We start from the raw sequence: 57,155 nt of genomic DNA, 5'->3' as shown, positions 1-57,155 counted from the left end.
CCGGTACCGCAGGCTCCATTCATCGTCTGGGCGCAAAGGTACAGGGTTTGGACGCGTGCAATGGCTGGACCTTCTGGCACTATGAAGATGGTGAGGCCTTGAAGCCGATCGATGATTTGAGAACACTGATCCGCAATGAAATGGCAAAGGCGGGATAAAGCGATCCACCGCTTTGCCATTGCCAACACAAGGCGATGTCCATCGCCGCGCATACTTTACCCGGTTTAGTACCTTCAGTCCCGGGTGAAGAGGAACAGACGCCCGACGATCCCTGACCGTTGGGCGTCTGTGTATCCGTTATTAATCATAATAGAATTTTCTTAAGTATATCAATTGCATGGCAAGCCTGGAGCAAGTATGGCTCTGTAGCTACTGCGTCCAAGGGAGCCACTAGCAAGCCGCCAACACGCCTGATCGGACATCAGACATGATGTTTTGCAGGGCATGATCAACAATAAGAAAGACGGCAAATTTCCCGTTCGTGAGATTTAAAAATCTGGCCGTTCGCGGCCGGACTGGTGCAGGTAGAAGACCGCCATTTTCGCCTGCACCAGACATTCTCAGCTCAGATGCTGGCTACCCTATCACTTTTCAGGATTTGCTGACAGATCGATAGTGTCCCGATACGTTTCTTTAAATCCCAGTTCATTTTCATAAGTTTTTTTACCTGCAGCCAGCGCTCCAGATAATTCTTTCAAGAGCTGGTCTGCAAACATCGATCCAGCACCTAGCACAATCCACAGAGGCACCCCGATCGCAGACCCAAGTGCTGCTATTCCTGCCGCCTGATTCCCAAAAACGGCAAGGCTAACGGCAGCTGCACCAAGACCCACACGATGGCTTCTTTTTCGGTTATCCCAACCATGTCTTTTTATCTCGGCTGCTATCAGCTTAACCGATGGCCACAAAAGTTTGACATCCAGTGTCAAAGCTATCGCCTTTGCCCCTTTTTTTACGTTGGATATAGGAAGATTTCTTATCTGCAATAATTGCCGGAGCCATGACTGAAAGACGTCGCTTTGTTCGGGCGGTATACTTTTAGCGATTTGAATGATGATCGGACTTGGAACAACGATTTCCTCATACAAAACGAGCGCGTTCCTATTTTGATTGTCCGTCAAAAAATCACCCCATATTTCGCCAAGTCGGCTCTCAATTTCTCGGCACCTGTAAAATGTACCGATTCCCATCCTGCTATTTTAGCACCTTCTACATTCGCTGGCGAATCATCAATGAAAAGACTGCTGGCAGGGTCCAGCCCAAAGGTCCGCGCATGCAATTCATAAATCGCAACATCGGGTTTGATCAGACCGACATCGCCCGACACGGTCACGCCGCGTGAGAGGGTAAGAAACGGATACATCTTCCGTGCCTCGCGGAAGGTATCGGAGGCGAAATTGGTGAGCATCGTCACGTCGTGACCTGAAGCGATCAGGCCTTTGAGAATGGCGACCGAATCGTCATAGGAGTGCGACACCATTTCGTGCCAGTGCAGACGAAAGGCGCGGATCGTCTTTTCGTGGTCCGGGTAAGCCTCCAAAAGCAGCGACTCGGCTTCTTCCCATGTGCGGCCCCGGTCCTGCTCCAGGTTCCATTCGTGCGTGCAGACATTCTCGAAGAACCATGCCCGCTCTTTCTCATCGGGAATGATGCGGCTGTAGGGGATGTTTGGGTCGTAATGGATCAGAACCTTGCCGATGTCGAAAACGATGTGATTGATCTTGGTCATCAATTTTTCCTGCTTTTATCGAATGCGAGAGGAATAGCCTGCGCGATCGCTTTTTTCATCACTGTCGGCAGGGCCTGCGCATCAAGATTTGTGACCGGCTCCCACCATTCGTCATTCGCACCCGGTTTCACGCTGCCGGAAACCTTGGCGCGGAAAATGGATAGCCGAAGCTCGAAATGCGTGAACACATGGACGATCGTACCAGCTGCCTCCCAATCCGCATCGAAGGGTGCGTGCTCAGTGCCGGTGCCGCCATCGATCCGCGCCGTCCATGCGGTCGTCGGCACCTCCGTCATTCCGCCTAGCAGGCCGGTTTCGATCCGGCGACGCAGCAGTATCTCGCCTTTGTCGTTCACCGCAACGAAGGCTGCACCGACGCGCACCGGCTTCTCCTTCTTGGCAGCCTTCACCGGAAAGCGCTCCGGCTCATCCTGCGCTAGCGCCAGACAGTGGTTGTTGAACGGACAGAGCGCGCAGGCCGGGCGCTTTGGCGTGCAAATGGTGGCGCCGAGGTCCATCATCGCCTGAGCAAAATCCCCCGGGCGGTCGGCAGGCGTAATCTCCGCGACCTTCGCCCGCATCACACCTTTGGAACCAGGCAGAGGGGCGTCGATGCAAAACAGGCGGGAAACCACCCGCTCGACATTGCCATCCAGCACCGCCGATTGCCGGTTGAAGGCGATGGCTGCGATGGCTGCTGCCGTGTAATCGCCGATGCCGGGCAGGCTCTTCAAGCCTTCTTCGGTGTCGGGAAACACGCAGCCATGCTGATTGGCAACGGCTTCAGCGCATTTCTTCAGGTTACGTGCGCGGGCATAATACCCAAGCCCCGCCCAAGCGGCCATCACGTCATCGCTGGGGGCTGCGGCCAGATCCTCGACCTTCGGCCATAGCGCCAGAAACTTGGCAAAGTAAGGCTTCACCGCCTGCACGGTGGTCTGTTGTAGCATGACCTCGGACAGCCAAACATGATAAGGATTGGCCCGCAAACCCTTTGCGGTCATCGGTGGTGATGTGCGCCATGGCAGGTCGCGGTGGTGTCGGTCGTACCATGCCAGCAGCATGCCGGCATAAACAGGGTTGTCGATTTTATGAAGCATGGTTTGCTGTGGTCCTCGTATTGCGCCTATACTTGGTTCATCCGCTTGCGCCGATCAAGCCGCGAGTTGACGAGGTGAAAATGAAAAAGCCCCGCAAAGGCGTTATCCAGATTGCCGAAATCGCAAACGGCATCATCGATCCGGTGCTGGCGAAACGCGCTGGAATCAGCACGGCCTTGCTAGGGTCTTGGGATGAAATTGCCGGAAGCGATTTTGCCGATTGCACCCGCCCGGAAAAGATCACATGGCCGCGACGCGACGAGGGGCCGGATCGTGGTGGGTATCAGGCCGGTGTGCTGACCATTGCTTGCGAAGGCGCGCGCGCGCTGTTTTTGACGCATGCGCAGGGCGAGTTGATTTCCCGCATCAACGGCTTTTTCGGTTTTCCCGCCGTGCGCCAGATCAGGATCGTGCAAAAGCCGGTGTCGCGAACGCTCAACCGGCGGCCCAAGCCACAGCCCCTGCGCGGCGATGCCGCCAAGCGGCTGGAAGGCATGATGGACGGCATTGAAAACGAAGCCTTGCGCAAGGCGGTGGAACGGCTTGGCACCGCGGTTTTGCAAAAGCGCACCCGCTCTGGCACCATTTGACGCAGTTCCCAGACCACGCAGTCCTTGACTGGTCACAATTCTTTGACAAGAAGAGAAGAAATGGCCGCTTGTTCTGAGCATGTGGCCGCGATATCGCAATTGCAGACAATTTCAGTCTTTCACACACAGGTGCTTGATGCATTTTCCAGACTTCAATATCACCCGCCGCAACCTTATGGGCGGTATCGCCCTTGCCGCCGTGGCCGCAGCCCTTCCATTCGCTCTGACGCCGGGCTCTGCCCTTGCTCAGACTTTGCCGGAATCGTCCGGCGATGTGGATATGACGGCAGTCATGAAGCCCGGCCCGCTGCCGGACCGTGCGCTGGGTGATCCGAACGCACCCGTGAAGATCGTTGAATATATGTCGATGACGTGCCCGCACTGCGCGCATTTCCACAACACGACCTTTGATGAAATCAAGAAAAAGTACATCGATACCGGCAAGGTCTATTTCGTGATCCGCGAATTCCCGTTCGATCCGCGTGCCGCTGCCGCCTTCATGCTGGCCCGTTGTGCACCTGAGCAGCAATATTACCCGTTCATTTCCATGCTCTTCAAACAGCAGCAGAGCTGGGCAACGGCGCAGGATGCACGCGCTGCACTTCTGCAAATGTCGAAACTGGCAGGTTTTTCACAGGAGACATTCGAGGCCTGCTTGACGAACCAGAAGCTTCTGGATGATGTGAACGCCACGATGCAACGCGGTGCCACGGAATTCGGCGTCAACTCGACCCCGACCTTCATCGTCAACGGAAAGCGCTACGCTGGAGACATGTCTGTTGAAAACATGTCGGCTCTTGTCGACAGCCTGCTGTAATCAACGTTCCTTCATAAAGACGGGCGACGGATGCTTCCGTGCGCCCGTTTTTTTTGATCTCGGGGCCGCAGCATGAAGTTCAACAAGCTGCGCCTGCTCGGCTTCAAATCCTTCGTCGAGCCCTCCGAGTTCATCATCGAGCCGGGTCTGACGGGCGTCGTCGGCCCCAATGGCTGCGGCAAGTCCAATCTTGTCGAAGCGCTTCGCTGGGTGATGGGCGAGAATTCCTACAAGAACATGCGCGCATCCGGCATGGATGACGTAATCTTCTCCGGTTCAGGCAATCGCCCGGCACGCAACACCGCCGAAGTTGGCCTCTACCTCGACAATTCCGACCGCACTGCTCCCGCTGCCTTCAACGATGCCGATGAAATCCAAGTCACCCGCCGCATCGAGCGCGAAAACGGCTCGGTCTATCGCATCAATGGCAAGGAAGCCCGCGCCAAGGATGTGCAGCTTCTGTTCGCCGATGCCTCCACCGGCGCACGCTCGCCCTCCATGGTTGGGCAGGGGCGGATCGGTGAACTCATCAACGCCAAACCGCAGGCCCGCCGCCAGCTTCTGGAAGAGGCGGCAGGCATCTCCGGCCTGCATTCGCGCCGCCACGAGGCAGAACTGCGCCTGCGCGCCGCCGAGGCCAATCTTGAGCGACTGGAAGACGTCACGGCGCAATTGGAGAGCCAGATCGAAAGCCTGAAACGGCAGGCGCGTCAGGCCAACCGCTTCAAGATGCTGTCGGCGGATATCCGCGCCCGTGAGGCGACCTTGCTGCACATCCGCTGGGTGGACGCCAAGCAGGCCGAGGGCGAGGCGGAAAGCGCGCTCAATCAGGCGACCAATCTGGTGGCCGAAAAAGCGCAGGCACAGATGGAAGCTGCCAAGGCGCAAGGCCTTGCCAGCTTCAAACTGCCGGAACTGCGTGAAAATGAAGCCAAGGTCGCCGCCGCCTTGCAACGCCTGCAAATCGCCCGCACCCAACTGGATGAGGAAACCAACCGCATACTGCGCCGCCGCGACGAGCTTGCCCGTCGTCTGGCGCAACTGGGCGAGGATATAGAGCGCGAGGAGCGCATGGTTTCTGACAATGCCGAAATCCTCGCGCGTCTGGATTCGGAAGAAGCCGAGATTCTCGAAATCCTGGCCGACTCGGGCCGCTACTCGGAAGAAACCCGCGAAGCTTTCGAGGAGGCCGCCGCGAAGCTCGCCGAGAGCGAACGTGTTTTCGCAAGCCTCACCGCAGAGCGCGCCGAAGCCTCCGCCAACCGTACCCAACTGGAACGCACCATCCGCGATCTTGCCGATCGGAAGGCGCGGCTAGACCGTCAGGCCTCGGACGCTGCTGCCGAAATCGAAAATATCGATGAAAAACTCTCCGGCCTTCCGGACCCTTCGGAAAAGCGCGAAAGCGTAGAAGCCGCCGAAATCGCCGTCGAAGACGCGTTGATCGTGGTGGAAGAGGCTGAAACTGCGGTAGCAGAGGCTCGTTCTGCGGAAGCGATCGCGCGTGGCCCGGTGGAAGCGGCACGCAGCCGCCTCAACGCGCTGGAAACCGAAGCGCGCACCATCTCCAAAATGCTGGCCGCCGGTGCCGTCTCCGGCTCGTTCACGCCGGTGGCTGAAGAGCTGAAGGTGGATCGCGGCTTCGAAGCAGCCCTTGGTGCCGCCTTGGGCGATGATCTCGAAAGCCCGCTCGACCCTGCCGCCCCGGCCTATTGGACCGCAAACGGCGAAGGTGCCGCTGATCCGGCGCTGCCCGATGGCGTGACATCCCTGCTTGCGCATGTCGCAGGGCCGGATGCGCTGAAACGCACGCTGCGCCAGACGGGTATCGTCTCGAGCCCTGATGAAGCCAAGCGCCTGATGCCCGCGCTGAAACCCGGTCAGCGCCTCGTCACCAAAGACGGCGCACTGTTCCGCTGGGATGGCCACATCACCAGTGCCGATGCGCCCGGTAATGCAGCCCTGCGGCTTGCCCAGAAAAACCGTCTTGCCGAGCTTGAAAGTGAAGTGGAAGAGGCGCGCTACGCCTTGGAAGAGGCGGAAGAGCAGCTTGCCGCCAGCGCCGATGAAATTCGCCTTGTCGAAAGCCAGCTTGCCGATGCGCGGGAACGAAGCCGTCTGGCATCCCGTCAACTGGTCGAAGCCCGGGATGCATTGTCCATGGCCGAACGCGCCTCCGGTGATCTTCTGCGTCGCCGCGATATCGTTTCCGAAGCGATCAACCAGATCAGCGGCCAGATCGAAGACATCGCTGTTCAGGAAGAAAATGCCCGCATCGAGCTGGAAGACGCGGCGGATCTTTCCGACCTCGATTTGCGCTTGCGCGAAAGCCAGCTTGAGGTCGCAACCGACCGCAGCCTTGTGGCCGAAGCTCGCGCGAAACATGAAGGCCTGAACCGGGAGGCCGAGGCACGCCAGCGCCGCATCAATGCCATCGCGCAGGAACGTGCCACATGGCAGGCCCGTGCCGCCAGCGCCAGCGGTCATATCGCAACCCTGCGCGAACGCGAGGATGAAGCGCGCGATGAGCTTGCCGAACTGGACATCGCGCCGGAAGAGTTCGATGAGAAGCGTCGCGATCTTCTAACGCAACTGCAAAAAACCGAGGAAGCACGGCGGGCCGCTGCCGACCAGCTGGTCGAGGCGGAAAACCTGCAACGCGAGGCAGACCGCGCAGCCACCATCGCTCTGTCAGCATTGGCGGAAGCTCGCGAAAAACGTGGCCGCGCTGAAGAACGCCTCGTGTCGGCCCGCGAGAAGCGTCAGGAAGGTGAACATCGCATCCGCGAGGCGCTGAACGTCGAGCCTCACATGGCCTTTCGCCTGACGGGCCTAGCGGTCGATGCGCCGATGCCCGAGATCCGCGATGTCGAGCGTGATCTGGATCGGCTGAAAATCGAGCGGGAACGCCTTGGTGCCGTCAATCTGCGTGCCGATGAGGAGCAGGCAGAGCTCTCTGAAAAGCTGGCGGCGCTGATCAAGGAACGCGACGACATCATCGATGCCGTGCGCAAGCTGCGCGCGGGTATCCACAATCTCAACCGCGAGGGTCGCGAGCGACTGGTTGCCGCCTTTGATATCGTCAACACGCAATTCCAGCGGTTGTTCACCCACCTGTTCGGCGGTGGCACGGCGGAATTGCAACTGATCGAATCCGACGACCCACTGGAAGCAGGCCTCGAAATCCTCGCCCGCCCGCCTGGCAAGAAGCCGCAGACCATGACGCTACTTTCGGGCGGTGAGCAGGCCTTGACCGCCATGGCGCTGATCTTCGCCGTCTTCCTCACCAATCCCGCGCCGATCTGCGTGCTGGACGAAGTGGACGCACCGCTGGATGACCACAATGTCGAGCGTTACTGCAACCTGATGGACGAGATGGTGGCCTCCACCGAAACGCGCTTCGTCATCATCACCCACAACCCCATCACCATGGCCCGCATGGATCGCCTCTTCGGAGTCACCATGGCCGAGCAGGGCGTTTCGCAACTGGTGTCCGTCGATTTGCAGATGGCGGAAAAACTGATCGAAACGGTCTGAGGGGAAGCTCTGAAGGCTGCTCCTAAGCCTGATTTTCTGCCTTTCCGCGGTTTCTTTGCCAGCATTTACGTCATGGCATCTTTCTCCCACCGATCTGCGATGCTGCAAAACATTGGCCAAAAGTTGAAATTTGCCATCCGAGCGCCATTTTCCTCCGCATTGATGGCGGCTAATTGCAATCTGACACTAGAAGTTTGCAATCAGACGTTTTGTAAGGCATTTTCACAGCGGTTACGGGGTGCGGTAGATCCCGTGTCCATTCCATGAAAATCTGGCCCTCCAGCCAGATATTCTCATCGATTATCGTTCCTCGTCGCACGTCGATGCGCGGGGAATATATGAATGTGTTGGCTGGCTGGTTGTTCTCGGGAGCTGAACACCAAAGCCCCAAAGCCGCACCTGGTGTCGGGACTGCGAAAGGTGAGGTTATCCGCCTGGAGACGAACCGGACGCCAAGTGCGCAAACATGGAAGGTAGATCATGGCAATACCCACTGTACCACGGCCGACAGGCCAGGCCTCTGCAAACACAAATGCCCAGAGCACACCCCCCGTGTTTCGGCCGATCCCGCTGTCCAGCTCGCCGAATCTGTCGGGTTCCGAAGGCAAGGCGACGGTCGTTCTCAGCGGTCGCGAACTGGACGCCATCATCGACGAAACGTTTTCCGTCTACGAGAAGTATAATCTGCGCAGGACCCAGCATCAGAGCGTGGCCGGGATGACCAGCGACGGCTATCTGCTCTACGCAATCAATTCCCGGGTGGGCGCGCGGGACTATACGGCGATGGGCGCATTCGATCCTGCCGGAAAGCCTGTCGAGCCCACGTCATCCCAGAAAAAGCTGCTCGGAAATTATATTTCCAACCCCGGCAAGCTCATCACGATGGATGCCAAAAGCAACAGCGTCATCGGGTTGAAGACCAATGGCATCAATCCGAATGTGAGCGTCTACACCGATCTCGCTTCCAAGAACACCACCTTCTATTTCGACACGAGCTTTGACACGGCGTCCCTGAAGGCCGATGGCAGCGTCACACTCGACAATCACATGAATGTGGCCAAGCGTGCACTGAACGTAAGCGGAGGCGGCAACGGCTTTACTGGCAAGGCAAGCTACGAAAAGGCTGGCGATGTGGTCAACGCCTCGCTGGATGCCGCGTATCGCGCGGGAGACACCGGTTGGGGCGTGCAGGGCATTGTTCAGAAAAATGGCGACGTGCTGAAGCGCCAATTGGGTGCCGACTACAAGTCCACCGACAGGCAATGGGCTGTGGATGGCAATGTCAGCAGGAGTGGCAATGTCAGCGGCCATTCGATCGGGGCAAGCTACAAGCCCACGGGATCCGACTGGAGCGGTTCTGGCCGTCATACCCGCTACGGCGATGAACGGAGCACGGAAATCGGTGTGGCCTATGATCGACCAAAGAACCTGAAGGTGGAGGTGGCGGCGAAGCGCAATTCCGGTGCCTCCGGCAAGGCAGACCATCAGATCGAAATCAAGATCACTGCGGAATTCTGAAGAAACCCGCCCGCGTCATAAAAATCCCCTGCCGTGAACCAAGGCGGGGGGTTTGGTTTTTATATTTGAGGGTACGCGCACATGGAGAAGATGGTAGCCTCCATCGAAAAGCGTGTCGTCATCACCATGGTCCGCCTCTTCAGTCACCATGGCAGAGCAGGGCGTTGCAACTCGTTTCCGTCGATTTATTTTTACGATTTCGCAAAAATAAACGCCAGAATGCGAAAGCTTCCGTAACGTAAATTTGACTATTTATCCATCCTGGCGATGTGCTGCCTTATAGTCTCTCTTGGAAGTTGGCGCCTCCGCGACGTCTGCATAATTATTATACATCTCTTGATTGGTATTATTTCTTCCTGACGATTAAGTCTGATCATTCCACGCGCAAACTGCTCAAATTATCAGCATAAAGGATGTGTTTCATATCTAATTAATACTTCGAGATCACTCTTTGATCGCGCATCCATACATCGCCAGACATTATTCGGCTCGGTCCGATTGTCGCGAAGATGCGTCGTTCAAGAGGATCTCCATGTCTATTCGGTCAAAACTTCTGTCCTGCATATTTTTCCTCGTCGCAATACTTGCGGTGACGTCGGTCTTTTCGTTTTACGCGCTGAATGAAGAAGCAAGGCTGCTGCGCAGCGTTGTCGCCGACCGCGTGATACCCATGGCACAGCTCAAATCCATTTCGGATGATTACGCGGTCAAGATTGTGGATACCGTTCACAAGGTGAGTGGCGGCTCCCTGACCGTCGACCAGGGTATCCAGAACATCCGTGGCGCGATGCAGAACATCGACAAGTCCTGGAGGGATTATACCGCTACCTATCTGACAGTGGATGAGAAGCGTCTGGCCGATGAATTTCAGAGCATGCGCCAATCGGCGGATCAGAAAATCCAGGGCATCATCACGCTGTTGCAGGCCGGTAATCTGGAGGAGATCGGCAATTTCGCCGATGGTCAGCTCTATTCGATCATCGATCCCTTGGGAGAGTCCGTCTCGAAACTCATAGACATTCAATTGACCGCAGCCAAGGACGGCATGGTTGCCGGTGAAGACCTCAAATCCTTCATCGTCCACACCTTGGCCATTCTCGGTGCCATTGCTTTGGCGCTGGCGGTGGTCTGCGTGCTCATCGTCATTCGCGGTGTCATCAAGCCCATTCAGCGCATGACGGGTTCCATGTCGTCGCTCGCATCCGGCAATGTCGATCTGGAGATTCCCGGCGCAGATCGCAAGGACGAGATCGGCAAGATGGCCCAGAACGTCGTCATCTTCCGCAACAATGCCATCGAGCGCGCTCGCCTCGAACATGAAGCCGATGCCAATCGCAGCCTGTCCGAAAAGGAACGCATTGCCCGTGAGGAACAGAAAGCCAAGGAAGCGGCAGACACCAGCTTTGCCGTCGATAACCTGGCCGATGCGCTGTCGCGCCTGTCGGACGGCGATGTCTCCTATCGCATCAGCCAGCCTTTCGCTGCTCATCTCGATGCTGTCCGCAGCAACTTCAACGCCTCCGCCGAAAAGCTGCAATCGGCCCTGTCTCGCGTTGCCGAAAACGCGCGTGGTATCGACGCCGGTGCCAATGAAATCCGCGCCGCTGCCGACGATCTGGCCAAGCGCACCGAACAGCAGGCGGCGTCGGTCGAAGAAACCGCAGCGGCCCTCGAGCAGATCACCACGACGGTGAAGGACAGCACCAAGCGTGCACAGGAAGCCGGTCAGCTGGTCTCCAAGGCCCGCACCGGTGCCGAACAGTCCGGCGATGTGGTTCGCAAGGCTGTCATTGCCATGGAACAGATCGAGAAGTCCTCGTCTGAAATCTCCAACATCATCAGCGTGATCGATGAGATCGCTTTCCAGACCAACCTTCTGGCCTTGAATGCCGGTGTGGAAGCGGCGCGTGCCGGTGAAGCAGGCAAGGGCTTTGCGGTCGTGGCTCAGGAAGTCCGTGAACTGGCCCAGCGCTCTGCCAATGCCGCCAAGGACATCAAGGCTTTGATCACGACGTCGAACGGTCAGGTCCAGCAGGGCGTGCAACTAGTCGGCGAGACAGGTCGCGCCTTGGAAACCATCGTTGCCGAAGTGCAGGAAATCAACCGTCACGTTGTGGCGATTGTCGATGGTGCGCAGGAGCAGTCTTCCGGCTTGCAGCAGATCAACACGGCTGTGAACCAGATGGATCAGGACACGCAGAAGAACGCGGCCATGGTCGAGGAGCAGACCGCGGCCAGCCACGGCCTTGCTCGCGAAGCCGCTTCGCTCAACCAGTTGCTGGGCCAGTTCAAGCTGGGCGGTGGATACGAGGCACCGCGCCAGGCGACGCAGGCGGAACGTCCGGTTCAGTCTCCGGCCCGTGCGCTGGGCCGCAAGGTTGCCTCTGCCTTCAACGGCGGTGCCGCTGTCAAATCCGAATGGGAAGAGTTTTGAGCCGAAAGGCTTTAATGACCTGAGATAAGATCATGCCTTCCATGCCCCCCGTGCTCGTCGCGGGCGGTTTTTTATGATGAGCGCTGGCGCCTGCGCCGTATTTATGCTGCACTGCGGTGGCAACCTGCCAAAACTGGCGTTTCCAACACTATGACAATGCTGTAAAGGGTTGAAAAACAAGAACGCTTCTGGGTGGAGAGCGTAGAATGAAAAAGTGGGTCTATACCTTTGGCGATGGGATCGCTGAGGGACGCGCGAGCGACATCGCCATATTGGGCGGCAAGGGCGCAAACCTTGCTGAAATGGCGAGCCTCGGCCTGCCTGTTCCCCCCGGCCTGACCATTATCAGCGAAGCCTGCGCGCGCTACCATCAGGGCGGTCGCTGTTTGCCTGAAGAACTGAAATTGCAGGTCACCAGCGGCATCTCCGGCATGGAAGCCATCACCGGTCGCACTTTCGGCTCCGGCTCGCAACCGCTTCTTCTCTCCATTCGCTCGGGCGCCCGCGCCTCCATGCCCGGCATGATGGACACGGTCCTCAACCTCGGCCTCAATGACGAGACGGTGCAGGCGCTGGCCAGCGATTCGGGTGACGCCCGCTTTGCCTGGGATAGCTACCGCCGCTTCATCCAGATGTATGCCGATGTGGTGATGGGCCTCGACCACGAAATCTTCGAAGAAATCCTGGAGGATGAGAAGGGACGTCTTGGATACGAATACGATACCGAACTGTCGGCGGATGAGTGGCAGCACATCGTCTCGCTCTATAACGGCCTGATCGAAGACGAGCTCGGCGAACCGTTTCCGCAGGACACGCAGGTGCAATTGTGGGGTGCCATCGGCGCCGTCTTTGCGAGCTGGATGAACACCCGCGCCGTCACCTACCGCCAACTGCACAATATTCCGGGCGACTCGGGCACGGCGGTCAACGTGCAGGCCATGGTCTTCGGTAATCTCGGCTCTACGTCCGCGACTGGCGTTGCCTTCACCCGCAATCCCTCCACAGGCGAAAAAGAGCTGTACGGCGAATTCCTCGTCAACGCGCAGGGTGAGGATGTGGTCGCAGGCATTCGCACCCCGCAATCCATTACCGAAGAGGCGCGCATAAACTCCGGCTCCGACAAGCCGTCTATGGAAAAGCTGATGCCCGAGGCATTTGCTGAATTCATCGAGATTTGCGGACGGCTGGAAGGCCATTACCGCGATATGCAGGATATGGAATTCACCATAGAGCGCGGCAAATTGTGGATGTTGCAGACCCGTGCAGGCAAGCGCACCACCAAGGCGGCGATGAAGATCGCCGTCGATATGGTGGCCGAAGGTCTCGTTACCACCGATGAAGCCATCTGCCGCATCGAGCCCTCGTCGCTCGATCAGTTGCTGCACCCCACCATCGATCCCTCCATCGAGCGCCCTATCATCGGCTCCGGCCTTCCGGCCTCGCCCGGTGCGGCATCCGGCGAGATCGTCTTCAGCTCCGATGAGGCCGTTGCGGCGAAAGCCGAAGGGCGACGCGTCATTCTCGTGCGCATGGAAACCAGCCCGGAAGACATTCACGGCATGCATGCCGCCGAAGGCATCCTGACCACGCGCGGCGGCATGACCAGCCATGCGGCGGTTGTCGCTCGCGGCATGGGCATTCCCTGCGTCTCCGGCGCAGGCTCCATGCGGGTGGATGTGCGCAACAACGTGCTGATCGGCGTGGGCTGCATGCTGAGACAGGGCGATGTCATCACCATCGACGGGTCATCCGGTCGCGTGATGAAGGGCGAAGTGCCGATGACGCAGCCGGAACTGTCAGGCGATTTCGCCAAGCTGATGCAATGGGCAGACGCCACCCGCCGCATGACGGTGCGCACCAATGCCGACACACCTGCCGATGCCCGCGCTGCCCGCGCCTTCGGCGCCGAAGGCATAGGCCTGTGCCGCACAGAACATATGTTCTTCGAGGGCGACCGCATTCAAGTGATGCGCGAAATGATCCTTGCCGAACACGAAGAGGGCAGGCGTGCCGCGCTCGACCAGTTGCTGCCCATGCAGCGGCAGGATTTTACCGACCTGTTTTCCATCATGCACGGCCTGCCGGTGACAATTCGCCTACTCGACCCACCCTTGCACGAATTCCTGCCCAAGACCGATGGCGAAATCGTGGAGGTCGCGGCGGCCATGGGCATGTCGCAGACGCTGTTCCGGCAACGGCTGGATGCATTGCACGAGTTCAACCCCATGCTCGGCCATCGTGGTTGCCGCCTGGCCATTTCCTATCCCGAAATTGCAGAAATGCAGGCCCGCGCCATTTTCGAGGCCGCCGTCGAAGCCGCACGCCAGACCGGCGCACCCGTCGTGCCGGAAATCATGGTGCCGCTCGTTGGTCTTCGTTCGGAACTGGACTATGTCCGCGCCGTCATCGACCGCGTCGCCGCAGCCGTGGCGCAGGAAACCGGCGTGACGCTGGAATATCTCACCGGGACCATGATCGAGCTACCGCGTGCCGCTCTCCGTGCCCATGTGATTGCCGAGGCCGCCGAATTCTTCTCCTTCGGCACCAACGACCTGACGCAAACGACATTCGGCATTTCCCGCGATGATGCCGCACGCTTCATCGAGACCTATCAGCGCAAAGGCATCATCGAGCGAGACCCCTTCGTCTCACTGGATTTCGATGGCGTCGGAGAACTCATCCGCATCGCCGCCGACCGTGGACGCCAGACGCGGCCAGAATTGAAACTCGGCATTTGCGGTGAGCATGGCGGCGACCCAGCGTCGATCCATTTCTGTGAGGATGCGGGTCTGGACTACGTGTCCTGCTCGCCCTTCCGCGTGCCGATCGCGCGGCTATCTGCGGCGCAGGCAACGCTCGCCATGGCGCAAAAGCGTGACACCGAAACCGTGTCGAAGGTCGTGCCTCTCAGGGCGATTCCGGCGAAGGTCTAGCGGTTCTGCACGATGATGCGGCGTTCCACCACAACAGGGCGATAGAACATGTCGCGGCTGGATTGTGCCTGCCAAGCACGCGCATCCGCGCGTCGGTCGAGGTCGAGATCCAGCAGGCAACCGGCCATCTGGTCCGTATTGGGGCGGAAGCCATAACCTCGGCAGGTCGTTTCGTCACGTGCGCGCCGTTCCTCCGGGCTCAGCGTCTGGCAGGACGATAGCGCCAGCAATGTTGCGACTGCACCGAGAACAATGGAAACACGCATGTTGATAACTCCCTTGGCAGCAGCGACTGCGGCTGCTTTGCGCTTCACTGATACGATTGTTTGAGCTTCTAGAAAAGTCTGCGGTGCGGCAAAGGTTGCGTCCATGAAACAGGTCGCACGAAAGTGTTTGTGGTGCGTCGATCAGAGGACGGATCGATTCCCTTCGGCACTGAAACGCATTATGACGGGACAGACCCGGCGATTCCTTGCGGACCAGAACCTTCGCGCGAAACGCCTTCAACAAAGATACCACGGCATGTCGTGCAAGTCCGCTCAGCGGTTGCAGCAGCGATATGCCAAGCCAGGTGCCGCTTTATGACTGTGCGTTTCGTTCGGCCCGTGTCCTATGCGGCATATCTGTCTCGGTATCTCGGGCTGTCGGCGCTCGTCGTGTTCCTCATCGCCGCACCGCTTCACCGCTTCGGTCCGCTGACATTACCGGACTTCATCTCGCTCACCCTCATTTCCGCCGCCATCGCTGCCGCTGCCCTCTTGCTCGCTATGGTCGGCTTGCAGCGCCTGTGGGCTGCGGGCGCCAAAGGTGGGTTGTGGTCGCTTTACGCCATTCTGCTCGCAGCGATCCCGCTCGGTGTCGTGGCGTTTGCAGCGTTTCTCTATTGGCAGAAACCCCACATCTACGATGTATCGACAGATGTCGTGGATGCGCCGAACTGGCTCTCCATCCCTGTCGCCAATCAACAATGGCTGCCGCGTCCGGCGCTTGTATCGAAGGCAGATCGAGATGCGCAGATGGCTGCCTATCCGAGCCTTGCCGGTCACCGCTACGAAGGCGCAATCGACCGCGTCTACACCGCCGCCCGCAAGGTGGCGAAAGCACAACGCATCCGCATTGCGCATACCGAGGGCTTGATCGGCTCACTGCCGGATGTGCAACCGGGCGTGCCGCAGCAGGATCAGAACGAAAGTGTCAGCGACACGCCGATCGATGAGTTGCCGACCAACGTGCCCGTGCCGATGGCCCGGCCTGCAGAGGCACCAGCGCCGACCTTCTTCAACGGCAGCGGCGTGGTTCTTCTGCAAGGCGAAACGCGCACGCTGATCTGGGGCCTGCGCTTCGATGTGCTCATCCGCCTGCGCGAAGATACCGAAACCACGCTGGTAGACGTCCGCGTCGCCTCCCGCTTCGGCCCACACGATCTCGGCATGGGCGCAGAGATAGCAGACGCCTATCTCGACGCGCTGGATGCAGAAATGCAGGGTTTGAACGACAATTGAGCGATCAGATGAATCGATCGCGTTCCGCTGCTGTCGGCATCCGGCAAGCCTGACGCCGTCCGGCAATCTTCATGCGGTTGCGCGCAACCAGATCGTAAACACGGTCCCGAAGACCGCGTGGCACGAAGCGGAAAATGGCCAGCAGACTGGTCCTGCCACCCAGCAACTTCAGCACGCGTAAAACACCGTCCGAACGGGGATAAGCGATGCCGTTTTCAACCAACAAACTGGTTTCATAATTGTCTGTTCTATAGCCGTAATGACGCATCAACGCCGTGCCAAGTTCAGACTGCGCAGGAGTGAAACGAAACAGCGCGTTTTTATCGTGGCGTAAGACGAAATCGATATCGCGAGAGCAAAACCCGCATTCGCCATCGAAAACGATCAATGGCCTATCGTCGGGGAAGTCCGGCACTGCTGGATCGGCGCGATAGCTATAGGCTGTACCCAGGGTCTCGCTCCTATGTCGGAACATAAAGCCCACCCAGCGCAGGCGGGCCATCTGTCTGTACCTCGCCTTTTTCGATCAGGTCTTCGATATGCGCCAGAACCGAAAGGGCTGCTGCTCCGTGCAGGCGCGGATCGGTGCTGCGGTAGATGATCTTCACCATGTCAGGTATGGTTCTGTCGCCCGCTTTGATACGGGCAAGCACCGCCTTTTCACGCATGCGTCTATGAGCGCGCAGCCCGCGCATGAAGGCGGTGGGGTCGTTGACCGGCCCGCCATGGCCGGGCAGAAACAGCCGGTCGTCGCGTTTTAGCAGTTTTGCCAGTGAGGCCATATAGTCGCTCATCGATCCATCCGGCGGTGCGACGATGGTCGTGGCCCAGGCCATGACATGGTCGGCCGAAAAGACGATGCCGGTATCGCCAAGCGCAAAAGCTGAATGGTTGGCGGTATGGCCGGGCGTGTGCAGCGCCGTCAACGTCCAGCCGTCACCGGAAAGGCTCTGGTTGTCGCCGAGTACGATGTCGGGCACAAAGGCGGTATCGGAGCTTTCGGCAAACGGGTTGCGCTCGCCTTCGTGCAAGGGGCGCGCAGCGCGATGCGGCCCTTCGGCTACTGTCAGCGCGCCGGTGGCTTGGGCAAGCCGGGCGGCCAGCGGCGAGTGGTCGCGATGCGTATGGCTGACGAAGATATGGGTGACGTCGCGGCCTTCCAGCGCCGTCATCAGCGCTTGAAAATGTGCCTCGTCCTCCGGGCCGGGATCGATGACGGCAACGGACTTGTCTCCGACGATATAGCTGTTCGTGCCGTAAAAGGTAAAAGCCGAGGGATTGTTGACCGTGATGCGCTGCACACCATCCGCCACCGGCACGGCAGTACCATAGGCGGGGTCGAAGTCGCGGTTGAAGTCCGGGTCTGCCATCGGCTCAGTCAATGCTCACTTGTATTCGATTTCGATGAAGGACATCGGTTCGCTGCCGGCATTGACCACATTGTGCGAAACACCCGCTTCACGTCGATAGGGCATGCCCTGCGCCACATCCACATGGCGGCTACCGTCTTCTTCTTCGATCAGGAAATGACAATCGGTCATCGGCACGACGACATAGCCCAGCCCATGGGTGTGGTGACCCGTATCGGCCCCCGGTTCGAAATCCCAGCGAATGATCCGCACCACATCGTCATCCAGAAGCGTGGTGGGAATGGCGGGCGGGCGGGCGCTGTATTTGCTCATGACACTGTTCACCGAATAGCTGTGGAACGACAGGTTGTCTTCTGACGTAACATGAAGCACGAAGTGGACACACAAGAAATATTGTTCACCCCTCAACTTAATGATTGCCGCTGCCAGTCGGCTTTGCTAATCAGGCCCGGTTCAGGCAGTGGCGCTTCGCCGTCTGCCCTGGTGGGGCGTCGCCAAGCGGTAAGGCACCGGTTTTTGGTACCGGCATTCCCAGGTTCGAATCCTGGCGCCCCAGCCACACATTTTTCGGCGTTCCTGACGGTCCGAATCATTCCCGTCTGTGATAGTCAACCTACATGGAAACCTCTCTTTATCTGCCTGTCAAAACCTTCCTTGAATCCGCTGGTTATGTGGTCAAAGGCGAGATTGGCGGTTGTGATCTGGTGGGGATCAATGGGGATGATCCACCTATCGTCGTCGTGTGCGAACTGAAACTCACCTTCAATCTCGAGCTCATCCTTCAGGCTGTCGACAGAGCGGCGATTTCGGACGAGGTCTGGATTGCCGCGCGCATCTCGGCCAAGGGCAGGGGGCGGGAGGCTGACAAGCGCTATCGCGATCTCTGCCGTCGTCTTGGCATCGGCATGCTCGGTGTGTCCGACCGTGGGGATGTCAGCGTCATCGTTGCTTCCGTATCGCCCATGCCACGTACCAATCCGAAACGGCGCTCCAGGCTTGTGCGCGAGCACCAGAACAGGCGCGGCGATCCCGTCCTGGGCGGCAGCACGCGCACGCCAATGATGACCGCCTACCGCCAGCAGGCTTTGGGCTGTGCAGCCGCTCTCTCCGCAGAGCCGATGCGCCTTCGCGATGTGAGGGAACGCATCCCGGACGCCGGGAAAATTTTGCAATCCAATGTCTATGGCTGGTTCGAGCGATTGGACAGAGGCGTGTATGGCCTGACAGACGCTGGCCGCGACGCGCTTATCCGATGGCCCCAATCATCTGACGCCCCTTAAGCTGCCTCTATCGGCTTGACCGCTCTTAGTCGCGGGCGACCGATCTTGCGCGCAAGAACGACGAGTTCCGTCGGCGCCGTCTTCGTCAAGGCGAGTTTTGCGGCTTCATTCAGCGTTGTCGCGATGAAATCGGCGCTGATATCCGACGCATCGATCTGCGCGAAATTCTGCCCGTTAGCAGTCGGCATCAGGATGCCCACCCGCATGGAGGGTTTGGCACGCTTCAAACGGCGGATGATCTGGCGGGCATGGGATTTGGAGTTGCCGTTGAGGAACGAGACGACGACAGTATCGACACCATCGAGCTCGAGTTTTTGCGAGCTTTGCCCAGTCATCGCAGAATAACTTGAAGACGAGACCTCCGCGCCTTGAATGTCGATGATCTGCGACAGCATCGCCGATACGGCGTCGTCTATGGCGCCACGGCCACCCAGACACAGAATGGTCTGGCCCGCACCGTCCGGCAGGTCGCCCACGTCTTCGCCGGTTGCAGATGTTTCCGCGTCCTCTTCCTCATTCTCCTCTTCGTCGGCAATGTCGGAAAGGTTTTCGACGAGCATTATCGAACTGGAGGAAAACAGCGCGATCTGCGCATCGGACATGACGCCACGCTGCCTGTCCATTTCACCTAAAAGGAGAGCCGGAAGCCCGACCTTGTCGTAATAGTCAACGAGATATTCGTCCTTCAGATAGTCCTCGGCATTGTCCGTCGCCTCGTTCGGGTCGCCTGCCAGAAGACGCTGATAGAGCTTTTCGTGCAGTTCCAGAACCGGCTCGTTTCCAAGCAGAACATCGAGAAAACCGAACTGCGGAACGTAGCGGCCAAGCACGACAAGGCACACGGTGAGCGGCGTCGATAGCATCAGGCCGATCGGCCCCCACAGCCAGGACCAGAAAATGGCCGACACGATGATCGCCAGCGGCGACAGGCCCGTGTGAGAGCCGTAGAGCCAGGGCTCGACTACATTGTTGCTGATGAGTTCCGTCGTCAGGAACAGCGCCGCCACCCAGGCAACCAGCGACCAACCGGGCGCGATGGCCAGCGCCAGAAACAGCGGCAGGATCATGCCAATGACAGGCCCGATATAGGGCACGAACCGCAATACGAGCGTCAGCAGGCCCCAGAGGATCGCATTGGGTATTCCCAATATCCACAAGCCGATGGTGATGGGCAGGGCGTAAAGCGCATTCACTACCAGCTGCATCAGCAGATATTTGCCGACGCGCTTGCCTGCATCCTGAAGTGCTGCCGTGGTTCGATGCAGGTCGCTCAGGCCCACCAGCCGGATGAAGCGATCTCTCAAATCCTCCCGTTCCAGCAGCATGAAGACGACGAGAACGATGACAAGGCCCGCCGTCGCAAAGGGGCTGATGAGCGGCAGGATCAAATTGCCGAGCGTTTGCAACGGATTGGTGCGCGATATGATTTCGACGGGCATGGGTTCGCGCGGCTGAACTTCGGGCGCAGCGTCATCCTGGCTCTCCACGGCGCGGACCTGTATCTCGGCCCCTACCTTTTCCACCACCTTGCTGAGATGGTCGAGCAGGCCGTTGCCCGCACCGGCCTGCGCCAGAACCTGAACCTTGGCCACGATGTTGCGCTGATAGGTCGGAATGTTTTCGGCCAAGTTTGCCACCTGTGTGGCAACGATGAAACTGAAAACCGCGATCGCGCTGAAGGCCGATATGACGGCGAGAATGACGGCCAGAATCTTCGGCACCGAGCGTTTGCGCAGGAAGGAGACGATGGGCGCCAGCGTGAACGACAAAAGCAGCGAGAGCGCAAGCGGAATGAAGATTTCCTGACCCACGCGCAACAGAAACGCCACCCCGATCAGGATCAGCACTGTCTTGCCCGACAGCATATTGGTCGAGGCCGCGTCGGTTTTCGGATAGGTTGGACCCGCCGTTACCGCGCTGATTGTTTTTGGAAAGTCCATGTTTTTCCCGCCCTATGCTCATCCGGTTCACTGTGCGGACCAATGCGACAAAGAGCACCAGCGGATGTGCAAAAACTTTGGCGGGCAGGTCGAACTGAGTGACGCACAACCGGACTGTCACGCCGTATGCGAGGCGTTGAACGCGCGTGTTGATGTCCGGTTCCTTATATGAGCGCGGCGATGACGATAAGCATTCAGATGTGTGTCTCAACTGCCATGGCTTTCTTTGCCCGGCGTGATCGTGAAAACGGTTATAAGGCCTGATCGGCAAAAAAGACAAATCATCGAGAATCCGCAAAAGTGAAGTCGGTATATACGAAACATGCGTTGCGAGACGCATGAAAACACCGCTAAAAGCCTAGTCTGGTTTTCGCGCTTGGAGTTCTGAATGCCTGCAGGTTCTACCCGGCCGTCCTATTTGCCAGAGACTGGCGAGACAGCCGATCTCATCCATCAATTCGATTGGTCCACGACCTCATTGGGACCCATTGAACAATGGAGTTCCACCGTTCGAACAGCGGTGGCCATGATGTTGCGCTCTCCCGTCGCCATCGCCACGCTGTGGGGTGATGACGGCATCATGATCTACAATGACGCCTATGTGGAAATCGCCGGCAAGAGACATCCGGGCTTGCTGGGCGCCAAGCTGCGCGAAGGCTGGCCGGAAGCCGCCAATTTCAACGATGCGGTCATGAAAACCGGCATGGCGGGCAAAACGCTGTCCTACAAGGATCAGGAATTCACTCTTTTCAGAAATGGTGGCCCCGAACACGTCTGGCTGGATCTCGATTATTCGCCCGTGGTCGATGATGAAGGTGTCACCGTCGGTGTCTTCGCTGTCGTGAGAGACACGTCCGAGCGGGTGAAGGCGTCCCATCAGCTGGAGGCGCTGAATGAAGACCTCGAGCGTCAGGTTCTGGAGCGGGTGCTCGAACAGGGCACGACCTGGAACATAAACCCGGATATGCTGGCCGTCGTCAGCATGGAAGGCCGCTTTTTGGCCACCAACCCCGCATGGGGCAAGACGCTTGGATACAGTGCTCAAGACATGCGCGGTTTTGCCTATACCGACCTGTTGCATCCTGACGATATTCCGCATGCCAAGGCAGCTTTGGCTAAGCTGATCGCAGGTGAGGCGGTGATCGAGGCTGAGAACAGATACCGGGCAAAGAACGGTGTCTATAGATGGTTTTCGTGGGTCTGTGTTCCCGACCACGGCAAGATTTATTGCATCATTCGTGACGTGACCGATGAGAAAACGGCGCGTGCCGAGCGCGATCAGCTCTGGCGACTGTCACAGGACATGTTGGCCCGTGCGAGCTATGATGGAGAACTGTCGGCCGTCAATCCTGCCTGGAGCGTGGTTTTAGGCTGGAGCGAGCTGGAGCTGTTGCGCAATCCCTACGCCGATATCATTCATCCCGAGGACGTGGCAGGAACGACGGCTGCGCTAATGGAGATGGCGAAAACAGGCCACCCGACGCGTTTTGAAAACCGGGTCTTGACCAAGACCGGCGTCTGGACACCCATCGACTGGACGGTCTCGCCGGAGGCAGACAACGTCAATTTCATTGCCGTCGGCCGTGATCTCTCAGAATACAAAGCCCGTGAGGCCGAACTCGTGGATGCCCAGGAGCAATTGCGTCAAGCACAGAAGATCGAGGCCATCGGTCAGCTCACCGGTGGTCTGGCGCATGATTTCAACAACATCCTTGCGGGCATCGGCGGAAGTCTGGAGATGATGAAGACGCGGCTTGCACAGGGACGCATCGGCGAGTTGGATCGCTACCTGGTCGAAGCAAGTGCAGCGACAAAGCGCGCCGCCGGACTGACCCAGAGACTGCTGGCCTTTTCGCGCCGCCAGACGCTCGACCCGAAGCCCACCGATCTCAACAGCCTCGTGAACGGTATTCTCGAACTCGTCCATCGCAGTATCGGACCAAGCATCGAGGTCGAAACGGCGTCGGCGCCGGGTCTGTGGACGACCTTTGTGGACGCAGGCCAGCTTGAAAATGCTCTGCTCAACCTGTGCATCAACGCCCGCGATGCCATGCCTGAAGGCGGCAAGATCACCATCGAGACGGGTAATCACTGGCTGGACGAGCGGGCGGCCAAAGAACAGGGCCTGAAAGCCGGCGAATATGTATCCCTGTGCGTCAGCGATACCGGAACCGGCATGTCTGCCGATGTGATGGCGCGCGCCTTCGACCCGTTCTACACGACAAAGCCCATCGGGCAGGGAACGGGCCTTGGCCTTTCCATGGTGCATGGCTTTGCCGGACAATCGGATGGTGCCGTGCGCATCGATTCCAAGGTCGGGCAGGGCACGACGATATGTATTTTCCTGCCGCGCCACAGCATGGACGTCCAAGTCGAGGAAGCCAAAGCCGAGCCACAGTCGCCGACACCGCAATCAAGCGGCGGCGAAACGATCCTTGTGGTCGATGACGAACCGCTGGTGAGAATGATTGCCGTCGAGCAGCTCGAAGATCTCGGCTATGCGGTTCTGGAGGCCGGCGACGGCCCCTCCGCCATGGCAATTCTCAACTCCGATCAACGGATCGATTTGCTCGTTACCGATGTCGGATTGCCCAATGGCATGAACGGTCGTCAACTGGCTGAAGCGGCACGTCTGTCGCGGCCTGATCTCGGTGTGCTGTTCATTACCGGTTACGCCGAAAACGCCGTTCTCAACCACGGTCATCTGGATCACGGCATGCACGTGATGACGAAACCCTTCCAGATGGATGTGTTCGCGCGCAAGGTAAACGACCTGATTGGACGCTCCTCTTGAGCGTCCTTCTGACCTTTCGACCCCAAACGTTCAGGGAGCGTCGATGAGCGAGATATGGCTGGCATCCGGCGTCTTCATCTGTCTCCTGTCAGCCTCGCTCGGTGCCATGGCGATTTCGCCGCGTCTGTCTGCGCGCCACAAGGACGATGAAACCAATGCGGTGATCCGTCTGGTTGCCAATATCTTTGTGGTCATGACCTCTCTGGTCTTCGGTCTGATGATCAACTCGTCGAAGAATACCTTCGAGACCGTCAACGCCAACGCGCACTCCTATGCGACCAACCTGATCCTGCTCGATCAGTCGCTGCGCAACTACGGTATTGGCGGTCGGGAAGCACGCGGCGCGCTGGTGGACTATATCGATAAAGCGATTGCGCAACCCGCGCGCGCCGATGACAGCTTGAGAGGTTTGCCCGATCCGGCAGGACAAGCGATGGACCGGCTGTCGGATGCGCTCGTCACCATTCAGCCGTCAGATACTTATCATCAGGATCTCGCCTCGGACATCAGGCGACAGTTCCAGCGCGTGATGGAGCAACGCTGGACAATCATCGAGCAATCCGAAGGCGTGATCCCCATGCCGCTCGTCGGCATACTGGTTGCCTGGCTCGTGCTGATTTTCGGAAGCTTCGGTTACCGCGCCCCCAGAAACGCCATCGTCGTCACATCCTTCATCATCGCTGCCACGCTTCTGGCGGCGGCCTTCTATCTCGTCCTGGACATGGACATACCGTTCCGGGGTTTCATCCAGGTATCGGATGAACCACTCAGGCGTGCCTTGGCCGAAGTCCGTCAATAACGTCTGGCTTCAGGTGGCTTCCATAACCACCTGAAGCATCAGCGATATCAAGGCGCGAGATCACCCACGCGCTTGGCCGGAATGCTGTCAGCCGTGGTGGCGGCAGGAGCAGCCGCAGCCGCCTGCGACAGCGCTGCCATATCGATCTGTGGTGGGGTCGGCAGTTGTAGATGTTCGCTGGTATAGGCCCATTCCTGCATGACCTTTTCAGGATCGGCATTCAGCTTCGTGCCATAGCTTGGAACGATCTGGTGGATTTTGGCCTGCCATTCGGGGCTCGCGACCTTTTCGGCGAAGACCTTTTCCAGAACCTGCAGCATGATGGGAGCAGCCGTGGACGCACCCGGCGAAGCGCCGAGCAGAGCGGCAATGCTGCCATCCTTGGCGCTGACGATTTCCGTGCCGAGCTTCAGCACGCCGCCCTTGTCGGCATCGCGCTTGATGATCTGCACGCGCTGACCTGCCTGCCACAGACGCCATTCGCCCTGTTTCGCACCGGGGAAATATTCCTGCAACGCCGCAAAGCGGTCGTCGTCGGACAGCATCAACTGTCCCGCCAGATACTCCACCAGCGGATATTCATCCATGCCAACGCTCATCATCGGCCATGCATTGCTCATGGTGGTCGAGGTCAGCAGGTCGAAATACGAGCCTTCCTTCAGGAACTTGGTGGAGAACGTCGCAAAAGGTCCAAACAGGATGACGCGCTTGCCGCCGATGACGCGTGTGTCGAGGTGCGGAACCGACATGGGCGGAGAGCCGACTGATGCCTTGCCATAGGCCTTGGCCAGATGCAGCATGGTTACGTCAGGGTTCTCGTTGACGAGGAACGAACCGCCGACCGGGAAGCCTGCGTAATCCTCACCTTCGGGAATGCCGGACATCTGCAACAGGTGCAGCGCGCCGCCACCGGCACCGACGAAGAGGAACTTCGCATCCACTGTGTGGGTGCTGCCATCCTTCGTGTTGCTGTAGCTCACGCGCCATGTGCCATCGGCATTGCGCTCGATGCCATCGACTTCGCTGGAAACCTGAAGGTTGAAATTCTCTTGGCTCTTCAGATGGGCAACGAACTGGCGGGTGATCTCACCGAATTCCATATCGGTGCCCAGCGGAGACCATGTCGCGCCAATCTTCTGGCCGGGATCGCGGCCTTCCATCATCAGCGGAACCCATTTCTTGATCTCTTCCGGATCGCTGGAATATTGCATGCCGGCAAACAGCGGGCTGGCCTTCAGCGCCTCGTAGCGCTTTTCCAGATAGGAGATGTTCTCGTCACCCCACACGAAGCTCATATGTGGAGTGTGGTTGATAAAGGAACGTGGGTTTTTCAGCACGCCATTGCGCACCTGCCATGCCCAGAACTGGCGGGAAATCTGGAAGGATTCGTTGATTTCAACGGCCTTGGAAATATCGATGCCGCCATTGGCGGTTTCAGGCGTGTAGTTCAGTTCTGCTAGAGCAGAGTGGCCCGTACCGGCATTGTTCCAGCCATTGGAGCTTTCCATGGCCACGGCGTCCAGACGCTCCAGCATTTCGATGGACCATGTCGGTTCAAGCTCATGCAGCCAAACGCCAAGCGTGGCACTCATGATTCCGCCACCAATCAGCAAAACATCGACTTTTTTGTCCGCAGTCTGAGCCAGCGCTGCTGCGCCCGGCACGGTCGCCGCAGCAAGGCCTGCCAGCGCGGTACCCAGCACCTGGCGGCGGTTCATGGTCAGTGTGTCGCGAGAAAATCCGGTGGTCAGGCCGTTGCCCTTGTCTTTTATGGTCACGTCTTTTCCTAAGCTCTTGATGATTTTCAATTGTGCGGCGCAATAACGCAATCAATCCTGTAAGACAACTCTTGCAATACACCCGCTTGCTGACGCAGTCTGAGCAAGGGCGCGGCTTGGCGAAGGAATAAGCCGTGTCGAAAAGCGGGCGTAAAAGTGACGCCTGCGACATTTTGCCTTATTTTTCCGTATCATAAGGCTGCGGTGATGTGCCGCCACGGCCAAAGCATTACAATCTGTGCGAAGCATGCAATGCTAATATAGGGCGGCATGCGCAAAACGCATAACAGATGTGCAGAGCCGATTTCTGGATAAACGTCGCCGTGCCCGGTTCTTCCGCCTATCGCGTCAATCCACAAAAAAGCCCGCCGAAGTGACCTTCCGCGGGCGATTTTGTTGGGATAGAGCGGCCTTTAGTCGGCAGCGAGGAATTCGGCGCAATAGCTCGGGCCGTTCACGCCTGGGCGATCCGATACCGTGCGGATGGAGCGGATGTTGTAATCCGAACCCACCGTCAGCTGCACGGTGCAGGAGAGATAGACTTTGCGGGCAGACGACACCTGGCGACCGCGCTTGCCATCCTTGGTTTCGTCAAACTTCGCCGGGATCGTCGTGGTCTTGTAACCGCCGCGCCAGTTGAACGTGGTCGTGCTACCGGTATCGACATCGCTCAGCGGTGGGCCGAATTTGGCGAAGAAAACGCCAGCCGACTTGCCGACCCAGCGGGTTTCCACAGCGTTCTTTGGAGCAAGCGAAGGGGTGGTGGTCGTGCAAGCGGAAAGGGCAATGGCCAGCCCTGCCAATGTTACGCTGCGAAAACGCATGTCGAATTATCCTTGTTGAGCCGTTTCCGGTTGTTGCGGGAGATCATGATCCCCTAGCAGATTTGACGGCATGCAACAGACACCCAGTGCGCTTTGACGAATATTTTTCGCCACAATTGCTTTTTTGTAACGATTGAACGCGTTTTTCCACGCCATTCGCAGGCATTTGAAAAATTCAAACACCCCGCTTGTCGGGAAAAAAGCGCTGGTTTATAGAAAATCATCTGGTCGCGGAGTGTAGCGCAGTCTGGTAGCGCACGTCGTTCGGGACGACGGGGTCGGAGGTTCGAATCCTCTCACTCCGACCAAACTTTCGAGCGCAGACATCGTCTTTTCATCTGCCTATCCCACCCAACTTTGAGTTGGTGCATAAGCTTCGCGAAAGCCGGGCTCTATATCCCTTTTTCCACAGTCTGCCGGGCTGTTCGTTCATGAGGAGAGCAGCGCTGGCGGGTAGCAAGAGACTCACCCCGCATCCGTCCTCGGGCTCGAGAATTTCCTGCCGACGAGGGTGCGCGTATCCGCCACCCATGTCAGGGTGAATTCTTCCAGAGAGGCGATGTCAGTCGATATTCACAGGCGGTCGCGCAATGTCCAGTTCAGAAATCCTACTCTCAATTTGTGTGCCGACCTATAACAGGCAGTTTCTGCTCGAGCGGAATGTCAATTTCCATCTGGAATGGTTTCGCAGACTTGGTATGTCGTTCGAGATTGTCCTTGTTGACGATTGCTCGACCGATGGCACCGCCGACTACATCAAGACCCTCGCCGATGTTCCCGAAGTCAGCGCCTACAGACGCGTCAAAAACTCCGGCTTCGTCAGCAACTATGCTTTTGCCATGCGCCGCGCGCGCGGCCGCTACGCCGTATTTCTAGGCGATGACGACCTGCTGATCCCTGAAAAGGTCAAAGAATATGTTGAGATCATGCAGGCTGAGCCCAGCATCGGTATGGTGCAGGCGCCATGGTTGCTGGTGGATGCCCGTGGCGGTCAGCGCGATATCGGGCCGTTCTACCGCATTCCCGGCCCGACACGCCATTCGAAGGCGGACTTCTCGTCCTTCCTCAACTTCATCTTCAACCACCATGTGTTCCCAGAGTTTCTGATCGTTCGTCGCGATGTTCTGGCAAAGTCCATATCCAGCGCGACCCCGTTCATTTTCTGGGCTTACCTCTATACGGTCCGTGCGCTCGACAAGGCCGATGTCCTTTTCATGCCGGAACCCTTTGCACGCGTCACCGCCATCTCCGATGATCCCAGAATGCAGCAGGGCAACAATGAGTGCATGTTCCAGTGGGACACCTATCGCGGCGGCATCGAGTTTTTGGCGGCGCAGATGTGGAAAAACAAGATACCGTCCACTTACGAACGCGACGACTTCGTCCGCCGTCTGACCGAATTCATGATGCAGCGACAGGGCGTCGCCTTGCGACTGCATATCGAAGCGCGCAACTGGCCTGAAGCCTACATCCTCTATAACCGCATGGCCGCTTACCAGAACGTGCCTCTGGCTGGCACCTCGATCGATACGATCCAGAAACTCGCCGGCCTCGTCGTCGCGGCCAAAGAAGCAGCTGCCTTCAGCGATCAGCTCATCATCATCGACCCGGCCGTCGGCAACGATATCGTCGATCTCCTGCCGCCCGCCGTAAAAGACCGCATCACCCGCGAACTGCCATCCCACGACGATGGCCCCCGCGCCTGGCTTCGCCTCGACCCGCGCTTCGGTGAACCTCTCAAGCGTAGTGATGCGGCGTTTGATCTGCCTGCTTATCTGGAGCAGTTCATCTGACGGGGTGTATCGACAGTTCGGGGCAAGGCTGACGTGTTAACGGTGGGAATGTTTTGTAAGCAGAGAAGTCGAAAATGGATTCTGTGATGAAAATGAATTCCCCACTTGCCTTGGTGTCTGACCATTCTCCATTGGTCGGAACGCAGCCCAGCAGAATACCGGTCGATCTCGAAGTGCCGACGACATGGTTTCCGTCGCCGCTGGATGGTGATCGTCATCGGGCGATGTTCTCGCAGTTTTGCTCGGTTCTCGCGTCCCGCCCGATCGATGTTCATCTCAAGCCGGTCGCGCATGGGATGCACAATGTCCCACGCCGTGCGCGCGCGAACGGGGTGGTGTTTTCCTATCACTCCATCGGTACCGAGCAGAATGTCTGGCGAATCAAAGAAACGCCGATTGCCGGCTGGTATTCATTCGATCCGAACGGGTTTTCCGGCTGGAGTTCGCTTGCAAAGTTTCCGACATCGCACCTTTCACGGATTAGAGGATGCGATCCTGAAGCCAGTCGCGCCTATGTCCAGCGTCTGAAAGACAATCTGCGCCGTCAAAACGTGTCGAAATACAGCCAGTCGACCGAAGCCTTTGGGCTTGATCGCCCCTATGTCTATTTCCCATTGCAGCTTATTGACGATCCTGTCAGCGAGTTTTGCAGACTGAATCCTTTTGATGTCATTGTTCGAGCGGCCGAGCTGGCTCAGAAAAGTGGCTATTTCCTCGTTTTGAAACGGCACCCCTTGTGCCGTTCGGCCGTCGTCAAGGAAGTGTTGGAAGAAGTTCAGAAAGCATTCTCCTCAGTCGTCGTGTCAAATGCCTCGATCCATCAGCATCTTGAAGGATGCCGGTCCGTCATCGTCGCGAACTCCGGCGTGGGCTTGGAAGCTTTGATGTATTCGAAGCCCGTTTTCTCCTTTGCGGCGAGCGAATACGAGCTTGCGACAACGGCGATCGGTTCGCTGGACGAGCTCGACGCAGCGTTTGCCGCAGAGCTGCCAGATAATTCGGCCTGGATGGCGCAATTTCTGCACTACTATTTGGAATATTGCTGCTTTTCGATTTACGACAACAACAGTCTCGAGCGGCACGTCAGTCGTGCCCTGGCGGGCGTGTCCGCTAACGTAGTCAAGGTAGGCTCAGACGAAAGCGAGGCCGGTGTGCATCAAGACAATGATCGTCTCAGCGCGGCTCTTGCGGATGCGCAGGCCGAAAATGCAAATCTGCGCCAAGTTGCAACACAGGCCGTCGAATTGGCGGCCCGCCTGAAAAAGCAGGCGGAATCTCAAGGCGGACAGTCCACAGGTTCTGGACATACGGTCGCCGCAGCCACGGAGGTTGCGACGCGCCTGCACGCGGGAGGCTTGGCTGCCAGCTTTGGCGAGACGATCCTGGGAACGACCATTCGCTCCGCCTATTCGGCTTATGCGGACATGGCTATGACCGCAATGCGGTCTCCTGAGCTGAGGCGCCATGTGGAAGTCGAGATGCTGACCTCGGCCTATGCTGCGGGTATGGACCCGACACTTACGCACAAAAACCGGACGGCCACGGATTATCAGCGGCTACACGATCATGACCGCGGCTATCAGGACAACAACTGGCTTGTTGACCACTGCGATGTCATTGCCTCCGTCAATCCTGGTGTCGTCATTGAAATCGGCTGCGGCAATGGCCGGTTCCTCCGCAAAATCGCTTCCGTCGTTCCCAATGTCATCGGTCTCGACTGGGCGCGTGCGCCACAGCTCGCGGTCATTCCGAACAATGTCGAGTTCCGGACAGCAGACGTTTTGAAGGATGATATCCCGACCGGACATGTGTGTGTGTCTGCCGACGTTCTCGAGCATTTCGAACCGCATGCCTTGCCCGCACTCGTGAAGAAACTGCATGAAGCGGCTCGCTACAATTATCACGTGATTGCGTGCTACGACGACGGACACAGCCATTGTTCCGTTTTCCATCCTGGGCAATGGCTTGCCTTGTTCAAGACAATCTCGCCGGACTATCGACTGGTCGCGACCATAACCCGTCCGGGCAGGCCTGATCGCATTGCCTGCGTCATCACCAACATTTCAGGGGCTGAAAAGTTCTTTCCAAAGCTCGGCCCGCTCACGGGCAGCTGGGAAACCGATACCGGACAGAAAATCACCTTTGCCAACAATTTCACCTTCGAAGTGGGTGGGGAAACAGCGGGTGCTTGGTTCCCCATGGCAAACGGAACGGGTGCCATGAAATGGACCGCCGGTAACATCGATTACGTCTCGTTGAACACTGACGGTGGCACTCTGGGTGTGAAGAATATGGAAGGCGCGACATTCTCCGTCAAACGAACGGTGTGAGAGCGCTCAAGCCACTGAAATAACTGTCAAAATTAAGAGACGCCGGATCAATCCGACGCCTCTTTTTTGGTTTAATCCAACTCGTCCAGCAACCGCGACGCCGTTGCAGCACTTGTCCTGCGGACTTCGATTTCGTCTCTGCGGCTGGAAAGCTGTTCGCTGGCCAACAGTGCTTCGGCCAGATCGGCAGGAAGCGAGATGACGACGCGTTCTCCCTGGGAAATCTTGCCCGTCTCGGCACGTCTGCCGAGGATCATTCCGCCCGCGACGGTGTTGTTGGTGTCGGGGTCGATCAGGATGAAGGAGCCGGTGGAACGGTTCTGTTCGTAAGGGTCGAAAATCGCCGTTTCGTCGAAGGAAAGGCGGACCTTGCCGATGGCGTTCATGGCCAGCGTGTCGGTGTGGGCCAGCCACTGACCGTTTTTCAGGTCCAACTGCGTGACCGGTTGCACGCTGACGCGCTGGCGGCGGCTGCCGCTTTTCAGCCAGTAGCGCTTGCCGGGTTCGATGCCGCCGGGCTGGAGCGCCACGATCTGCGCATCGAAGGCGTGACCGGTCTGCGGTTGCGCTTCGATGGAAACGATAACGTCGCCACGCGACACATCCACCTGCCGGTCGAGAACCAGCGTGATGGCATCGCCGGAGACGGCAGCATTGCGCACGAGATCGAAGGTGACGATCTGCTTGACGTTGGCCACCATGCCCGATGGCAGGATGACGACGGAATCACCGGGCTTCACAGCGCCACCGGCGACAGTGCCCTGATATCCACGGAAGCTTTCGCCGGGACGCGACACGCGCTGCACGGGCAGGCGGAAGCCGCCGGTCTGCGTGGATCGTGCCGTTGCCAGTTCCAATGTTTCGGCCAGTGTCGGGCCTTCATACCACGGCATGGAGGGCTTGCCGGAAAGGACGACGTTCTCGCCCTTTAGCGCCGACATGGGGATCGACGTAATTTGCTTTATGCCCAGCGATAGCGCGAACTCGCGGAAGTCATGGGCAATCAGCTCGAACCCGGCCTTGTCATAGTCGGTCAGGTCGATCTTGTTGACGGCCAGCACGAATTGCCGAATGCCCATCAGCGCGGCGATCGTCGCGTGGCGGCGGGTCTGTTCGAGAATGCCGGTGCGGGCATCCACCAGCAGAACCGCCAGATCGGCAGTCGATGCGCCGGTTGCCATGTTGCGGGTATATTGTTCATGGCCGGGTGTGTCGGCAACGATGAAGGCGCGCTTGTCGGTGGCGAAATATCGATAGGCGACATCGATGGTGATGCCCTGTTCGCGCTCGGCCTGAAGACCGTCCAGCAGCAGCGCGAAATCGGGCAGGCCAAGATCGTTCTGCTTGCCGCTGTCGCGGTGAAGCGTGGCGGCTTGGTCTTCCTTGACCGCCTTGGTGTCCCAAAGCAAGCGACCGATCAGCGTGGATTTGCCGTCATCGACGCTGCCGCAGGTGATGAGACGCAAAGGTCGCGTATCGCGCACGGCCTTGGCGGGCTCGACAAAAGGCAGAATGGTGGCGGATTGTGCGTTTGCATTCTGTGTCATCAGAAATAGCCCTCGCGCTTTTTCTTTTCCATGGAGCCGGACTGGTCGCGGTCGATGGCGCGGCCCTGTCGTTCGGAAACGGTGGCGATCTCAAGCTCGGAAATCACCTCGTCCAGCGTCGTCGCCTCGGAGTTGATCGCACCGGTCAGCGGGAAGCAGCCGAGTGTGCGGAAGCGGATCATGCCGTGCTGGATTTCTTCACCGGGCAGCAGCTCCAACCGCTCGTCTTCGGCCAGGATCATCATGCCGTCCCGTTCGACATAAGGGCGCTCTGCGGCGTAATAGAGCGGTACAAGCGGAATGTTCTCAGCCTGAATGTAACGCCAGATATCGACCTCGGTCCAGTTGGACAGCGGGAAGGCGCGAACGCTTTCACCCTGACGCACCATGCCGTTATAGATGTTCCAAAGTTCCGGGCGCTGGTTGCGCGGGTCCCATTTATGATCAGGCGTGCGGAAGGAATAGATGCGCTCCTTGGCGCGGCTGGCTTCTTCATCACGGCGCGCACCGCCGAAGGCAGCGTCGAACTTGCCCGCATCCAGTGCCTGGCGCAGCGCTTCCGTCTTCATGATGTCGGTGTAGAGCGCCGAACCATGGGTGAACGGCGTCACGTTTTCGCTCGCACCACGCGGGTTGGTGTAGGAAATGAGGTCGAGATCGTATTCCTTGACGATGTTGTCGCGAAACTCGATCATTTCCTTGAACTTCCAGCCCGTATTGACGTGGAGAAGCGGGAAGGGGATGCGACCAGGAAAGAATGCCTTGCGCGCCAGATGCAGCAGCACGGACGAATCCTTGCCGATGGAATACAGCATCACTGGATTGTCGAATTCTGCCGCAACTTCGCGGAAAATGTGAATGGCTTCGTTTTCAAGCGCCTTCAGATGTGGATCGAGCGGCTGCTTTGGTGTGCTGACATTGCTGCCTTCCGTCTCCGGAACTGCATTGGACATTGTAAACTCCGGCAATCTGATAAAAGTCTAGGATTGTTGTGAGGCGGCTGAGATGGATGAGGCTTGAGGTGCCTCGGCCACGTGCAGACCGCATTCGCGCTTCTCGTCATTTTCCCACCACCATCGACCGGCGCGTTCCGTTTCGCCGGGCTTGATGGCACGGGTACAGGGCTCGCAACCGATGGATGGATATCCACGGGCGTGGAGAGGATTGACGGGAATGTTTTCCGCAAGAACATGCGCCTTGATCACATCGATATCCCAGTCTGCGATAGCATTGATCTTGATCAGATTGCGCTCGGCGTCGAATTCGGCAAAGGGCGTTGTCGCTCTATTGCCCGACTGGCCCCGGCGAAGACCGGTAATCCAGAAGCTTGCTCCGTCTAGCGCCCGTGCCAGCGGCACCAGCTTGCGCACATGGCAGCAGGCATGACGGGCCTCGACGCTATCGTAAAAACCGTTGATTCCGTATTTTGCGGCAAAGGCATCGACATCATCCTGCGACGGATAAAAGCGCTTGATGGTGATGTCATAACGTTCTTCGGTCTCGCTGATGAGATTGACCGTCTCGGCAAACAGCCGTCCGGTCTCCAAGGTGGAAACCTCGACAGGCAGCCGATGCGTGCCGATGGCAGCCGTAATGACCTGATCCTCGATGCCGAGGCTCGTCGTAAACACCGCCCGCCCGCCAAGCCCCACCACGAATGCCAAGCGCCCTGCCAGATCGAGATTGGCGAGCTCATCATTCAGCGATGCGACGTTGAGGTTGGAAAAATGCTGCGACGAGGTACTGATGGTCATTTCACGGGTTCCGAACATTACTGATCAGAATATCCCCGATATCGGCGTCTTTTTACAGGAATGGCTATGCTTGTGTGGATCGCCAGAGAGCAAATATCTCTCGTGTGCGCAGGATATGCGCAAAAGTCACCCACAGACGTAGTATTGGCGCATCTAGCCTGCCGCATAAAATCGGTTTGCCAGAAAAAAGCAAGATCAATTTGCGATATATTCGCTCATTTTTGTAGATTTCTATTTTGAAAGCCGATTGCTGGTGAGCCGTATGGCTGTAGAGGCCCGAAAAATCATTCCGGTCATAGAAATTTTTTCGATGTCCATGGCGGAAATATGGTAAAAATGCGAATTGATTTTGCGTTGAGCGTCTGTTTCACACACGTCCTGTTGCGTGTTTTGCTCCACTAGCGGCGGTTTTGTTGCCGCTCAAACGACTGTAATGGAAACACTTTTGCGATCGTATCGCACCTGATTGACCAGCCTGTCTTTACAAGTAGTGTTAGGCGCAGAGCATCTAGGAGGGTATCCATGTCCAAATTTCTTTCCGGCCTGAGCGCTATTGTGCTTGGCCTGTCGTTCACTCTGGGTGCAGTCGCAACGGCCTCTGCAGACACCAAGCTGCTGAACGTGTCTTACGATCCGACCCGCGAACTCTATAAGGACTTCAACGAAGCCTTCGCGAAGAAATGGAAAGCCGATACCGGCGAAGATGTCACCATCCAGCAGTCGCACGGCGGCTCTGGCAAGCAGGCCCGCTCGGTCATCGATGGTCTCGAGGCCGATGTGGTCACGCTGGCGCTTCAAAGCGATATCGACGCCATCGTAAAGAACAGCGGCAAGATCAACGCCGACTGGCGTACGCGCCTGCCACACAATTCATCGCCTTACACCTCCACCATCGTGTTCCTCGTTCGCAAGGGCAACCCGAAGGGCATCCACAATTGGGGTGATCTCGTGAAAGGCGATATCCAGATCGTCACGCCAAACCCCAAGACATCGGGTGGCGCGCGCTGGAACTATCTCGCTGCCTGGGCATGGGCCAACGAGGAGTACAAGGGCGATCAGGCCAAGATCAAGGCCTATGTCGGTGAACTCTACAAGCGCGCTCCGGTGCTTGATACGGGTGCCCGCGGCTCGACCGTGACATTTGCACAGCGCCAGATCGGTGACGTACTGCTGGCCTGGGAAAACGAGGCCTATCTGGCCGGTGAGGAATTCGGTAAGGACGAGTTCGAAATCGTCGTTCCGCCCATCTCCATCCTCGCAGAACCGCCGGTCGCCGTGGTTGACAAGAACGTCGATGAGAAGGGCACGCGCAAGGCTGCCGAAGCTTACCTGCAATATCTGTATTCCGACGAAGGGCAGAACATCGCCGCCAAGCACTTCTACCGCCCGTCCAATCCTTCGGTGGTTTCCAAGGATTTGCTGAAGCAACTGCCGGATATCAAGCTCGTCACCATCGACGATCCGCAGTTCGGCGGTTGGGAAAAAGCGCAGCCGGAACATTTTGGTGATGGCGGCATCTTCGATCAGATTTACAAGCCCGCCAAGTAAGCGGATGATATAAAACACCGAACAGGCCGTGCCATCGCATCCTGTCTGGAACGGAAACACGATCGACCGGCCTTGAGGCCGGTCGATGGCGCATAAGAGGGCGGCTGACGATGGCCCCCGTTTAACCCGGAGCCTTGATGAGCAATACCCCATCGCCGACGAAGTGGACGTGGCGTCAATCCAGTGTTTTGCCGGGATTCGGACTGACGCTCGGTTACACCATCACCTATCTGTTTCTGATTATTCTGATCCCGCTTGCCGGTCTTGTCTGGTCCACGGCACGGCTTGGCCCCGGCGAATTTTTCGCAATCGTGACCGATAGCAGAACGCTCAACGCGCTGCGCATCAGCTTTACCACCGCCTTCCTGGCCGCCCTCGTCAATGCCGTCTTCGGCGTGCTTATCGCCTGGGTTTTGGTGCGCTATCGCTTCCCCGGCCGCCGTTTCGTAGATGCCATCGTGGATCTGCCGTTTGCACTGCCCACTGCCGTTGCCGGTATTGCGCTGACGGCGCTGTATTCCAATCGCGGCTGGGTCGGCCAAATGTTCGAACCTTTCGGCATCAAGATCGCCTTTACACCAACCGGCATCGTCATTGCTCTCATCTTCATCGGTCTGCCCTTCGTCGTGCGCACGGTGCAGCCGGTCATGGAAGAAATCGACCGTCAGGTGGAAGAAGTGGCCGCAACGCTGGGTGCCAACCGTTTCCAGACCATCACCCGTATTCTGCTGCCCGGTCTCACGCCCGCCATTCTCACCGGCTTCGCACTGGCCTTCGCGCGTGGGGTAGGGGAATACGGCTCGGTCATCTTCATCGCCGGTAACATTCCTTATGTCTCTGAAATCGCACCGCTTTTGATCGTCATCCGGCTGGAGGAGTTTAACTACCCCGCCGCCACCGGCATCGCCACCATCATGCTGATCATTTCCTTCTCCATGCTGTTCGTCATCAATCTCATTCAGGCGTGGAGCCGCAAGAGGTACGGTTATGCCTGATAATGCGCGCACCACCTCATCTAGACCCTTCCGTGATCCGGCCAGCGAAGGCTTGCCCGCAAAGCTGGTGCTGATCGGCCTTGCTTTCCTGTTTCTGGCGCTGTTTCTCGTCCTGCCGCTGGTCGCCGTCTTCGTGGAAGCGTTCCGCAAGGGCGGTGAATATTTCTGGGAATCGATCATCGAGCCGGATGCGCTTTCGGCTATCCGCCTCACGCTTCTCGTCGCCGCCATCTCGGTGCCGCTCAACGTCGTCTTCGGCGTTGCCGCCGCCTGGGCCATCGCCAAATTCGAGTTCAAGGGCAAGGCGTTTTTGATCACTCTGATCGACCTGCCATTCTCCATCTCGCCGGTCATCTCAGGCCTCGTCTACGTCATCCTGTTTTCGTCCCACAGCGTGCTGGGGCCGGTCCTCAAAAGCTACGGCATCGAAATCCTGTTTGCCGTACCGGGCATCGTGCTCGCCACCATCTTCGTGACATTTCCCTTCGTGGCGCGTGAATTGATACCGCTGATGCAGGATCAGGGCACGGGAGATGAGGAGGCGGCTATTTCACTGGGGGCATCCGGCTGGCAGACCTTTTGGTTCGTCACGCTGCCCAATATCAAATGGGGTCTGCTTTACGGCGTGCTGCTGTGCAACGCCCGCGCCATGGGCGAGTTCGGTGCCGTCTCGGTGGTGTCAGGCCATATCCGCGGCGAAACCAACACCATGCCGCTGCATGTCGAAATCCTCTACAACGAGTACAATATCGGCGCGGCCTTCGCGGTCGCGACACTGCTTGCGGGTCTGGCACTCGTTACGCTTGTTCTCAAAACCATTCTTGAAATACGCTTTGGCGCGGGCAACGCCGCCGGCAAGCATTGAAGGGCATGTTCATGGACGTCAAAGTTTCCAACATTACCAAGCAGTTCGACCGCTTTCCGGCATTGGACAATGTCTCTCTCGATATCCGTTCCGGGGAATTGATCGCACTGCTCGGCCCCTCCGGCTCCGGCAAGACAACACTTCTGCGCTTGATCGCCGGGCTGGAGCAGCCCACCGATGGCCAGATTTTCTTCGGCGACGAAGATGCCTCCCACCGCTCCGTGCAGGAGCGCAATGTCGGCTTCGTGTTTCAGCATTACGCTCTGTTCCGCCACATGACGGTCGCCGATAATATCGGCTTCGGCCTCAAAGTCCGCCCATCCTCGAAACGTCCTGCGAAATCAGACATCCGCAAGCGGGTCTCCGATCTCCTGGATATGGTGCATCTCTCCGGTCTCGAAAACCGCTATCCCAACCAGCTCTCCGGCGGTCAGCGCCAGCGCGTGGCGCTTGCTCGCGCTGTTGCTATCGAACCCAGAGTTCTGTTGCTGGACGAACCCTTCGGCGCGCTGGATGCCAAGGTCCGCAAGGAACTGCGCCGCTGGCTGCGCGAATTCCACGACCGCACCGGCCACACCACGGTCTTCGTGACGCATGATCAGGAAGAAGCACTTGAACTAGCCGACCGAGTGGTCGTCATGAGCCAAGGCAAGATCGAGCAGGTCGGTACGGCAGACGACGTCTACGATACCCCAAACTCGCCCTTCGTCTTCTCCTTCATCGGCGAATCGTCCAACGTGCCGGTCACGATCCGCGATGGGCATATGCTGTTTCAGGGCGAAAATATCGGCATTCGCGATGCCTGCGAAGGGGATGGCGATCTGTTCTTCCGCCCGCAAGACGTTGTGCTGACAGACGAACGCGACGCGCTTTACGGCAAAGTCACCATCTGCCGCCGTCTGGCGGGAACGCGGATCGCCGAAATCGACATCGCCAACAACGGCCACGAACCACACCACCTGGAAATCGAAGTCCCGCTCGATGCCACCGTGGTTGTCGGCAGCGAAGTCCGCTTTCGCCCAACGCGCTGGAAAGTCTTCCGCAAGTAAGCCACAATAGGAAAAGGGCCGCTTGTGGCGGCCCTTCCATGAGTTTGGTCATTGTTTCAGACCTGAAACGTCTATCAACGTTTCGCTGGAAGGCGGATCAAGCCGAGGGCTGCCTCGTCAAAATCAAATCCTTTCCATTGCCCGATACCAAGACCGAAATCTCATTAGACATTGGATCACCTTCCTTTCACTACGTTGAACATGAGAAGAAGGTAATACGATTCGGCGAGATTGCAAGAGCGCAAAAAATCACGCTGCCTTTTCTGCCTTCACGTCGAATTCGAAATGAATCTGCTCGTAAGGAAATTCGACGCCGTTTTCATGCCGGTCGATAATGCCTGCATTGATAAGCGTCGTTACATCGCGGTGCACGGCCTGCACGTCACGCCCCACACGGCGGGCCACTTCGCGAATGGCGAGGGGTCCTTGACCGGCCAACGCCTTCACGATGCTTAGGCGCAGGGGTGCCAGAATGCGGTGGAGGTCGTCGTAGCTCGCAAACTCTATGGAGGGTGTTGCCTCCACGATGTTGCCGGAGATTGCCCGTTTCCCCGCTGCAGCAAAACGGGATTTCATTTCGTCCATCGTGCTCAATCGTATCGTCAAACTCGTCATTTCAGTGCCCTTTCCATGTCGGTTTGAAAGGCGTCGAAGAGTGCTTCGAGTGTGGTGAATTCGATTGCCTCTTCGTGATCACCGATATGGCGATGATCTCCTTTGCCTCGCTCATTGTCGTATCGAAGAATACAATCGCCATTCACGACAAGAGCCAATCTATATTTGAATGGATGAGTGCTGCCCGGTAGGGCTTCTGGCAGATGCCACAACACAACCTCGAAAAAGGTCGTCTCGTTGACGACCCTTCGAGATTTTTCAATCAGCGTCGCTTTCATGTTGTTATTTGTAACAACATGCTTTGGTGTTGTCAATGATAACAACAATACGCATCATACGAGTTAAGCAACCCGCATCACGATCTTCCCGATATGGCTGCTGCTTTCCATTAACCTATGGCCCTCTGCCACCTGATCAAAATCGATCACATCGTGAATAACTGGCGCAATCGTTCCGGCCTCCAAGAGCGGCCAGACTTCCGCGACCAGTTCATCACGAATCGCGCGTTTTTCGTCTGCGGTGCGGGGGCGCATGGTGGAGCCGGTTACGGTCAGGCGTTTGACCATAATGGGGCGCAGATCTACTTTTTCGGCAATGTTACCGCCCAGAAAGGCGATGATCGATAGACAGCCGTCCTTGGCGAGTGATGACAAGTTCTTTTCGAAGTAGGACGCACCGATCATGTCGAGGATGACATCGACGCCCTTGCCGCCGGTCTCCGCCTTGATGACCTCGACAAAGTCCTCGTCGCGATAATTGATCGCCCGCTTCGCACCAAGCTTTTCGCAGGCGTCACACTTTTCCTTTGAGCCTGCGGTGGTGTAGACCTCCGCGCCAAACGCCTTAGCAAGCTGGATGGCCGTCGTGCCAATACCGCTGCTGCCGCCGTGGATCAGCACGCTTTCACCTTCCGTCAGCCCAGCCATCTGGAACAGATTGGCCCAGACGGTGAAGAAGGTTTCCGGCAAAGCGGCGGCCTTTACCGCATCATATCCTTTCGGAAAGGGCAGGGCCTGGCCCACGGGCACCACGCAATATTCGGCGTAACCACCACCATTGGCGAGCGCACAGACGTGGTCACCCAGCTTGAACTCACTCACGCCTTCGCCGAGTGCGACGACCTCTCCGGCGATTTCCAGTCCCAGCACCGGGCTTGCATCCTTCGGCGCGGGATAAGTTCCTTGGCGTTGTGCCACATCCGGCCGGTTGATGCCGGCGGCCTGAACGCGAACGAGGATTTCGCCGACTTTGGGAGAGGGCAACGGTCCCGTCGAAAACGCCATCACTTCGGGGCCACCAAAGCTTGGCAGGTCAACAAATCGCATCGTTTCGGGCAAAGTCATGGTCGGCCTCCATCCTGTTTCATTGGCCGGGAACTTAGGTCAGATGCACACGAGATGGAAGGAGGCGTTTTGCCACGATGTTCTGACGACGTCTTATTCCGGCTCGCCGAAGCCACGAATGACAAGGCCGGATGTGCTTTCCTTGGCGGCCTTCTTGATGGCGGCGATATCGCTGCCGATGCGCTCGGGATTGGCGATGATCAGCCCTTTTTGCAGTTGGAGTACAGCGATGGAGCACCGCAACAGCGCAAAGTCGCGCTCGTTTCCAAACCGGTCGTGACCCTTGATCTGACCAGCCATCCGGTCTTCGTCGGAATAAAGCCCCACCACATCGTCGTGGAAATCGCTCAGCAGGCGTTCAAGAATTTCCGTAATCTCGTCCTTCGTCCAGTCGCGGACGCCGATGAAGAAGTCGTCACCGCCGATATGACCGAGGAAACAATCGCCGGAAAAGAAATAGCGCTTCAACAGTGCCGAAAACAGCGTGATGGCGTGGTCGCCGATGTGGAAACCATATTTGTCATTGAAGGGTTTGAAATTGTCGAAATCGCAATAGCAGAAAAAGCGGTCGTCATCGCTGTCGCCGCAACTGTCTTCAATAAAGCTGCTGATGGCGCGGTTGCCGGGAAGCGCCGTCAGCGGGTTCTGTTCCTGCGCCAGTTTCAGCTGCTTTTCGTTGATGACCTTGATCAGCGATGCGGCGGAGACCACGCCGATATAGCGCATGTTTTCGGTCAAAATCACGCAGGCGCTGCCACCGGTATTGGCAAAGACGTTCATCAACTGGTCGGCATCCGCATCCAGCCCGACGATGGGCGCACCATCGACGAAATGCGAAATCGTCCGCTCATAGACCTTGTTCTTCAACAGGTCACGACCGAAAGGCTGGTAGATATATTCCTTCAGATGGTGCTCGTTGATGACGCCGCGCGGCTCGCCATTGGCGTTGAGAACGGGAAAGAACGCCTGCGCCGGGTTGCGACGAAACAGTTCGAACACGCTGTCGATGCTGTCATTTTCAAAAACCGTGGGCAGCCGCTCGATCTGGCGACGGATGAGGATTTCATCCAGTGTCTGGCTGCTGCGACGCGTTTCGCCCAGATGCTGCAAATGCGGAAAGGCGCTCTGCAATTCGCTGACGAAGGTGGTCGGCCGGGAAATGAACCAGCCTTGGACCAGATCGACACCATGTTCCCGGCAGGCGAGAAACTCGGCTTCGGTCTCGATACCCTCGGCAATCACCCGCACACCCAGCGTATGGGCGATGTTGACGATGTTTTTCACGAGATGGCGCTTGCGCGGGTTGCGGTCGACGCCGTCGATGAAATAGCGATCGATCTTTAAGTAATCGACCGGAAATTCGCACAGTAGTTTCATCTCGCCATGGCCGACACCAAAGTCGTCGATGGCCAGCTTGAAGCCTTCCTTGCGCATGCGGGCAATCAGCGCGCTGAACTCCGGCACGCTGGTGTTGTCGAAGCGCTCGGAAAGCTCAAAGCAGATGGAGGAGGGCGGTATGGAGGCTTTTGCCAGCCGCTCCAGCAGCTTGTCCAGAATGGCATCGCCATGGGGAATCAGCCGCACATCGAGATTGAGAAAAAGCGTGGCCGATTGAAATTCCGGCAGGGTGGAGAATTTTGCCAGAGCCCGGCCCGCCAGCATCTGCTCGACGGTAATCAGCTGTCCGTCAGCCGCGACGTGATCCAGAAGCGCCAGCGGACTGGAAAAACCAATGCGGTCGAAGCCGCGCATCAGCGACTCGTATCCGAACACGGTCCCGGTGGTGGCTTCGACAATGGGTTGGAACGCAGTTTCTAGAACGAGTTTGGCCATGGAGGCCATTTGCCCGCTGGCAAACCGCCGGATGACGTCAGGGTCGATCGCCGTCGACTGCATGAACTCTCTCCACCATCGCATCCCTACGGAATCGTAAGGGCGCGTTTTGATGGCGACGATGCTGCAAACTCCTCAACAAAAACTTTCCCGTTGATGAAGCTTTTTTGAAGTTTTTATGACGTCAGCGTGAAGCTCTAAAACAGGTTTAACGCAGGAATGCCATAGACTTAGGCGTGGCGTCTTCTCGTCGAGTGGGCAGCATAGAGCTTGGCGACGTCGAGATGCTCGTCATTGGAGGGACGCCTGCTTTGCGAGCCTCCGTTGCGTGCTTCGGTTTCAAGCCACAGCCGCAGCGCTGCACGAACAACCTCGCTGCCGGAGCCATAGTCGCCGCTATCAACGGCTTCACGCATGCGCGCTGCCTGCTCTGGGGAAATGGATACAGTTACCATTGGCATTGTTTCTCTCCCGTTGTGATGGACCAGTTTTGGATGAACGCACCGAAACCAAACCGTCTTTGGCCCTATAAGATGTCCGTCACTGGCCAGTGGTGATCAGACTTTGATTGACTGCAATATTAGCACGAACGCAAAGCACGCGCGAGAAACGTACGCGTTACTTTCGGGTTCCAGATGAAACATTGTTTTAAGACATCAGGAAGCGGTGAGACAACCATCACGCGTCCGGTCGCGCCGCATGCCTCTCCTGAGGAGCACAACAGACATGGCTGCATGTCGCATTTATTATTGATTGATCAGTCAATCAATAATAAATTGCTGCGCAAAGGAGAGTGCTGATGCCCAAGCTTGGAATGGAACCGCTGCGCAAAAAGGCGCTGATGGATGCCGCCCTGCGCGCCATCGGCCAGAACGGTTCGCTCAACGTCACCATGTCGGATATAGCCCGTGAGGCGGGTGTGTCGGCGGCTCTGGCGCACCATTATTTTGGCAGCAAGCAACAGCTTCTACTGGAAACCATCCGCAGCCTGCTGCGCGCGCTTCGCCGGGATGCGATTACCGCCCTCGGGCAGGCGTCAGGCCCGCGAGCAAGGCTGAGCGCCATCGTCCGCGTCTCGTTCCAGAGCGACCAGTTTACCAATGATACGGTTGCCGCATGGCTTGCATTTTATGTGGAAGCACAGCGCTCGGAAGAGATGCGCCGCCTGCTGATTGCCTATACCCGCCGCCTGCGCTCCAACATCATGGACAGCCTCAATCGCCTCTGCCCGCCGGATGATGCGGCGCGCATTGCCGAAGGGGCCGCAGCGCTGATCGACGGTCTCTATATCAGGCACAGCCTTCAAGCCGCCCCGCTCGGCCTGTCCGCCGCACCGGCGCTGGTCGAAAATTATTTCGACACGCAGCTCAAACCCTTTTCCGACGCCCCTTCTCGTGAAGGCAAGCCGTCCATTCGCATTCTCTGAGGACCTTTTAGATGACATTGAAAGCCCAGCCCAAAGCCTCGCATTTCATCGATGGCGACTATGTCGAAGATACTGCGGGCACCGTATTCGAAAGCATCTATCCTGCGACCGGAGAAGTCGTGGCAAGACTGCATGCCGCAACACCTGCCATCGTGGAGCGCGCAATCGCTTCCGCCAAGAAGGCGCAGAAGGAGTGGGCGGCGATGAGCCCCACCGCACGCGGGCGCATCCTGCGCCGTGCCGCCGATATCATGCGCGAGCGCAATCGAGAGCTCTCGGAACTGGAGACGCTGGATACCGGCAAGCCAATCCAAGAAACCATCGTTGCTGACCCGACCTCCGGTGCGGACAGCTTCGAGTTCTTCGGCGGCATCGCACCGTCTGCGCTGAACGGCGATTACATTCCATTGGGTGGTGACTTCGCCTATACCAAGCGCGTGCCGCTTGGCGTCTGCGTTGGCATCGGCGCGTGGAACTACCCGCAGCAGATCGCCTGCTGGAAGGCCGCACCCGCGTTGGTCGCTGGCAATGCCATGGTGTTCAAGCCTTCGGAAAACACGCCGCTGGGCGCACTGAAAATCGCGGAAATTCTGATTGAAGCCGGGCTTCCCAAAGGTCTCTTCAACGTCATTCAGGGCGACCGGGACACCGGCCCGCTGCTGGTCAACCATCCGGATGTCTCCAAGGTGTCGCTGACGGGTTCGGTGCCAACAGGTCGCAAGGTGGCCGCTGCCGCTGCGGGCCATCTGAAGCACGTCACCATGGAACTCGGCGGCAAGTCGCCGCTCATCGTGTTTGACGATGCCGATATCGAAAGCGCCGTTGGCGGGGCGATGCTCGGCAATTTCTACTCGTCCGGCCAGGTCTGCTCCAATGGCACCCGCGTTTTCGTCCAGCGTGGTGCAAAGCAGCGCTTCCTCGAAAACCTCAAGAGCCGCACCGATGCGATGGTGATCGGCGACCCGATGGACGAGGCAACGCAGATCGGCCCTCTGGTGTCCAAGGCGCAGCAGGAAAAGGTGCTGGCCTATATTGAAAAGGGCAAAGCCGAAGGTGCCACGCTCATCACTGGCGGCGGAATTCCCAACCATGTTGCGGGCGAGGGTGCTTACGTGCAGCCCACGGTCTTTGCCGATGTGACGGATGGCATGACCATCGCTCGCGAGGAAATTTTCGGGCCCGTCATGTGCGTGCTGGATTTCGATGACGAAGACGAGGTGATCGCCCGTGCCAACGCCACCGAATTCGGACTCGCAGGCGGCGTCTTCACCGTCGACATCAACCGCGCCCACCGGGTGGTGGACCAGCTGGAGGCGGGTACGTTGTGGATCAATACGTATAATTTGTGCCCCGTGGAGATGCCGTTTGGTGGGTCGAAACAGTCAGGGTTCGGGCGTGAGAATTCTGCGGCTGCGCTCAGTCATTATAGTGAATTGAAGACGGTTTATGTGGCGACGGGGAAGGTGGACGCGCCGTATTGATTGGGTAGGCCTCGCTGCTTAGGGGGTATTGGGATCAGCGGCTCATCCTCGTCCTTCGAGGCCCGTTTCACGGGCACCTCAGGATGAGGATGAGAGTGGGCGTTTCCGACCGAGGTACCCCTCAAAGGCGATGGCGGGTGCAGTATGGCCTAAGTCCCTGAGGCAATCTTAGCAGCATGTTTTTTACGAAATAACACAACGTCTCTCCACCTCATCCTGAGGTACCCGTGAAACGGGCCTCGAAGGACGAGGTGGCCACAGCAAAGAGCAACCACAATGCAAAACGCAGATTTCGTTATCGTCGGTTCCGGTTCCGCAGGCTCTGCAATGGCCTATCGCCTGTCGGAAGACGGCAAATATTCCGTCATCGTCATCGAGGCAGGCGGTTCCGATTTCGGCCCCTTCATCCAGATGCCCGCTGCCCTTGCGTGGCCGATGAGCATGAAGCGTTACAATTGGGGCTACCACTCGGAACCCGAGCCGAACCTCAACAACCGCCGCATCACCGCGCCGCGCGGCAAGGTGCTGGGGGGCTCTTCCTCCATCAACGGTCTCGTCTATGTTCGCGGCCATGCGGAGGATTTCAACCGGTGGGAGGCGCTGGGTGCGCAGGGTTGGGCCTATGCGGATGTCCTGCCATACTTCAAGCGCATGGAAACAAGCCATGGCGGCGAAGAGGGCTGGCGCGGAACCGATGGACCGCTGCATGTGCAGCGCGGGCCGGTCAAAAACCCGCTCTTTCATGCCTTTGTCAAAGCCGGTTCACAGGCCGGCTTCGAATTGACGGATGACTATAATGGCTCCAAGCAGGAAGGCTTCGGCCTTATGGAGCAGACCATCCACAATGGCCGCCGCTGGTCCGCCGCCAATGCCTATCTGCGGCCCGCCTTGAAACGCGGAAACGTGACGCTGGTGCAAGGTTTTGCGCGAAAGATCGTTATCGAAAACGGTCGTGCCACGGGCGTCGAGATCGAACGCCGGGGCAGAGTGGAAACCGTGCGCGCAAACCGCGAGGTCATCGTCGCGGCCTCATCCTTCAATTCTCCCAAGCTGCTGATGCTCTCGGGTATCGGCCCTGCCCAGCATCTGCAGGATATGGGTATCGAGGTGAAGGTCGATCGTCCCGGTGTGGGTGCCAATCTTCAGGACCACATGGAGTTCTATTTCCAGCAGGTCTCCACCAAGCCGGTGTCGCTCTATTCATGGCTGCCATGGTTCTGGCAGGGCGTGGCAGGCGCGCAGTGGCTGGTAACCAAGGGTGGTCTGGGTGCCTCCAACCAGTTCGAGGCCTGCGCCTTCCTGCGTTCCGAACCGGGGCTGAAGCAGCCAGATATCCAGTTCCACTTCCTGCCCGTCGCCATTTCCTATGATGGCAAGGCGGCGGCGAAAAGCCATGGTTTTCAAGTGCATGTCGGTTTCAACCTGTCGAAATCACGCGGCAATGTCACGCTGCGCTCGTCCGATCCGAAGGACGATCCGGTCATTCGCTTCAACTATATGAGCCACGCAGAAGACTGGGAGAAATTCCGCCATTGCGTTCGCCTGACGCGGGACATCTTCAGCCAGAAGGCATTCGACGATTATCGCGGGCCGGAAATACAGCCGGGCGAGGGCGTTCAGTCGGACGAAGCCATCGACGCATTCCTGCGCGAGCATCTGGAAAGCGCCTATCATCCCTGCGGTACCTGCCGAATGGGCGACCGAGATGATCCGATGGCAGTGGTCGATCCCGAATGCCGGGTGATCGGCGTGGAGGCCTTACGCGTTGCCGACAGCTCGATCTTCCCGCATGTCACCTACGGCAACCTCAACGGCCCTTCGATCATGACGGGCGAGAAGGCGGCGGATCATATTCTGGGGAGACAGCCGCTGCCGCGCTCCAATCAGGAGCCGTGGGTCAACCCGCGTGCAGCGGTCAGTGATCGGTAGGGATTAGTGATAGTCGTCTTCGCGCTGGTGGCGGATTGCGAGGATGGTGATTTTGTCTGAAGTCTCTATTTCAAACAAAACAACATATCCCGACGAGCCGAATGGAATGATGAGTTCGCGCAAAAAGGGATTTTCAGTGTCCGCTTTGCGGCAACTCATCGGGAAGTCGCCAAGCGCACTGATCCCCTTTTCAATCGCATCATACGCACGCTTTGCAGCGTACTTATCGTAATCAAGAAGATATCGGTATAGGCGCTTAATGTCATCGCGCGCTCTGTCGGCAAGAAATATTTGATACGTCACTGCTTGTTATCTTCAGCAAGTTTAGCATCTAGCATGGATTTAAGTTCTGCAAGAACATCTTCAGCTCGGTGGTAGATTCCCGTCCGCTTCGATTCGTCCCTGGCGGCCAGCCCTCGCGCAATAAACTCCGCCTGCGATTTGCGAATTTCCACCTGCTTGCGAACTGCTGCTTCCATGAATGCGGAGAGCGTCTCGCCTTCGTTTAAAACGCTTTCCGCCTTGTCGCGAAATTCCGGCTCAACGCGTAGGGAAGGCAACGTGGCAGTCTTTAAGGTGCGGCTCATGGGCAACTCCATGCATTGCAATTGCGATGCGTGATCCTGCTCCTTTTCTAGCCAATTGTCAAAGATGCGGTTGAAATCGATGCCGGACGGGTCGATAACGGGGCTCTCCTGACACCTGTCAAATTCCCACCTCGAAATGTCTGGATCATCATGCCTGCCAAGTCCAAAAAGCTGAAAATGCTGCGTCGTACCCGTGTCGTGTGGGGATCGTGGCGCATCTGGAAGCCGCGGGCGGTGTTCTGGCTGGGTGCGCTTGCCGTTGGTGTCATCAGCGTTGTGTTTGCGATCTTGGCAGACCATGCTCAGCATCTTTTTTCCGTGGCAGTCTCGTCCGGGCAATATACGTATCTGCTGCCTTTGGTGATCAGTCCCTTGGGGTTCATGTTGTGCACCTGGCTTGCGTTTTCATTCTTTCCCAATGCGCAGGGCAGCGGTATTCCGCAGGCCATTGCGGCGCGTCACTTTCATGACGATGAGGATCGATCCCGTCTCCTTTCGCTGAAGCTTGCCTTCGGCAAGATCGTGCTGACGGTCGCGGGTCTCCTCTCCGGGGCCTCGATAGGTCGTGAAGGCCCGACTGTGCAGGTGGGAGCCTCGATCATGCTTCAGGCCGCACGCTGGGGCGGCATGGCGCAGGCCAGAGGTCTTATTCTTGCAGGCTCTGCCGCTGGCATCGCTGCCGCTTTCAACACGCCTTTGGCCGGTATCGTTTTCGCCATCGAGGAGATGGGCAAAGCCTACGAAACCCGCACCAACGGCATCGTGCTGACAGCCGTCATTCTCGCGGGCCTGTCATCGATCGGGCTCGTCGGCAGCTACAATTATTTCGGCACGAGTGCCATGATGGCGACCACCGCCATCGATTGGCTGCTGGTGTTGATCTGCGGTCTTCTCGGAGGCGTGCTGGGTGCGCTGTTCAGTTCAACCGCCGTCAAAATCATGGCGCGCATTCGCCGCTGGAGCCATGTGCTACCGCTGAAACGCCTGTTGATCGTTGCCGCAACCTGCGGCCTGCTGTCTGCCATTATCGGTATCGTCTCGGGCGGCACGACCTACGGTACGGGTTACGAACAGGCCCGCGCCGCCATTGAAGGCCACGCTGCTCCTGCCATCTTCTTCATCGAAAAACTGCTGGCCACATTCCTCGCTATGCTCTCCGGCATCCCCGGCGGTTTTTTCGCGCCTTCGCTCTCGGTCGGCACCGCGCTTGGCAGCACGGTTGCGGATATGATCGGCGCCAGCATCGGCCTCGGTGCCATTCTCGGCATGGCGGGATATTTTTCCGGCGTCACGCAGGCGCCGATGACGACATTTGTCATCATTCTCGAAATGACGGGAAATCACCGCTGCATGATCCCCATCATGGCAGCGTCCATGATCGGCTATCTGGCCTCGCGCATCATCATGCCAGAGCAGTTCTATCACGGCATGGCGCGTGTCTTCGTCGCCAACGTCATTCGCTCACGACGCGCGGAGCATGCACCGGACCATTGACGAGCGCTGGCGTCAGGCGCTGGTCGGCGGTCTCTCGGGGGCAGGCTCGAAAGAGTTGACGCCGAAATAACCGAGCCCTGGAATTTTGATGCCGGGCTTCATCACGTCGATGCCAGCCACGAGGCCGAGGAAGTTGACCTCGAAGCCGCTTCTGGCACCCGCCGAGACGCCGAAGAAGCCGCCAAGCGAAAGGCTGACATCCTTCCAGTCGTCGGCAACGTGGATGAACTCGCCATTGGGCAGGTAATCCCGACCCACGGCATCGGGCGGCAGAACAACGCCGAGTTCCGGCACGCTGCGCAGCACGTGGGCAACGAAGGTGTTGGAGTTGGGGCCGGGATAAATATGATATCCGCCCGCCTTGCCATAGGGATAGTCGGCAATGGCCTGCTGCACTTTCGGGATCAGCTTTTCGGCCTCTTCGCCATGCAGCTCTACCACCAGTCTCGGCATGTTGGAGTACCAATAGGCATCCGGCGCATAGGCGTTGCGGCGAATGGGGTTGCCCCAGCCGACCTTGTCATAGCGCTCATAGCTGTCCGCGCCCTGCGGCTTCATCACGATCCAGGCGTGGCTGGCGATCGAGCCTTTGAAGCCGCCGGTCATGGCGGAATAGACGTAGATGGCGGCGGGTTTGTCGGCGGGTGCCTCCGGTAAAATACCGGCGGAAGACCAGCGCGCATTGCGATAGCCGGTCGGATGTTCCTTCATGGCCCACAGCCCAGCCGAGGCCAGCGCGGGCAAGAGATAGATGATGAGGATGGCAAGCAGCAAACGTTTGGCAACTTTCAACGATGGGCCTCGTGCATCAATAAGAGAAGTTGGATAGAACGATCTCAATTTCGTATTTTTTGAGGCCGGACCCATGCACAACCCCGTTACCGTCGAAATCACCAGAGGAAATCTCGTCGAAAGCCGCCATCGCGGCATGGCCGTGGTGGTGGATGGCGATGGCTCCGTCGTGTTTTCCGCAGGCGATGTGGAAGGTGGCGTGTTTCCACGTTCCGCCTGCAAGGCGATGCAGGCGCTGCCGCTCATCGAAAGCGGCGCTGCGGATGCCTATGGATTTGGAAACCGGGAACTGGCTTTCGCCTGCGCCTCCCATTCGGGCGAAGACGCCCATGCGCAGCTTGCGGCCGCCATGCTGGCAAAGACAGGCAGGGACGTGGAGACACTGGAATGCGGCGCGCACTGGTCTTCCGACCAGAAGACGATCATCCATCAGGCCCGCACGATGGATAAGCCCACGGCGCTTCACAACAATTGCTCCGGCAAACATTCAGGCTTCGTCTGCACCTGCGTCCATTCAGGCATGGAGACGAAGGGCTATGTCGGTTACGACCATCCACTTCAGGCCGAGATACGCGCGACGATGGAAAGCCTGACCGGTGCCGTCTTGGGTCATGACAATTGCGGCGTCGATGGTTGTTCTATCCCGACATATGCGGTGCCGCTGAAAGGGCTGGCCCATGGCTTTGCTAGGATGGCGACGGGGCAGGGGTTGGACGCAGGCCGGGCCAAAGCCTCCCGCCGTCTGATCGATGCCTGTATGGCGGAGCCGTTTTATGTGGCCGGAACGGGCCGCACCTGCACGCGGCTGATGGAACTCGCACCCGGCCAGATTTTTGCTAAGACAGGCGCGGAAGGCGTGTTCGTTGCAGCCTTGCCGCAGCAGGGCATCGCCATGGCGGTGAAGTGCGAGGATGGCACCACGCGTGCTGCCGAAGCGATGATCACGGCGCTGCTGGCGCGATATTTCGAAAATGACAGCCATGAACAGCAGGCACTTTTGAACATGGCCAACCGTCCCATGAAAAACTGGAACGGCATCCATGTCGGTGACATTAGAGTGACCACCCGACTGTAGGAAGGTTCAAGCCGCTTCGTTGTTGCGGGCGTCCCACATGGCTTTGAAGGCAGGGCGAGACTGGCAGCGTTCCAGCCATGCCGTGACCGACGGGTTTGCATCGAACAAGGGGCCGTGGGCCTGTGCATACCGAACCACTTCGGCGGCGTTGATGTCCGCCACGCTGAAACGGTTGCCGACCAGATAGTCCTTGCCCGACAAATGCTGTTCGAGAACCTTGAACGGGCGGCGCAGCATGCGGGCGGCCACTTCGATCACGGCCTGACCGGCATCGGTACTGGCAAGTCCTTCCGCTGCGGTGGACGAAATCTTCAGCGCATTTGTCTCGATTTCGGTCGCGCTGAAAAAGGACCACTGCATCATCTGTGCGTCTTCCACCAGATCGGCCGGTGCGAGCGCGCTTCCATGCTTGCGGGCAAGGTAGAGGTTGATGGCCATGGATTCGTATAGAACCATGCCGTCATCATCGATGCAGGGAATGGTGCCCATCGGGTTGATGGTGAGATAGGACGGCGTCAGCGTGTTGAGCGGCGCATCGGCAGCCAGCGGATCGGACAGGCGTCTGGCCTGAATGACGGGTACGTGTTTGAATTCTATTCCCAGTTCTCCGGCCAGCCATAGGGTGCGTGTGGCACGAGAACGGTAAACTCCATAAATCGTCAGCATTCCAAATCCTCATCGGTTGCGTCATGTCAACCTATTGCTGCCGCAGGAAAAACGGAAGCAGCAATCATGCTTGGAAGCAGGTTTTCTCTCTAAGTATTACATCTTTTAATTGCACGTTATGGTAAATGGATATATTGAGGGCGTGGGGTGAATATAGTTTTAAGATATTGAGATTGTTATCACCCATATTAATTTCACATAAGTAAATTAGCGACATGATTACGCGAAGCGAGATATGTGGGAGACGTTGGTTTCCGGTTGTGAGAGCGCTGGCAGGTACGAGTAGGGATTAGGTAGAGGTCTTTAAGCAATGCGGGACGAGAACGGTTCTCTTGCATTCAATATGCAATCATGGGCAACAGATTTGCTAACCTCCGGTCCCACAGATCATCGGTTAATCTATCTTCTTGATAATATACCAGAAATTGTATTTCTTAAGGACGTGAACGGCGTTTATACCTATATTAATGCTGCAGGTCTCGCCTCGCTGGGGTACGATGCAGCTGTTCTTCGCCTCTCAAGGCCGACTATTTTCGACATGGCAGCTCCCGAAGTCGCCCGCAAGATCGATGCTCTCGATCGCAGCATTCTGACAACGGGTGAGGCGCTCTACGATGTGGAGGAGCGTTTTCCCACGGAAGACGGGCAGGTCCGCTGGTATTCCGGCACGCGTATTCCCGTTCGTGATGCGGACGGCGCGATTGTTGGGATCGCAGGTATTTCCAGAGATATCACCAATGTCAAACGGCAGGAAACGCTGCGGCGCAGCCACGCGGCGATCCTGGAAATGATCGTTCACGGTCAGCCGCTTCCCAGCATTCTGGAGGCTGTCATCCATACGGTGGAAGGCCTATTGGAGAATGTGTCGGGCTCCATCCTGCTTCTGGAGGAAAAGGAGGGCAGGCTCTGGCACGGTGCTGCGCCATCCTTGCCTGACACCTATACGTCGCTGATCGATGGTGTGTCGATTGGACCTGATGTCGGTTCCTGCGGCACGGCCGCATGGCGGCGCGAAGCGGTTTACGTCAGCGATACGTTTCAAGACCCGCTCTGGGGCAATTACGTCGAAATCGTCATGCGCCACAATCTGCGCTCCTGTTGGTCGACACCGATGATGGGCAATGGCGGCGTGCTGCTTGGCACTTTTGCTCTCTATTCCGGCACGGTGAGAATGCCATCTCCGCTCGAGCGTGAAATCATCGATATGGCAACCAACATTGCCGGCATCGCAATCGACCGCCGCCGCGCTGAAGAGCGCGTGCATTTCATGGCGCATCATGATCCGCTGACGGGTCTCTCCAACCGAAACCTGTTCTGGACCCAGTTCCGGCGCGCCATTCACGAGGCAAAGCGCGAAGACCGGCTGGTGGCGATCAGCTACATCGATCTGGATAACTTCAAACAGATCAACGATCTGCACGGACACGCCGTAGGGGATGAGGTTCTGCGCTGTCTGGCGGAACGGATCATGGCCTGCATCAGAGCGTCCGACATTGCGGTGCGGTTGGGTGGTGATGAGTTCGCCATTATTTTCAGCAACCCCAGACATGATGAGCAGGGTATCATGCGCAGGCTGGAGAGCATTCGTCAGCGTGCTGCCGAGCCGATCCCTCTCGAACATGGTTCGATCACCGTGACCTGCTCGTCAGGCACGGCATTTTACCCCAGCGATGGCGATACGCCGGAAGTGCTTTTGGCAAAGGCCGATGCGGCGATGTATGAGGCCAAGAAGGGAGGCCGCAATACAAACTGCGTCTCCGACCAATATTGGGGCGGAGGCATCTGACAGGCGAAGAGGGTGTTACCCATCTTCAGCTTTTCGCCGCCAGCGCCTCATTTGCATCCGGCGACAGCCGCTTTTCGAGCCGCCCGATGAAGCGATCGAACAATCTTGCAAAATCCGCCACGTCCTCGTCAGGCCAGTCACTCACCACTTCGTGGACGATGCTGATCTTGGCGCTGCGCATCTCTTCCAGAATGCTGTGACCCAGCGGCGTGATATCGATGACGCTGCGGCGTCCGTCTTCCTGGGATGCCTCGCGTTTCAACAGGCCTCGGGCCACCATTTCCGCCACCACACGGCTTCCGCGTGACGGGTCGAGACGCATGGCGTCTGCAATCGCACCGACGGTGGCTGCTGTTTCTGCGCGGTGAACGATATCCAGCACGTCGATATGCGACAGGTCGAGCCCCGGTGCGAGCTTGGCAATCGCCATGCGACCGATCACGCGCCGCCCGATCATCAGCCGCATGCGCGTCATCGTATGGCTGATGGCCAGCACCTCATCGCTGACGGTGTTTTCGCACGTTGGCGGCACTAAAGCCTGTTCGCTCATGGACCCTATACCCCGAATTTCGATGTCTTATAGCAGACATCAGTAAATGTGTCATTGACATATATGTGCGAAAAGCACATAAATCGCTGACCAATTGTGAGATCTACGATGGATATGTCTGTTAAGCCTGTGACGCCGCTCGTTCCGGACCGCCGTCGCAGGCTCGTTGTCTTCTTCTTTCTGATGTTTGCCATGTTTATGGCAACGCTCGATAATCAGATCGTCTCCACCGCGTTACCGACCATCGTTGGCGAGTTCGGTGCGCTGGAACGTTTCGGCTGGATCGGCTCTGCCTATCTTCTCGCCACCAGCGCCATCATGCCGGTTTATGGCAAGCTGGGTGATCTCTTCGGGCGCAAATACGTCATGATGGCCGCGATCGTCATCTTCACGCTCGGCTCGCTGGCCTGTGGGCTGGCATGGTCGATGGATTCGCTGATTGCCGCGCGCGTGCTGCAAGGTCTTGGCGGCGGCGGCATCATGGTGTCGATCTTCTCCGTCAACGCCGATCTGTTCGAGGCACGGGAGAGGGCGCGTTACCAGAGCTACTCCAGCCTCGTCATCATGGCATCGGGCAGCGTGGGACCGATCCTCGGCGGGACGATGAGCGATCTGTTCGGCTGGCGCTCGATCTTCCTCATCAACCTGCCCATCGGTATCATCGTGCTGACGGGCCTTGCCTTTATGCTGCCCTATCGTCGCCCGGAACGTCAGCCGAAGATCGACTATCTCGGTGCGGTGCTTCTGGCGCTGACGATTTCCAGCGTTGTGTTGTGGGCTGACAGTTCGCAGCTCTTCGGCTCCATCTTCGCCTGGAAGAGCCTCTGCATCGTCGTCTTTGCCGCTGTTACCGCCTATCTGTGGGTGCAGGTGGAGCGACGCGCACCGGAGCCCATCGTGCCCTTGCGGCTGTTCAAGGACAGCACGTTCCCGCTGTTCATGGTCATCTCGCTGGTCAGCGGTGGTCTGGGCATCGGCATGGTCAATTATTACGCGCTGTTTTTGCAAACGACGACTGGCCTGTCGCCATCGTCCGCAGGTCTGTTCTTTATCGCCGTCACAAGCGGCATCGTAATGGGGTCCTTGACCGCTGGTCGGTTGATTTCGATGACGGGCAGCTACAAGATATTCTCCGTCGTCAGTCTCAGCATCGCCGTACTTGCAATGCTGGCGTTTTCCCAGGTCCATGCGGGAACACCACTGCCCATCATCGCCATCATCATGCTTGCTCAGGGTCTTGGCGTCGGGCTTGGGCAGCAAGCCCCCATCATCGCCGTGCAGAACTCCGCGCCGAAAGCCGACATCGGTGCGGCAAGCGGTGCAGTATCATTGACCCGCATGGGCGGTGCTGCCATCGCGATTTCCATCTATGGAGCCATCGTCGCGTCCTATCTGAAGGGCGTGGCTGTCGATATCCCAGGCGTTGGCAAAATACAGGAACTGACACCGAAGATGCTGTCTGAGTTGCCCGCTGAGTCGCAGAGCGCGGTGGCGAACCTCTATGCCGGTGCCTTCACGCCGCTGTTTTACGCAGCAGCAGCCACGGCCGCCATCGGTCTGGTCGCGGCGCTGGCATTGAAGAACGTCAAGCTACCGGCAGCAGCCGTCGAAAAGCCTGCCGCGGCTGTCGAGTAGCTGGTTGCGCTGAAAATGCTGGTGGATGAGGAACGTGTTGCCAGGGCCACGCGTTTCTCCAGTCCACATCGCAGCCGATAGCGCACATGAAGCCTGAGAAATTGCTGAGCCCCACGCCGAAAGGGCTGTATTGCCCCGTTGGCGATTTCTACGTCGATCCCGTGAGGCCCGTGCCACGGGCGCTGATCACCCACGGCCATTCCGATCACGCCCGTGCCGGCCATGAGAAGGTTCTGGCGACGCGCCAGACGCTCGATATCATGCGCATCCGCTACGGCGAGGATTTCACCGGCAGCGAACAGGCGGTCGGGTTCGGCGAAACGGTTGATGTCAACGGCGTGACCGTCGGCTTCCATCCCGCTGGCCACGTTCTTGGCTCAGCGCAAATCTCCATCGAACATGGCGGCATCCGTATTGTCGCATCCGGTGACTACAAGCGTGGTATCGACCCAACCTGCGCGCCGTTCGAGCCGGTGCCATGCGATGTCTTCATCACCGAGGCGACCTTCGGGCTTCCGGTCTTTCACCACCCCAAACCCAGCGTGGAAATCGGCAAGCTTCTGACCTCCATTCGGCAATTTCCTGAGCGCACCCATCTTGTCGGTGCCTATTCGCTCGGCAAGGCGCAGCGCGTGCTGCGTCTGTTGCGTGACAATGGTTATTCCGAACCGGTTTACATCCACGGCGCGCTCGCCAAGCTGTGCGATTACTACATTTCGCAGGGCATAGACCTTGGCGAACTGCGTCCCGCGACGCTGGAAAAAAGCAACCCCGCCCAGTTCAAAGGCGCCATCGTCGTCGGTCCACCCTCCGCCTTTCAGGAGAAATGGGCCCGCCGCTTCAACGAACCGCTGATCTCGTTTGCCTCGGGATGGATGATGGTGCGCCAGCGCGCCAAACAGGGCGGCGTGGAACTGCCGCTGGTGATTTCCGACCATTGCGATTGGCCGGAGTTGCTGGAGACCATCAAGGAAGTTGCGCCGTCGCAGGTCTGGGTTACGCATGGCCGCGAGGAGGCGCTAGTGCGCTGGTGCGAGTTGCAGGGCATTCCGGCCAGACCGTTGCATCTGGTGGGTTATGAGGATGAGGGGGATTGATGGTGCAGAGTTCGCGGCTT

Annotated in this window: 48 protein-coding genes and 2 tRNA genes (1 of these 50 running past the window's edge); 27 read left to right on the top strand and 23 right to left on the bottom strand. The window is 58.0% G+C overall.

What is annotated here, in order from left to right; genetic code table 11:
* Positions 1 to 158 carry the 3' end of a site-specific DNA-methyltransferase gene (locus RRU01S_RS16160; protein ID WP_045231321.1) on the top strand. It extends 988 nt beyond the left edge of the window, so the window shows 158 of its 1,146 coding nt (coding positions 989-1,146); its start codon lies beyond the left edge, outside the window; its stop codon occupies positions 156 to 158.
* 426 nt (positions 159 to 584) lie between these two features.
* Here RRU01S_RS16160 and RRU01S_RS16155 read toward each other — a convergent pair whose 3' ends face one another.
* Genes RRU01S_RS16155 through mutY form a run of 3 tightly spaced genes read right to left on the bottom strand, consistent with a single transcriptional unit; the run spans position 585 to position 2,829 of the window.
* Positions 585 to 1,121, bottom strand: coding sequence for a hypothetical protein (locus RRU01S_RS16155; protein WP_052816102.1), 537 nt, complete (start codon positions 1,119 to 1,121; stop codon positions 585 to 587).
* Positions 1,118 to 1,729 (bottom strand): HAD family hydrolase, encoded by a 612-nt coding sequence (locus RRU01S_RS16150; protein ID WP_045231320.1) that lies wholly within the window; start codon positions 1,727 to 1,729, stop codon positions 1,118 to 1,120. The genes RRU01S_RS16155 and RRU01S_RS16150 overlap by 4 nt, the downstream gene beginning before the upstream one ends.
* Positions 1,729 to 2,829, bottom strand: coding sequence for an A/G-specific adenine glycosylase (gene mutY, locus RRU01S_RS16145; RefSeq protein WP_045231319.1), 1,101 nt, complete (start codon positions 2,827 to 2,829; stop codon positions 1,729 to 1,731). Before mutY ends, RRU01S_RS16150 begins: the two co-directional genes overlap by 1 nt.
* 80 nt (positions 2,830 to 2,909) lie before the next feature.
* On the opposite strand from mutY, the gene RRU01S_RS16140 reads away from it, so the two are divergent.
* The 6 genes from RRU01S_RS16140 to ppdK all read left to right on the top strand — a co-directional run bounded on the left by RRU01S_RS16140 (position 2,910) and on the right by ppdK (position 14,658).
* The gene (locus tag RRU01S_RS16140) at positions 2,910 to 3,419 is read left to right on the top strand and encodes a DUF721 domain-containing protein (protein WP_045231391.1); all 510 of its coding nucleotides are present in this window, start codon (positions 2,910 to 2,912) and stop codon (positions 3,417 to 3,419) included.
* 136 nt (positions 3,420 to 3,555) lie between these two features.
* Complete coding sequence (locus RRU01S_RS16135) at positions 3,556 to 4,236, top strand: DsbA family protein (RefSeq protein WP_045231318.1); 681 nt, start codon at positions 3,556 to 3,558, stop codon at positions 4,234 to 4,236.
* 72 nt (positions 4,237 to 4,308) lie between these two features.
* Positions 4,309 to 7,773 carry a chromosome segregation protein SMC gene (gene smc / locus RRU01S_RS16130; protein ID WP_045231317.1) on the top strand — a complete coding sequence of 1,155 codons (3,465 nt, stop codon included), beginning with the start codon at positions 4,309 to 4,311 and terminating at the stop codon, positions 7,771 to 7,773.
* Between the two features lie 480 nt (positions 7,774 to 8,253).
* Positions 8,254 to 9,291, top strand: a complete 1,038-nt coding sequence (locus RRU01S_RS16125; protein WP_131367800.1) for a hypothetical protein — start codon at positions 8,254 to 8,256, stop codon at positions 9,289 to 9,291.
* A 526-nt stretch (positions 9,292 to 9,817) separates the two neighbouring features.
* Complete coding sequence (locus RRU01S_RS16120; protein WP_412674295.1) at positions 9,818 to 11,725, top strand: HAMP domain-containing methyl-accepting chemotaxis protein; 1,908 nt, start codon at positions 9,818 to 9,820, stop codon at positions 11,723 to 11,725.
* A 206-nt stretch (positions 11,726 to 11,931) separates the two neighbouring features.
* Positions 11,932 to 14,658, top strand: coding sequence for a pyruvate, phosphate dikinase (gene ppdK, locus RRU01S_RS16115; protein WP_045231315.1), 2,727 nt, complete (start codon positions 11,932 to 11,934; stop codon positions 14,656 to 14,658).
* Here ppdK and RRU01S_RS16110 read toward each other — a convergent pair.
* A complete protein-coding gene (locus RRU01S_RS16110) occupies positions 14,655 to 14,924 on the bottom strand; it encodes a hypothetical protein (protein WP_045231389.1) in 270 nt (89 codons plus the stop codon). The two genes, ppdK and RRU01S_RS16110, sit on opposite strands and share 4 nt — an antisense overlap.
* 315 nt (positions 14,925 to 15,239) lie before the next feature.
* On the opposite strand from RRU01S_RS16110, the gene RRU01S_RS16100 reads away from it, so the two are divergent.
* Positions 15,240 to 16,160 carry a DUF1499 domain-containing protein gene (locus tag RRU01S_RS16100; protein WP_045231313.1) on the top strand — a complete coding sequence of 307 codons (921 nt, stop codon included), beginning with the start codon at positions 15,240 to 15,242 and terminating at the stop codon, positions 16,158 to 16,160.
* Between the two features lie 4 nt (positions 16,161 to 16,164).
* Here the strand turns inward: RRU01S_RS16100 and RRU01S_RS16095 are convergent, their stop codons facing one another.
* Genes RRU01S_RS16095 through RRU01S_RS16085 form a run of 3 tightly spaced genes read right to left on the bottom strand, consistent with a single transcriptional unit; the run spans position 16,165 to position 17,842 of the window.
* Positions 16,165 to 16,635, bottom strand: coding sequence for a thiol-disulfide oxidoreductase DCC family protein (locus RRU01S_RS16095; RefSeq protein ID WP_045231388.1), 471 nt, complete (start codon positions 16,633 to 16,635; stop codon positions 16,165 to 16,167).
* On the bottom strand, positions 16,622 to 17,530 hold the full coding sequence (locus RRU01S_RS16090) for an MBL fold metallo-hydrolase (RefSeq protein WP_045231312.1): 909 nt from the start codon (positions 17,528 to 17,530) through the stop codon (positions 16,622 to 16,624). Before RRU01S_RS16090 ends, RRU01S_RS16095 begins: the two co-directional genes overlap by 14 nt.
* 15 nt (positions 17,531 to 17,545) lie before the next feature.
* Positions 17,546 to 17,842, bottom strand: coding sequence for a cupin domain-containing protein (locus tag RRU01S_RS16085; RefSeq protein ID WP_045231387.1), 297 nt, complete (start codon positions 17,840 to 17,842; stop codon positions 17,546 to 17,548).
* Positions 17,843 to 18,014: 172 nt separating this feature from the next.
* Between RRU01S_RS16085 and RRU01S_RS16080 the strand changes: the two genes are divergently transcribed.
* A tRNA-Gln gene (locus tag RRU01S_RS16080) sits at positions 18,015 to 18,089 on the top strand.
* A 58-nt stretch (positions 18,090 to 18,147) separates the two neighbouring features.
* Positions 18,148 to 18,810: a DUF2161 domain-containing phosphodiesterase gene (locus tag RRU01S_RS16075; protein WP_045231311.1), complete on the top strand. Its 663-nt coding sequence runs from the start codon at positions 18,148 to 18,150 to the stop codon at positions 18,808 to 18,810.
* Here RRU01S_RS16075 and RRU01S_RS16070 read toward each other — a convergent pair.
* Positions 18,807 to 20,750 (bottom strand): AI-2E family transporter, encoded by a 1,944-nt coding sequence (locus RRU01S_RS16070; RefSeq protein ID WP_081880103.1) that lies wholly within the window; start codon positions 20,748 to 20,750, stop codon positions 18,807 to 18,809. The two genes, RRU01S_RS16075 and RRU01S_RS16070, sit on opposite strands and share 4 nt — an antisense overlap.
* 388 nt (positions 20,751 to 21,138) lie before the next feature.
* Here RRU01S_RS16070 and RRU01S_RS16065 point away from each other — a divergent pair, with 388 nt between their 5' ends.
* Complete coding sequence (locus RRU01S_RS16065; protein WP_052816099.1) at positions 21,139 to 23,544, top strand: PAS domain S-box protein; 2,406 nt, start codon at positions 21,139 to 21,141, stop codon at positions 23,542 to 23,544.
* A gap of 43 nt (positions 23,545 to 23,587) precedes the next feature.
* Positions 23,588 to 24,343, top strand: coding sequence for a bestrophin-like domain (locus RRU01S_RS16060; protein ID WP_045231310.1), 756 nt, complete (start codon positions 23,588 to 23,590; stop codon positions 24,341 to 24,343).
* A gap of 47 nt (positions 24,344 to 24,390) precedes the next feature.
* On the opposite strand, the gene mqo is transcribed toward RRU01S_RS16060, so the two are convergent.
* Positions 24,391 to 26,061: a malate dehydrogenase (quinone) gene (gene mqo / locus RRU01S_RS16055; protein WP_081880104.1), complete on the bottom strand. Its 1,671-nt coding sequence runs from the start codon at positions 26,059 to 26,061 to the stop codon at positions 24,391 to 24,393.
* 473 nt (positions 26,062 to 26,534) lie between these two features.
* On the bottom strand, positions 26,535 to 26,945 hold the full coding sequence (locus RRU01S_RS16050; RefSeq protein ID WP_045231309.1) for a hypothetical protein: 411 nt from the start codon (positions 26,943 to 26,945) through the stop codon (positions 26,535 to 26,537).
* Between the two features lie 231 nt (positions 26,946 to 27,176).
* On the opposite strand from RRU01S_RS16050, the gene RRU01S_RS16045 reads away from it, so the two are divergent.
* The 3 genes from RRU01S_RS16045 to RRU01S_RS25030 all read left to right on the top strand — a co-directional run bounded on the left by RRU01S_RS16045 (position 27,177) and on the right by RRU01S_RS25030 (position 31,068).
* Positions 27,177 to 27,253: transfer RNA gene (locus RRU01S_RS16045), tRNA-Pro, on the top strand.
* 282 nt (positions 27,254 to 27,535) lie between these two features.
* Positions 27,536 to 28,738: a glycosyltransferase family 2 protein gene (locus RRU01S_RS16040; protein ID WP_081880102.1), complete on the top strand. Its 1,203-nt coding sequence runs from the start codon at positions 27,536 to 27,538 to the stop codon at positions 28,736 to 28,738.
* An 86-nt stretch (positions 28,739 to 28,824) separates the two neighbouring features.
* Positions 28,825 to 31,068 carry a capsular polysaccharide export protein, LipB/KpsS family gene (locus tag RRU01S_RS25030; RefSeq protein ID WP_165572237.1) on the top strand — a complete coding sequence of 748 codons (2,244 nt, stop codon included), beginning with the start codon at positions 28,825 to 28,827 and terminating at the stop codon, positions 31,066 to 31,068.
* 71 nt (positions 31,069 to 31,139) lie between these two features.
* Here the strand turns inward: RRU01S_RS25030 and cysN are convergent, their stop codons facing one another.
* Genes cysN through RRU01S_RS16020 form a run of 3 tightly spaced genes read right to left on the bottom strand, consistent with a single transcriptional unit; the run spans position 31,140 to position 34,369 of the window.
* Positions 31,140 to 32,615, bottom strand: a complete 1,476-nt coding sequence (cysN, locus tag RRU01S_RS16030; RefSeq protein ID WP_045231307.1) for a sulfate adenylyltransferase subunit CysN — start codon at positions 32,613 to 32,615, stop codon at positions 31,140 to 31,142.
* Positions 32,615 to 33,568, bottom strand: a complete 954-nt coding sequence (cysD, locus tag RRU01S_RS16025; RefSeq protein WP_045231306.1) for a sulfate adenylyltransferase subunit CysD — start codon at positions 33,566 to 33,568, stop codon at positions 32,615 to 32,617. The genes cysN and cysD overlap by 1 nt, the downstream gene beginning before the upstream one ends.
* A gap of 27 nt (positions 33,569 to 33,595) precedes the next feature.
* Positions 33,596 to 34,369, bottom strand: a complete 774-nt coding sequence (locus RRU01S_RS16020) for a phosphoadenylyl-sulfate reductase (RefSeq protein WP_045231382.1) — start codon at positions 34,367 to 34,369, stop codon at positions 33,596 to 33,598.
* Positions 34,370 to 34,891: 522 nt separating this feature from the next.
* Between RRU01S_RS16020 and RRU01S_RS16015 the strand changes: the two genes are divergently transcribed.
* From RRU01S_RS16015 to RRU01S_RS16000, 4 genes are all read left to right on the top strand, one after another.
* Positions 34,892 to 35,917 (top strand): sulfate ABC transporter substrate-binding protein, encoded by a 1,026-nt coding sequence (locus RRU01S_RS16015; RefSeq protein WP_045231305.1) that lies wholly within the window; start codon positions 34,892 to 34,894, stop codon positions 35,915 to 35,917.
* 137 nt (positions 35,918 to 36,054) lie between these two features.
* Positions 36,055 to 36,912: a sulfate ABC transporter permease subunit CysT gene (gene cysT / locus RRU01S_RS16010; protein WP_045231304.1), complete on the top strand. Its 858-nt coding sequence runs from the start codon at positions 36,055 to 36,057 to the stop codon at positions 36,910 to 36,912.
* Positions 36,905 to 37,777: a sulfate ABC transporter permease subunit CysW gene (gene cysW, locus RRU01S_RS16005; RefSeq protein WP_045231303.1), complete on the top strand. Its 873-nt coding sequence runs from the start codon at positions 36,905 to 36,907 to the stop codon at positions 37,775 to 37,777. Before cysT ends, cysW begins: the two co-directional genes overlap by 8 nt.
* Positions 37,778 to 37,788: 11 nt before the next feature.
* Positions 37,789 to 38,826 carry a sulfate/molybdate ABC transporter ATP-binding protein gene (locus tag RRU01S_RS16000; protein ID WP_045231381.1) on the top strand — a complete coding sequence of 346 codons (1,038 nt, stop codon included), beginning with the start codon at positions 37,789 to 37,791 and terminating at the stop codon, positions 38,824 to 38,826.
* Positions 38,827 to 39,075: 249 nt separating this feature from the next.
* Here the strand turns inward: RRU01S_RS16000 and RRU01S_RS15995 are convergent, their stop codons facing one another.
* From RRU01S_RS15995 to RRU01S_RS15975, 5 genes are all read right to left on the bottom strand, one after another.
* A complete protein-coding gene (locus RRU01S_RS15995; RefSeq protein WP_045231302.1) occupies positions 39,076 to 39,441 on the bottom strand; it encodes an HVO_A0114 family putative DNA-binding protein in 366 nt (121 codons plus the stop codon).
* Complete coding sequence (locus RRU01S_RS15990; protein ID WP_045231301.1) at positions 39,438 to 39,719, bottom strand: toxin-antitoxin system TumE family protein; 282 nt, start codon at positions 39,717 to 39,719, stop codon at positions 39,438 to 39,440. The genes RRU01S_RS15995 and RRU01S_RS15990 overlap by 4 nt, the downstream gene beginning before the upstream one ends.
* Before the next feature lie 63 nt (positions 39,720 to 39,782).
* On the bottom strand, positions 39,783 to 40,784 hold the full coding sequence (locus tag RRU01S_RS15985) for an NAD(P)H-quinone oxidoreductase (RefSeq protein WP_045231300.1): 1,002 nt from the start codon (positions 40,782 to 40,784) through the stop codon (positions 39,783 to 39,785).
* A gap of 93 nt (positions 40,785 to 40,877) precedes the next feature.
* Positions 40,878 to 42,680 carry a bifunctional diguanylate cyclase/phosphodiesterase gene (locus RRU01S_RS15980; RefSeq protein ID WP_045231299.1) on the bottom strand — a complete coding sequence of 601 codons (1,803 nt, stop codon included), beginning with the start codon at positions 42,678 to 42,680 and terminating at the stop codon, positions 40,878 to 40,880.
* A 167-nt stretch (positions 42,681 to 42,847) separates the two neighbouring features.
* Positions 42,848 to 43,078, bottom strand: a complete 231-nt coding sequence (locus RRU01S_RS15975; protein ID WP_045231298.1) for a ribbon-helix-helix domain-containing protein — start codon at positions 43,076 to 43,078, stop codon at positions 42,848 to 42,850.
* 338 nt (positions 43,079 to 43,416) lie between these two features.
* On the opposite strand from RRU01S_RS15975, the gene betI reads away from it, so the two are divergent.
* The 3 genes from betI (at position 43,417) to betA (ending at position 47,453) form a co-directional block, all read left to right on the top strand.
* The gene (betI, locus tag RRU01S_RS15970) at positions 43,417 to 44,043 is read left to right on the top strand and encodes a transcriptional regulator BetI (protein WP_045231297.1); all 627 of its coding nucleotides are present in this window, start codon (positions 43,417 to 43,419) and stop codon (positions 44,041 to 44,043) included.
* A gap of 17 nt (positions 44,044 to 44,060) precedes the next feature.
* Positions 44,061 to 45,524, top strand: a complete 1,464-nt coding sequence (gene betB / locus RRU01S_RS15965) for a betaine-aldehyde dehydrogenase (protein WP_045231380.1) — start codon at positions 44,061 to 44,063, stop codon at positions 45,522 to 45,524.
* 276 nt (positions 45,525 to 45,800) lie between these two features.
* On the top strand, positions 45,801 to 47,453 hold the full coding sequence (gene betA, locus RRU01S_RS15960) for a choline dehydrogenase (RefSeq protein WP_045231296.1): 1,653 nt from the start codon (positions 45,801 to 45,803) through the stop codon (positions 47,451 to 47,453).
* A 3-nt stretch (positions 47,454 to 47,456) separates the two neighbouring features.
* Here betA and RRU01S_RS15955 read toward each other — a convergent pair whose 3' ends face one another.
* Together RRU01S_RS15955 and RRU01S_RS15950 are read right to left on the bottom strand one after the other, a co-directional pair.
* On the bottom strand, positions 47,457 to 47,756 hold the full coding sequence (locus RRU01S_RS15955) for a type II toxin-antitoxin system RelE/ParE family toxin (protein ID WP_045231295.1): 300 nt from the start codon (positions 47,754 to 47,756) through the stop codon (positions 47,457 to 47,459).
* Positions 47,753 to 48,040, bottom strand: a complete 288-nt coding sequence (locus tag RRU01S_RS15950; RefSeq protein ID WP_045231379.1) for a YlcI/YnfO family protein — start codon at positions 48,038 to 48,040, stop codon at positions 47,753 to 47,755. Before RRU01S_RS15950 ends, RRU01S_RS15955 begins: the two co-directional genes overlap by 4 nt.
* Positions 48,041 to 48,190: 150 nt before the next feature.
* Here RRU01S_RS15950 and RRU01S_RS15945 point away from each other — a divergent pair, with 150 nt between their 5' ends.
* Entirely contained in the window at positions 48,191 to 49,534 is a 1,344-nt protein-coding gene (locus tag RRU01S_RS15945) for a chloride channel protein (protein WP_045231294.1), read from the top strand.
* 12 nt (positions 49,535 to 49,546) lie between these two features.
* Here RRU01S_RS15945 and RRU01S_RS15940 read toward each other — a convergent pair whose 3' ends face one another.
* The gene (locus tag RRU01S_RS15940) at positions 49,547 to 50,326 is read right to left on the bottom strand and encodes a DUF3750 domain-containing protein (RefSeq protein WP_045231378.1); all 780 of its coding nucleotides are present in this window, start codon (positions 50,324 to 50,326) and stop codon (positions 49,547 to 49,549) included.
* A 73-nt stretch (positions 50,327 to 50,399) separates the two neighbouring features.
* Between RRU01S_RS15940 and RRU01S_RS15935 the strand changes: the two genes are divergently transcribed.
* Positions 50,400 to 51,401 (top strand): asparaginase, encoded by a 1,002-nt coding sequence (locus tag RRU01S_RS15935; RefSeq protein ID WP_045231293.1) that lies wholly within the window; start codon positions 50,400 to 50,402, stop codon positions 51,399 to 51,401.
* A 6-nt stretch (positions 51,402 to 51,407) separates the two neighbouring features.
* Here RRU01S_RS15935 and RRU01S_RS15930 read toward each other — a convergent pair whose 3' ends face one another.
* On the bottom strand, positions 51,408 to 52,067 hold the full coding sequence (locus RRU01S_RS15930) for a glutathione S-transferase family protein (RefSeq protein ID WP_045231292.1): 660 nt from the start codon (positions 52,065 to 52,067) through the stop codon (positions 51,408 to 51,410).
* A gap of 310 nt (positions 52,068 to 52,377) precedes the next feature.
* On the opposite strand from RRU01S_RS15930, the gene RRU01S_RS15925 reads away from it, so the two are divergent.
* A complete protein-coding gene (locus RRU01S_RS15925; protein WP_081880101.1) occupies positions 52,378 to 53,853 on the top strand; it encodes a diguanylate cyclase domain-containing protein in 1,476 nt (491 codons plus the stop codon).
* A 25-nt stretch (positions 53,854 to 53,878) separates the two neighbouring features.
* Here the strand turns inward: RRU01S_RS15925 and RRU01S_RS15920 are convergent, their stop codons facing one another.
* A complete protein-coding gene (locus RRU01S_RS15920) occupies positions 53,879 to 54,328 on the bottom strand; it encodes a MarR family winged helix-turn-helix transcriptional regulator (protein ID WP_234791205.1) in 450 nt (149 codons plus the stop codon).
* Positions 54,329 to 54,511: 183 nt separating this feature from the next.
* On the opposite strand from RRU01S_RS15920, the gene RRU01S_RS15915 reads away from it, so the two are divergent.
* Both RRU01S_RS15915 and RRU01S_RS15910 read left to right on the top strand, forming a co-directional pair.
* On the top strand, positions 54,512 to 56,038 hold the full coding sequence (locus tag RRU01S_RS15915) for an MDR family MFS transporter (protein ID WP_045231290.1): 1,527 nt from the start codon (positions 54,512 to 54,514) through the stop codon (positions 56,036 to 56,038).
* A gap of 86 nt (positions 56,039 to 56,124) precedes the next feature.
* Positions 56,125 to 57,135 (top strand): ligase-associated DNA damage response exonuclease, encoded by a 1,011-nt coding sequence (locus tag RRU01S_RS15910; protein WP_045231289.1) that lies wholly within the window; start codon positions 56,125 to 56,127, stop codon positions 57,133 to 57,135.
* The last annotated feature ends 20 nt before the right edge of the window (positions 57,136 to 57,155 follow it).

This window comes from Agrobacterium rubi TR3 = NBRC 13261 (assembly GCF_000739935.1).
In the GTDB taxonomy this organism is placed as follows: Bacteria; Pseudomonadota; Alphaproteobacteria; order Rhizobiales; family Rhizobiaceae; genus Agrobacterium; species Agrobacterium rubi.
This window is presented reverse-complemented; position numbering and strand designations above follow the sequence as displayed.

What these genes read in the sequence shown, in the direction of transcription:
- RRU01S_RS16150 (WP_045231320.1), bottom strand. Translation starts at nt 1,729, where the DNA reads ATGACCAAGATCAATCACATCGTTTTCGACATCGGCAAGGTTCTGATC.
- mutY (WP_045231319.1), bottom strand. Translation starts at nt 2,829, where the DNA reads ATGCTTCATAAAATCGACAACCCTGTTTATGCCGGCATGCTGCTGGCA.
- RRU01S_RS16140 (WP_045231391.1), top strand. Translation starts at nt 2,910, where the DNA reads ATGAAAAAGCCCCGCAAAGGCGTTATCCAGATTGCCGAAATCGCAAAC.
- RRU01S_RS16135 (WP_045231318.1), top strand. Translation starts at nt 3,556, where the DNA reads ATGCATTTTCCAGACTTCAATATCACCCGCCGCAACCTTATGGGCGGT.
- smc (WP_045231317.1), top strand. Translation starts at nt 4,309, where the DNA reads ATGAAGTTCAACAAGCTGCGCCTGCTCGGCTTCAAATCCTTCGTCGAG.
- RRU01S_RS16125 (WP_131367800.1), top strand. Translation starts at nt 8,254, where the DNA reads ATGGCAATACCCACTGTACCACGGCCGACAGGCCAGGCCTCTGCAAAC.
- ppdK (WP_045231315.1), top strand. Translation starts at nt 11,932, where the DNA reads ATGAAAAAGTGGGTCTATACCTTTGGCGATGGGATCGCTGAGGGACGC.
- RRU01S_RS16110 (WP_045231389.1), bottom strand. Translation starts at nt 14,924, where the DNA reads ATGCGTGTTTCCATTGTTCTCGGTGCAGTCGCAACATTGCTGGCGCTA.
- RRU01S_RS16100 (WP_045231313.1), top strand. Translation starts at nt 15,240, where the DNA reads ATGACTGTGCGTTTCGTTCGGCCCGTGTCCTATGCGGCATATCTGTCT.
- RRU01S_RS16095 (WP_045231388.1), bottom strand. Translation starts at nt 16,635, where the DNA reads ATGTTCCGACATAGGAGCGAGACCCTGGGTACAGCCTATAGCTATCGC.
- RRU01S_RS16090 (WP_045231312.1), bottom strand. Translation starts at nt 17,530, where the DNA reads ATGGCAGACCCGGACTTCAACCGCGACTTCGACCCCGCCTATGGTACT.
- RRU01S_RS16085 (WP_045231387.1), bottom strand. Translation starts at nt 17,842, where the DNA reads ATGAGCAAATACAGCGCCCGCCCGCCCGCCATTCCCACCACGCTTCTG.
- RRU01S_RS16075 (WP_045231311.1), top strand. Translation starts at nt 18,148, where the DNA reads ATGGAAACCTCTCTTTATCTGCCTGTCAAAACCTTCCTTGAATCCGCT.
- RRU01S_RS16070 (WP_081880103.1), bottom strand. Translation starts at nt 20,750, where the DNA reads ATGGACTTTCCAAAAACAATCAGCGCGGTAACGGCGGGTCCAACCTAT.
- RRU01S_RS16065 (WP_052816099.1), top strand. Translation starts at nt 21,139, where the DNA reads ATGCCTGCAGGTTCTACCCGGCCGTCCTATTTGCCAGAGACTGGCGAG.
- RRU01S_RS16060 (WP_045231310.1), top strand. Translation starts at nt 23,588, where the DNA reads ATGAGCGAGATATGGCTGGCATCCGGCGTCTTCATCTGTCTCCTGTCA.
- mqo (WP_081880104.1), bottom strand. Translation starts at nt 26,061, where the DNA reads ATGAACCGCCGCCAGGTGCTGGGTACCGCGCTGGCAGGCCTTGCTGCG.
- RRU01S_RS16050 (WP_045231309.1), bottom strand. Translation starts at nt 26,945, where the DNA reads ATGCGTTTTCGCAGCGTAACATTGGCAGGGCTGGCCATTGCCCTTTCC.
- RRU01S_RS16040 (WP_081880102.1), top strand. Translation starts at nt 27,536, where the DNA reads ATGTCCAGTTCAGAAATCCTACTCTCAATTTGTGTGCCGACCTATAAC.
- RRU01S_RS25030 (WP_165572237.1), top strand. Translation starts at nt 28,825, where the DNA reads ATGAAAATGAATTCCCCACTTGCCTTGGTGTCTGACCATTCTCCATTG.
- cysN (WP_045231307.1), bottom strand. Translation starts at nt 32,615, where the DNA reads ATGACACAGAATGCAAACGCACAATCCGCCACCATTCTGCCTTTTGTC.
- cysD (WP_045231306.1), bottom strand. Translation starts at nt 33,568, where the DNA reads ATGTCCAATGCAGTTCCGGAGACGGAAGGCAGCAATGTCAGCACACCA.
- RRU01S_RS16020 (WP_045231382.1), bottom strand. Translation starts at nt 34,369, where the DNA reads ATGACCATCAGTACCTCGTCGCAGCATTTTTCCAACCTCAACGTCGCA.
- RRU01S_RS16015 (WP_045231305.1), top strand. Translation starts at nt 34,892, where the DNA reads ATGTCCAAATTTCTTTCCGGCCTGAGCGCTATTGTGCTTGGCCTGTCG.
- cysT (WP_045231304.1), top strand. Translation starts at nt 36,055, where the DNA reads ATGAGCAATACCCCATCGCCGACGAAGTGGACGTGGCGTCAATCCAGT.
- cysW (WP_045231303.1), top strand. Translation starts at nt 36,905, where the DNA reads ATGCCTGATAATGCGCGCACCACCTCATCTAGACCCTTCCGTGATCCG.
- RRU01S_RS16000 (WP_045231381.1), top strand. Translation starts at nt 37,789, where the DNA reads ATGGACGTCAAAGTTTCCAACATTACCAAGCAGTTCGACCGCTTTCCG.
- RRU01S_RS15995 (WP_045231302.1), bottom strand. Translation starts at nt 39,441, where the DNA reads ATGACGAGTTTGACGATACGATTGAGCACGATGGACGAAATGAAATCC.
- RRU01S_RS15990 (WP_045231301.1), bottom strand. Translation starts at nt 39,719, where the DNA reads ATGAAAGCGACGCTGATTGAAAAATCTCGAAGGGTCGTCAACGAGACG.
- RRU01S_RS15985 (WP_045231300.1), bottom strand. Translation starts at nt 40,784, where the DNA reads ATGACTTTGCCCGAAACGATGCGATTTGTTGACCTGCCAAGCTTTGGT.
- RRU01S_RS15980 (WP_045231299.1), bottom strand. Translation starts at nt 42,680, where the DNA reads ATGCAGTCGACGGCGATCGACCCTGACGTCATCCGGCGGTTTGCCAGC.
- RRU01S_RS15975 (WP_045231298.1), bottom strand. Translation starts at nt 43,078, where the DNA reads ATGCCAATGGTAACTGTATCCATTTCCCCAGAGCAGGCAGCGCGCATG.
- betI (WP_045231297.1), top strand. Translation starts at nt 43,417, where the DNA reads ATGCCCAAGCTTGGAATGGAACCGCTGCGCAAAAAGGCGCTGATGGAT.
- betA (WP_045231296.1), top strand. Translation starts at nt 45,801, where the DNA reads ATGCAAAACGCAGATTTCGTTATCGTCGGTTCCGGTTCCGCAGGCTCT.
- RRU01S_RS15950 (WP_045231379.1), bottom strand. Translation starts at nt 48,040, where the DNA reads ATGAGCCGCACCTTAAAGACTGCCACGTTGCCTTCCCTACGCGTTGAG.
- RRU01S_RS15945 (WP_045231294.1), top strand. Translation starts at nt 48,191, where the DNA reads ATGCCTGCCAAGTCCAAAAAGCTGAAAATGCTGCGTCGTACCCGTGTC.
- RRU01S_RS15935 (WP_045231293.1), top strand. Translation starts at nt 50,400, where the DNA reads ATGCACAACCCCGTTACCGTCGAAATCACCAGAGGAAATCTCGTCGAA.
- RRU01S_RS15930 (WP_045231292.1), bottom strand. Translation starts at nt 52,067, where the DNA reads ATGCTGACGATTTATGGAGTTTACCGTTCTCGTGCCACACGCACCCTA.
- RRU01S_RS15925 (WP_081880101.1), top strand. Translation starts at nt 52,378, where the DNA reads ATGCGGGACGAGAACGGTTCTCTTGCATTCAATATGCAATCATGGGCA.
- RRU01S_RS15920 (WP_234791205.1), bottom strand. Translation starts at nt 54,328, where the DNA reads ATGACGCGCATGCGGCTGATGATCGGGCGGCGCGTGATCGGTCGCATG.
- RRU01S_RS15915 (WP_045231290.1), top strand. Translation starts at nt 54,512, where the DNA reads ATGGATATGTCTGTTAAGCCTGTGACGCCGCTCGTTCCGGACCGCCGT.
- RRU01S_RS15910 (WP_045231289.1), top strand. Translation starts at nt 56,125, where the DNA reads ATGAAGCCTGAGAAATTGCTGAGCCCCACGCCGAAAGGGCTGTATTGC.